Source organism: Bacillus sp. TE9106W, from assembly GCF_054062215.1.
This window is the reverse complement of record NZ_JBSSFA010000019.1, coordinates 1-57,671: the sequence shown is the minus strand read 5'-3', so window position 1 is coordinate 57,671 and position 57,671 is coordinate 1. Positions and strand designations below refer to the sequence as shown.

General features: G+C 34.9%; 57 protein-coding genes, 1 pseudogene and 1 other annotated feature. Of the genes and pseudogenes, 38 read left to right on the top strand and 20 right to left on the bottom strand.

What is annotated here, in order from left to right:
- The first annotated feature begins 74 nt into the window (after positions 1-74).
- The gene (locus ACVWY7_RS24560) at positions 75-275 is read left to right on the top strand and encodes a hypothetical protein (RefSeq protein WP_073523434.1); all 201 of its coding nucleotides are present in this window, start codon (positions 75-77) and stop codon (positions 273-275) included.
- Positions 276-385: 110 nt separating this feature from the next.
- Entirely contained in the window at positions 386-628 is a 243-nt protein-coding gene (locus ACVWY7_RS24555) for a hypothetical protein (protein WP_000752465.1), read from the top strand.
- A 141-nt stretch (positions 629-769) separates the two neighbouring features.
- On the opposite strand, the gene ACVWY7_RS24550 is transcribed toward ACVWY7_RS24555, so the two are convergent.
- A complete protein-coding gene (locus tag ACVWY7_RS24550; RefSeq protein ID WP_144507546.1) occupies positions 770-2,266 on the bottom strand; it encodes a glycosyltransferase family 2 protein in 1,497 nt (498 codons plus the stop codon).
- A gap of 83 nt (positions 2,267-2,349) precedes the next feature.
- Positions 2,350-2,610 carry a hypothetical protein gene (locus ACVWY7_RS24545; RefSeq protein WP_000889733.1) on the bottom strand — a complete coding sequence of 87 codons (261 nt, stop codon included), beginning with the start codon at positions 2,608-2,610 and terminating at the stop codon, positions 2,350-2,352.
- Positions 2,611-3,013: 403 nt separating this feature from the next.
- On the opposite strand from ACVWY7_RS24545, the gene ACVWY7_RS24540 reads away from it, so the two are divergent.
- Positions 3,014-4,471: an MFS transporter gene (locus ACVWY7_RS24540; protein ID WP_144507548.1), complete on the top strand. Its 1,458-nt coding sequence runs from the start codon at positions 3,014-3,016 to the stop codon at positions 4,469-4,471.
- Positions 4,472-4,528: 57 nt separating this feature from the next.
- Here ACVWY7_RS24540 and ACVWY7_RS24535 read toward each other — a convergent pair whose 3' ends face one another.
- The 3 genes from ACVWY7_RS24535 to ACVWY7_RS24525 are packed head-to-tail and all read right to left on the bottom strand — an operon-like array spanning position 4,529 to position 7,702.
- Complete coding sequence (locus ACVWY7_RS24535; protein ID WP_456524016.1) at positions 4,529-5,638, bottom strand: DUF4018 domain-containing protein; 1,110 nt, start codon at positions 5,636-5,638, stop codon at positions 4,529-4,531.
- Positions 5,613-6,776, bottom strand: a complete 1,164-nt coding sequence (locus ACVWY7_RS24530; protein WP_456524015.1) for a DUF58 domain-containing protein — start codon at positions 6,774-6,776, stop codon at positions 5,613-5,615. The genes ACVWY7_RS24535 and ACVWY7_RS24530 overlap by 26 nt, the downstream gene beginning before the upstream one ends.
- Positions 6,773-7,702: an AAA family ATPase gene (locus ACVWY7_RS24525; RefSeq protein ID WP_000608768.1), complete on the bottom strand. Its 930-nt coding sequence runs from the start codon at positions 7,700-7,702 to the stop codon at positions 6,773-6,775. Before ACVWY7_RS24525 ends, ACVWY7_RS24530 begins: the two co-directional genes overlap by 4 nt.
- 204 nt (positions 7,703-7,906) lie before the next feature.
- Between ACVWY7_RS24525 and ACVWY7_RS24520 the strand changes: the two genes are divergently transcribed.
- The 3 genes from ACVWY7_RS24520 to ACVWY7_RS24510 are packed head-to-tail and all read left to right on the top strand — an operon-like array spanning position 7,907 to position 9,520.
- Positions 7,907-8,224, top strand: a complete 318-nt coding sequence (locus tag ACVWY7_RS24520) for a PadR family transcriptional regulator (RefSeq protein ID WP_000992319.1) — start codon at positions 7,907-7,909, stop codon at positions 8,222-8,224.
- Positions 8,225-8,231: 7 nt separating this feature from the next.
- Complete coding sequence (locus ACVWY7_RS24515; RefSeq protein WP_000850442.1) at positions 8,232-8,768, top strand: DUF2812 domain-containing protein; 537 nt, start codon at positions 8,232-8,234, stop codon at positions 8,766-8,768.
- Positions 8,769-8,791: 23 nt separating this feature from the next.
- A complete protein-coding gene (locus ACVWY7_RS24510; RefSeq protein ID WP_456524014.1) occupies positions 8,792-9,520 on the top strand; it encodes a CPBP family intramembrane glutamic endopeptidase in 729 nt (242 codons plus the stop codon).
- A gap of 54 nt (positions 9,521-9,574) precedes the next feature.
- On the opposite strand, the gene ACVWY7_RS24505 is transcribed toward ACVWY7_RS24510, so the two are convergent.
- Positions 9,575-9,820, bottom strand: coding sequence for a hypothetical protein (locus ACVWY7_RS24505; protein WP_000433609.1), 246 nt, complete (start codon positions 9,818-9,820; stop codon positions 9,575-9,577).
- Positions 9,821-10,103: 283 nt separating this feature from the next.
- On the opposite strand from ACVWY7_RS24505, the gene ACVWY7_RS24500 reads away from it, so the two are divergent.
- The 8 genes from ACVWY7_RS24500 to ACVWY7_RS24465 all read left to right on the top strand — a co-directional run bounded on the left by ACVWY7_RS24500 (position 10,104) and on the right by ACVWY7_RS24465 (position 15,412).
- Positions 10,104-10,487, top strand: a complete 384-nt coding sequence (locus tag ACVWY7_RS24500; protein WP_001049869.1) for a VOC family protein — start codon at positions 10,104-10,106, stop codon at positions 10,485-10,487.
- 14 nt (positions 10,488-10,501) lie between these two features.
- On the top strand, positions 10,502-11,044 hold the full coding sequence (locus ACVWY7_RS24495) for a GNAT family N-acetyltransferase (protein ID WP_000506657.1): 543 nt from the start codon (positions 10,502-10,504) through the stop codon (positions 11,042-11,044).
- The gene (locus tag ACVWY7_RS24490; RefSeq protein WP_281102595.1) at positions 11,044-11,625 is read left to right on the top strand and encodes a kinase; all 582 of its coding nucleotides are present in this window, start codon (positions 11,044-11,046) and stop codon (positions 11,623-11,625) included. Before ACVWY7_RS24495 ends, ACVWY7_RS24490 begins: the two co-directional genes overlap by 1 nt.
- A 162-nt stretch (positions 11,626-11,787) precedes the next feature.
- The gene (locus tag ACVWY7_RS24485; protein ID WP_000021626.1) at positions 11,788-12,522 is read left to right on the top strand and encodes a LytR/AlgR family response regulator transcription factor; all 735 of its coding nucleotides are present in this window, start codon (positions 11,788-11,790) and stop codon (positions 12,520-12,522) included.
- On the top strand, positions 12,522-13,838 hold the full coding sequence (locus tag ACVWY7_RS24480; protein ID WP_000276079.1) for a GHKL domain-containing protein: 1,317 nt from the start codon (positions 12,522-12,524) through the stop codon (positions 13,836-13,838). The genes ACVWY7_RS24485 and ACVWY7_RS24480 overlap by 1 nt, the downstream gene beginning before the upstream one ends.
- Positions 13,839-13,927: 89 nt before the next feature.
- Positions 13,928-14,611 (top strand): YhfC family glutamic-type intramembrane protease, encoded by a 684-nt coding sequence (locus ACVWY7_RS24475; protein WP_001013693.1) that lies wholly within the window; start codon positions 13,928-13,930, stop codon positions 14,609-14,611.
- Positions 14,608-14,994, top strand: coding sequence for a DUF3887 domain-containing protein (locus ACVWY7_RS24470; protein WP_001253798.1), 387 nt, complete (start codon positions 14,608-14,610; stop codon positions 14,992-14,994). The genes ACVWY7_RS24475 and ACVWY7_RS24470 overlap by 4 nt, the downstream gene beginning before the upstream one ends.
- Positions 14,995-15,100: 106 nt before the next feature.
- Positions 15,101-15,412, top strand: coding sequence for a hypothetical protein (locus ACVWY7_RS24465; RefSeq protein ID WP_000845530.1), 312 nt, complete (start codon positions 15,101-15,103; stop codon positions 15,410-15,412).
- A gap of 40 nt (positions 15,413-15,452) precedes the next feature.
- On the opposite strand, the gene ACVWY7_RS24460 is transcribed toward ACVWY7_RS24465, so the two are convergent.
- Both ACVWY7_RS24460 and ACVWY7_RS24455 read right to left on the bottom strand, forming a co-directional pair.
- A complete protein-coding gene (locus ACVWY7_RS24460) occupies positions 15,453-15,668 on the bottom strand; it encodes a helix-turn-helix domain-containing protein (protein ID WP_000974621.1) in 216 nt (71 codons plus the stop codon).
- Positions 15,669-15,678: 10 nt separating this feature from the next.
- The gene (locus ACVWY7_RS24455; protein WP_000809109.1) at positions 15,679-16,161 is read right to left on the bottom strand and encodes a DUF2975 domain-containing protein; all 483 of its coding nucleotides are present in this window, start codon (positions 16,159-16,161) and stop codon (positions 15,679-15,681) included.
- Between the two features lie 284 nt (positions 16,162-16,445).
- Here ACVWY7_RS24455 and ACVWY7_RS24450 point away from each other — a divergent pair, with 284 nt between their 5' ends.
- The 3 genes from ACVWY7_RS24450 (at position 16,446) to ACVWY7_RS24440 (ending at position 20,816) form a co-directional block, all read left to right on the top strand.
- Complete coding sequence (locus ACVWY7_RS24450) at positions 16,446-18,119, top strand: alkaline phosphatase (RefSeq protein ID WP_456524013.1); 1,674 nt, start codon at positions 16,446-16,448, stop codon at positions 18,117-18,119.
- Positions 18,120-18,321: 202 nt separating this feature from the next.
- Positions 18,322-19,353 carry a Delta(5) desaturase DesA gene (desA, locus tag ACVWY7_RS24445; RefSeq protein ID WP_000171466.1) on the top strand — a complete coding sequence of 344 codons (1,032 nt, stop codon included), beginning with the start codon at positions 18,322-18,324 and terminating at the stop codon, positions 19,351-19,353.
- A 275-nt stretch (positions 19,354-19,628) separates the two neighbouring features.
- A complete protein-coding gene (locus ACVWY7_RS24440; RefSeq protein WP_456524012.1) occupies positions 19,629-20,816 on the top strand; it encodes an RtcB family protein in 1,188 nt (395 codons plus the stop codon).
- A 196-nt stretch (positions 20,817-21,012) separates the two neighbouring features.
- Here ACVWY7_RS24440 and ACVWY7_RS24435 read toward each other — a convergent pair whose 3' ends face one another.
- Both ACVWY7_RS24435 and ACVWY7_RS24430 read right to left on the bottom strand, forming a co-directional pair.
- Positions 21,013-21,324: a VOC family protein gene (locus ACVWY7_RS24435; RefSeq protein ID WP_046947295.1), complete on the bottom strand. Its 312-nt coding sequence runs from the start codon at positions 21,322-21,324 to the stop codon at positions 21,013-21,015.
- Between the two features lie 226 nt (positions 21,325-21,550).
- The gene (locus ACVWY7_RS24430; RefSeq protein WP_017561360.1) at positions 21,551-21,784 is read right to left on the bottom strand and encodes a hypothetical protein; all 234 of its coding nucleotides are present in this window, start codon (positions 21,782-21,784) and stop codon (positions 21,551-21,553) included.
- Between the two features lie 115 nt (positions 21,785-21,899).
- Here ACVWY7_RS24430 and ACVWY7_RS24425 point away from each other — a divergent pair, with 115 nt between their 5' ends.
- Positions 21,900-22,466, top strand: coding sequence for a hypothetical protein (locus ACVWY7_RS24425; RefSeq protein WP_456524011.1), 567 nt, complete (start codon positions 21,900-21,902; stop codon positions 22,464-22,466).
- A gap of 377 nt (positions 22,467-22,843) precedes the next feature.
- Here ACVWY7_RS24425 and ACVWY7_RS24420 read toward each other — a convergent pair whose 3' ends face one another.
- Positions 22,844-24,268, bottom strand: coding sequence for an amino acid permease (locus ACVWY7_RS24420; protein WP_017561362.1), 1,425 nt, complete (start codon positions 24,266-24,268; stop codon positions 22,844-22,846).
- 266 nt (positions 24,269-24,534) lie between these two features.
- On the opposite strand from ACVWY7_RS24420, the gene ACVWY7_RS24415 reads away from it, so the two are divergent.
- Complete coding sequence (locus ACVWY7_RS24415; protein ID WP_017561363.1) at positions 24,535-25,284, top strand: IclR family transcriptional regulator; 750 nt, start codon at positions 24,535-24,537, stop codon at positions 25,282-25,284.
- 75 nt (positions 25,285-25,359) lie between these two features.
- Positions 25,360-27,000, top strand: coding sequence for a M20/M25/M40 family metallo-hydrolase (locus ACVWY7_RS24410; RefSeq protein WP_017561364.1), 1,641 nt, complete (start codon positions 25,360-25,362; stop codon positions 26,998-27,000).
- Positions 27,001-27,126: 126 nt separating this feature from the next.
- On the opposite strand, the gene proC is transcribed toward ACVWY7_RS24410, so the two are convergent.
- Positions 27,127-27,945 (bottom strand): pyrroline-5-carboxylate reductase, encoded by an 819-nt coding sequence (gene proC / locus ACVWY7_RS24405; RefSeq protein ID WP_017561366.1) that lies wholly within the window; start codon positions 27,943-27,945, stop codon positions 27,127-27,129.
- A 341-nt stretch (positions 27,946-28,286) separates the two neighbouring features.
- Positions 28,287-28,497, top strand: a binding site (T-box leader).
- A gap of 146 nt (positions 28,498-28,643) precedes the next feature.
- Between proC and proB the strand changes: the two genes are divergently transcribed.
- Together proB and proA are read left to right on the top strand one after the other, a co-directional pair.
- Positions 28,644-29,747, top strand: a complete 1,104-nt coding sequence (proB, locus tag ACVWY7_RS24400) for a glutamate 5-kinase (protein ID WP_062921157.1) — start codon at positions 28,644-28,646, stop codon at positions 29,745-29,747.
- Between the two features lie 29 nt (positions 29,748-29,776).
- Positions 29,777-31,024: a gamma-glutamyl phosphate reductase gene (proA, locus tag ACVWY7_RS24395; RefSeq protein WP_017561368.1), complete on the top strand. Its 1,248-nt coding sequence runs from the start codon at positions 29,777-29,779 to the stop codon at positions 31,022-31,024.
- Positions 31,025-31,073: 49 nt separating this feature from the next.
- Here proA and ACVWY7_RS24390 read toward each other — a convergent pair whose 3' ends face one another.
- Positions 31,074-32,267 (bottom strand): NupC/NupG family nucleoside CNT transporter, encoded by a 1,194-nt coding sequence (locus tag ACVWY7_RS24390; RefSeq protein ID WP_000273612.1) that lies wholly within the window; start codon positions 32,265-32,267, stop codon positions 31,074-31,076.
- Between the two features lie 203 nt (positions 32,268-32,470).
- Positions 32,471-32,962, bottom strand: a complete 492-nt coding sequence (locus ACVWY7_RS24385) for a DinB family protein (protein WP_000532723.1) — start codon at positions 32,960-32,962, stop codon at positions 32,471-32,473.
- A gap of 288 nt (positions 32,963-33,250) precedes the next feature.
- Between ACVWY7_RS24385 and ACVWY7_RS24380 the strand changes: the two genes are divergently transcribed.
- The 6 genes from ACVWY7_RS24380 to ACVWY7_RS24355 all read left to right on the top strand — a co-directional run bounded on the left by ACVWY7_RS24380 (position 33,251) and on the right by ACVWY7_RS24355 (position 38,276).
- On the top strand, positions 33,251-34,294 hold the full coding sequence (locus ACVWY7_RS24380) for an ArsR/SmtB family transcription factor (RefSeq protein ID WP_000454547.1): 1,044 nt from the start codon (positions 33,251-33,253) through the stop codon (positions 34,292-34,294).
- 51 nt (positions 34,295-34,345) lie between these two features.
- Positions 34,346-35,566: an MFS transporter gene (locus ACVWY7_RS24375; protein ID WP_144507567.1), complete on the top strand. Its 1,221-nt coding sequence runs from the start codon at positions 34,346-34,348 to the stop codon at positions 35,564-35,566.
- A gap of 96 nt (positions 35,567-35,662) precedes the next feature.
- The gene (gene hmoA / locus ACVWY7_RS24370; RefSeq protein ID WP_000469503.1) at positions 35,663-35,989 is read left to right on the top strand and encodes a heme-degrading monooxygenase HmoA; all 327 of its coding nucleotides are present in this window, start codon (positions 35,663-35,665) and stop codon (positions 35,987-35,989) included.
- 97 nt (positions 35,990-36,086) lie between these two features.
- A complete protein-coding gene (locus ACVWY7_RS24365) occupies positions 36,087-36,674 on the top strand; it encodes a hypothetical protein (protein WP_002002984.1) in 588 nt (195 codons plus the stop codon).
- A 74-nt stretch (positions 36,675-36,748) separates the two neighbouring features.
- On the top strand, positions 36,749-37,438 hold the full coding sequence (locus tag ACVWY7_RS24360) for a nucleotidyltransferase domain-containing protein (RefSeq protein ID WP_000888506.1): 690 nt from the start codon (positions 36,749-36,751) through the stop codon (positions 37,436-37,438).
- 334 nt (positions 37,439-37,772) lie between these two features.
- Entirely contained in the window at positions 37,773-38,276 is a 504-nt protein-coding gene (locus tag ACVWY7_RS24355; protein WP_105990042.1) for a GNAT family N-acetyltransferase, read from the top strand.
- A 122-nt stretch (positions 38,277-38,398) separates the two neighbouring features.
- Here ACVWY7_RS24355 and lsrF read toward each other — a convergent pair whose 3' ends face one another.
- From lsrF to ACVWY7_RS24335, 4 genes are read right to left on the bottom strand one after another with little or no spacing between them, the layout of a single operon-like run.
- Positions 38,399-39,181 carry a 3-hydroxy-5-phosphonooxypentane-2,4-dione thiolase gene (gene lsrF / locus ACVWY7_RS24350; RefSeq protein WP_000219783.1) on the bottom strand — a complete coding sequence of 261 codons (783 nt, stop codon included), beginning with the start codon at positions 39,179-39,181 and terminating at the stop codon, positions 38,399-38,401.
- 6 nt (positions 39,182-39,187) lie between these two features.
- On the bottom strand, positions 39,188-39,550 hold the full coding sequence (locus ACVWY7_RS24345; RefSeq protein ID WP_000909989.1) for a cupin domain-containing protein: 363 nt from the start codon (positions 39,548-39,550) through the stop codon (positions 39,188-39,190).
- Between the two features lie 25 nt (positions 39,551-39,575).
- Positions 39,576-41,138: an autoinducer-2 kinase gene (gene lsrK, locus ACVWY7_RS24340; RefSeq protein ID WP_142395609.1), complete on the bottom strand. Its 1,563-nt coding sequence runs from the start codon at positions 41,136-41,138 to the stop codon at positions 39,576-39,578.
- Positions 41,138-42,070: a sugar-binding transcriptional regulator gene (locus ACVWY7_RS24335; protein WP_072190628.1), complete on the bottom strand. Its 933-nt coding sequence runs from the start codon at positions 42,068-42,070 to the stop codon at positions 41,138-41,140. Before ACVWY7_RS24335 ends, lsrK begins: the two co-directional genes overlap by 1 nt.
- Before the next feature lie 197 nt (positions 42,071-42,267).
- Between ACVWY7_RS24335 and ACVWY7_RS24330 the strand changes: the two genes are divergently transcribed.
- From ACVWY7_RS24330 to lsrB, 4 genes are read left to right on the top strand one after another with little or no spacing between them, the layout of a single operon-like run.
- Positions 42,268-43,749 carry a sugar ABC transporter ATP-binding protein gene (locus tag ACVWY7_RS24330; protein ID WP_046947297.1) on the top strand — a complete coding sequence of 494 codons (1,482 nt, stop codon included), beginning with the start codon at positions 42,268-42,270 and terminating at the stop codon, positions 43,747-43,749.
- Positions 43,746-44,699 (top strand): ABC transporter permease subunit, encoded by a 954-nt coding sequence (locus ACVWY7_RS24325; RefSeq protein ID WP_101194549.1) that lies wholly within the window; start codon positions 43,746-43,748, stop codon positions 44,697-44,699. Before ACVWY7_RS24330 ends, ACVWY7_RS24325 begins: the two co-directional genes overlap by 4 nt.
- Positions 44,696-45,685 carry an ABC transporter permease gene (locus ACVWY7_RS24320; RefSeq protein ID WP_142395608.1) on the top strand — a complete coding sequence of 330 codons (990 nt, stop codon included), beginning with the start codon at positions 44,696-44,698 and terminating at the stop codon, positions 45,683-45,685. Before ACVWY7_RS24325 ends, ACVWY7_RS24320 begins: the two co-directional genes overlap by 4 nt.
- The gene (gene lsrB, locus ACVWY7_RS24315; RefSeq protein WP_017561375.1) at positions 45,682-46,725 is read left to right on the top strand and encodes an autoinducer 2 ABC transporter substrate-binding protein LsrB; all 1,044 of its coding nucleotides are present in this window, start codon (positions 45,682-45,684) and stop codon (positions 46,723-46,725) included. Before ACVWY7_RS24320 ends, lsrB begins: the two co-directional genes overlap by 4 nt.
- Before the next feature lie 43 nt (positions 46,726-46,768).
- On the opposite strand, the gene ACVWY7_RS24310 is transcribed toward lsrB, so the two are convergent.
- On the bottom strand, positions 46,769-48,271 hold the full coding sequence (locus ACVWY7_RS24310) for a malate:quinone oxidoreductase (protein ID WP_072190632.1): 1,503 nt from the start codon (positions 48,269-48,271) through the stop codon (positions 46,769-46,771).
- 382 nt (positions 48,272-48,653) lie between these two features.
- On the opposite strand from ACVWY7_RS24310, the gene ACVWY7_RS24305 reads away from it, so the two are divergent.
- The 5 genes and pseudogenes from ACVWY7_RS24305 (at position 48,654) to ACVWY7_RS24285 (ending at position 56,024) form a co-directional block, all read left to right on the top strand.
- The gene (locus tag ACVWY7_RS24305) at positions 48,654-49,700 is read left to right on the top strand and encodes a DUF2332 domain-containing protein (RefSeq protein WP_001260259.1); all 1,047 of its coding nucleotides are present in this window, start codon (positions 48,654-48,656) and stop codon (positions 49,698-49,700) included.
- A 360-nt stretch (positions 49,701-50,060) separates the two neighbouring features.
- A pseudogene (locus ACVWY7_RS24300) lies at positions 50,061-51,801 on the top strand (sigma 54-interacting transcriptional regulator).
- Between the two features lie 240 nt (positions 51,802-52,041).
- The gene (locus ACVWY7_RS24295; RefSeq protein ID WP_000892282.1) at positions 52,042-53,646 is read left to right on the top strand and encodes an ATP-dependent acyl-CoA ligase; all 1,605 of its coding nucleotides are present in this window, start codon (positions 52,042-52,044) and stop codon (positions 53,644-53,646) included.
- A gap of 44 nt (positions 53,647-53,690) precedes the next feature.
- Positions 53,691-54,482 (top strand): enoyl-CoA hydratase, encoded by a 792-nt coding sequence (locus ACVWY7_RS24290; RefSeq protein ID WP_000445570.1) that lies wholly within the window; start codon positions 53,691-53,693, stop codon positions 54,480-54,482.
- Positions 54,483-54,587: 105 nt separating this feature from the next.
- Positions 54,588-56,024, top strand: coding sequence for a GntP family permease (locus tag ACVWY7_RS24285; RefSeq protein ID WP_105990037.1), 1,437 nt, complete (start codon positions 54,588-54,590; stop codon positions 56,022-56,024).
- A gap of 110 nt (positions 56,025-56,134) precedes the next feature.
- On the opposite strand, the gene ACVWY7_RS24280 is transcribed toward ACVWY7_RS24285, so the two are convergent.
- Entirely contained in the window at positions 56,135-56,620 is a 486-nt protein-coding gene (locus tag ACVWY7_RS24280; RefSeq protein ID WP_001171622.1) for a GNAT family N-acetyltransferase, read from the bottom strand.
- A 407-nt stretch (positions 56,621-57,027) separates the two neighbouring features.
- On the opposite strand from ACVWY7_RS24280, the gene ACVWY7_RS24275 reads away from it, so the two are divergent.
- On the top strand, positions 57,028-57,671 hold a 644-nt coding region (locus tag ACVWY7_RS24275), incomplete at its 3' end, for an SH3 domain-containing protein (protein WP_456524010.1).

Below are 57,671 nucleotides of genomic sequence, written 5' to 3'. Positions count from 1 at the left end.
AGAGTGGATAAAGTTGTAACAGTATTTTTATTTCTGCATAAATTGATGTTAGATATAAGAAAGGAGGGAATACCTTGTCTTGCATCAATAAAAGTTGTTTTCATATTTGTTTAGAAACTAAAGTCAATCCAAATGGTGGGGCAGAAATATTCGTAAGGTGCAATGATGAATGTTCATCTAATTTTAATGTAATACCGTTTATTGCATGTGTTTCTATTTCAGTAAAGGATGATTTGAGTTTTTTAGTTGATTTAGATAGTTTAATAAAACGTTAATTTTCTATGGAGTTAATAGTAAAATAACATCTAATTTATAAAATTTAGTAAGAGAGTCGTGTCCGAATTTAACCAACTGCATATATTGTTAAAAGAAAGGAGGGAGAGTTATGGCATGTACTACGAATAATGTTTGTTTTGATGTATGCCTTAAAATTACAATTACCCCTGGTAGTGGAATTGACGCTGTAGTGGATTGTGGGGGTGCATGTGGGACAAGTCCTACAATTGTAATTAGTCCTAGTGGATCAATTGTTATTACTTTACCATTAGTTGCATGTTTCTCAATTACACTAAATGATGATTTAAGTGTTGCATCTTCATTAACAAGCCTCTCTTTTCAAACTTCTTAAGAAAACACAGAAATGAAAGGCCTGCCTTCTATTTTCTTTTGAATTCATGTAAAGGTAAAAAAGATGGTTCCAAACCATCTTTTTTATTTTGTTATATATTTATATTAAATTCATATATTATCTGGTGGTAAGGATATACAATTAAAAGCATTCAGTGCCTCTTTTTTGTTCGGCGATGTAATAAATTGCTTCTATATGATCACCAATGATTTGCTGTGTTGCTAATGAAAGGTAACCTTCCTTAGAGAAGTGTTTTTCTGGTCGAACTCGATTTATCTTGTCAACGTCGACAGAATGGACTTTTTGTACATGCAAGCCTGCTAAAATTGTTTTAACTTGACTTAAGGTTGGTGAAAGAAGTGAATGAAAACCAATTGTATCAATGCATTTTCGACTAAAAGCATGAGGGACAGCAGTTGTGGATCCCATACCTAAATCTTTTCGATTATATACTAAATTAACAGCATACTTACATGCAGTCACGATAGTATAAGGAAGACGATACATGTAGTAGTGCTCTAATTTATTTAAAGCTAAATCGGTTCCGTTTTGAACAGATTGTACAAATGGTAATAAATCAGAACTAGGAATTAAGAAATCACCATCGATAAATAATAATATATCACCTTTTGCAAAATATGCACCAACGGCACGTCCGGTATCAATGCCGAGTGCTTCTTTGTAAGTAATAACTGTTGCACCGCAATTCTTCGCCAATTCCTCTGTTTTATCTGTTGATCCATTAACAATAAGTATGATTTCTAAAGGTTTTAATTTCTGCACCTCAAAAATGATAGATTCTATCGTTTTTTCTTCATTTTGAACAGGGATAATGATGGATAATTGTTTATTTCCATAAGTATTCGAATAAAACTCTTTACCTGTAATTATTTTGGGTATAGCTCTTTGTTCGCCGTTTTGAAGTTCTAAAATAATATCCCGTCTTCGATTATTATCAGTATAGTTTCCCCTTGGATCTTGTAATATATTTACCCAATTTTCAATCGCTTCTAGGTGGTAACAATTGAGTTGTTTTGAGGGGAAGGAGGGAATTTGCGGTATAGCAATTTTAAAATGATTGCTAATGCGAAATTTATTTTTAATAATTTTCATTTGTGCCAGTATCGGATTTAATAAACTTTCTGGATTAATAGCTTCAAGAGTTTCTTTTGTTATTGCATAGGGAGGGAATAATAATGAGTTAATATTTAAATCTGGACGATGAAAAAAATGATTCGTGACTTGCTGCCAAATCATTTCTATTGTGGGCTTTTGCTTTTGATAAAAAAAATCATCTAAATTGTTTAATACTACGTCAGCTGATTCGTCTAGTAATGGTTGAAGAAATGGTATAAGTAAGGAAGGGTGAATAATGTAATTTGCATCTAAAAATAAGAGGTACTTACCCTTTGCTTTTTTGGCACCAATTACATAACAATTATTTGGTTCTGTCGGTTTTTCTAGTTTGATAATTTTACAATTGTAAGATTGGGCAATATCAATGGAATCATCGATACATCCGTTAATAGTAAGGATGATTTCTAAAGGCTGTAGTTGTTCACAGGCTTTCAAAATTTCAGGTAAAACTCTTATGTTATGCTGTATACGAATAATAATAGAAATCGGATTTTTACACATAAGTAGTCTCCTTTTTAATCAGAGGTAGTTGTTAATAAGATTAGATAAAATAGGAGATATATATTTTATTATATACGTAATGACTATTTAGTCTTATCAGAATCAGAATTTTCATTACTTGAATTAGAACTTTTATTTATTCCAGAAGCGAGTAAATTATTGAGAACGCTAAGGTCTAATTGCATAGGGATTGAGTTTTCGGATGTAGTTTTCTCATTTTCTTTTTTTGTAGTTAATATAGTCTTTATATTTTTTATTTCTTTATATTGTTTTAAGGTAATGAAAAATCCAGAAATAATTAAGAGAAAAGAAACAGTAGCAAATAAAAGTATTATTTCCAACATAAAATAGCCTCCTTTAAACCTATAATAATATTATAGTTGAATGTAATAAGACAAAATTCGAGCTAATGAGTTCACTTTTTAAATATATGCAAATCTTTAGTAAAAGTTACTGATTTCTAGGTTAAAGGAAGCAATTATAGAAACGTTATAAATATAAATAAATTAAAGTTTTATTTGTAGTGTAAAGGTATGTATTATATAAGCTAAACGTCATTTTATAACAAGTTAAATAGGGTGTAAATTTATATAAAAAGAGCATTTAATTGGACAAATAATTAATTATGTGAAATAATAATAACAGAAAAGGAGACGTTGCTTTTCCTTAAGTGCTTCGAATTAATTTTATTCAATAAGAGAAGGTGTGCTTAAAGAAGTTAAATTAAATAAGGAGCTGTTTTATTATATGCAACAAAATAATGATTTAAATTTTGAACCTCAAGACGTTAATATTGTTAATCCTAAACAAGCCAGGAAAGCAGTAGTTGCTACTGGTATTGGGAACGCAATGGAGTGGTTTGACTTCGGATTATACGCGTATTTAGCGGTAATTTTAAGTCAATTATTCTTCTCAGGTGTTGATAATAGTGGCTTGCAACTTGTACTTACATTCGGTACATTTGCAGCGGCCTTCCTCGTTCGACCAATCGGAGGTGTATTCTTTGGTAGAATAGGAGATAAGTACGGCCGAAAAATTGTGTTAAGTACTACTATTATTTTAATGGCACTTTCTACATTATTCATCGCATTACTACCAACCTATGAACAAATTGGTGTATGGGCACCAATACTACTTTTAGTTGCCCGAATGATTCAAGGCTTCTCTACAGGCGGCGAATATTCAGGTGCAATGGTTTATATCGCAGAATCTTCTCCAGATAAAAAGCGTGGTATACTCGGTAGTGGTCTTGAAATTGGAACACTCTCAGGTTACATTGCTGCATCGGTAATTGTTACCATTTTGACGTTATTGTTAACAGATGAGCAAATGCTTAGCTGGGGCTGGCGTATTCCTTTCTTAATTGCTGCACCAATTGGTTTGGTCGGTTTATATTTACGCCGTCATTTAGATGAATCTCCCATCTTTGAAGAGATGGAAAAAGCACAAGAGGAATCTGAAGACAATGAACAATTTTCATTTATGGATATTATTAAGTATCACAAAAAAGACTTCTTATTAAGCACAGTAATTGTCGCCTTCTTTAATATTACAAATTATATGATTCTTTCGTATATTCCTTCTTATCTAACTCAAGTACTTAAAGTCAAAGAAACAACTGGCTTATTAATTATTTCTATTACGATGGCACTTATGATTCCACTAGCACTATATTTCGGTAAATTAAGTGATAAAATTGGTAATAAACGCGTCGTGCAAATTGGTTTACTTGGTTTAACTGTATTTGCAATTCCAGCATTTTTACTAATAGGTAACGGGCATATTGCAGCTATATTTGCAGGTATTTTCGTATTAGGTTTCTTCCTAAGTGTATATGAAGGAACATTACCTTCATTATTACCATCACTCTTTTTCACTGATGTACGTTATCGAGCACTTTCGATCTCATTTAATATTTCTGTATCGATATTCGGTGGTACAACACCACTTGTATGTTCATATTTAGTTCATGCAACCGGTAACCCGCTTGCACCGGCATTTTATTTAACAGGTGTAAGTATTATTGGATTAGTTGTATTTAGTGTACTATTCGTTACAACATCAGGACGTGCGCTAAAAGGTTCATATCCTACAGTAGAAACGAAGAAAGAAGCACACCAAATCGCTAAAGAAGACCCTGAAAAAACACTTTGGTGGCATGAAGAGTCATTAGAGATTGAAGCAGGAAAAAACGCCTCAATTTAAAAAAGTAACGTAGAAGTATAAAAAGACTCCTATGAAAATAGGAGTCTTTTTGTTGTGTTATTTCTTCCTTTTCTTTAAACTCTTCTGATACATATAAAGCTTATGAATCTCTTCCTTAAATTCATGCAAAAGTACGGTGTTTTCCTCATTAGAATAACGCACTGTATTATAAGCATTTATAATAATATGACTCTCAATATTTACATCTTCTTCACTATTTATTCTTCCTAACCATGATTCAACAGTTTCTCCACGATTTCTATTTAAAGGAGGAATTAACTTATTCTCAAGTTTGAAAATTTCTTTTCGAATTTCGTTATGTGGTGGTTTGTTTCTTTTAAAACGTTGTTGGCTCATACCTTCTTTATCAGTGATGATAGTAGATTCGAAGACAGGCATATTTGGTAAACTGAATTGTTTTCGTTTCTTTACTATTTTCCAAACGACGTAAATAGCGATAGCTGTACAGGCTATTATGGTTATGCTATTTATAAGGGTTGGATCAAAAGAACGTGGCTCTAATTCATCCTTAATTGTAGGGTCTTTTAGGTTTCCTTTATTTGACCAAAAATCATCTGTTTCTTTTAACGCGGCTGCTGAAAATAATGGATTGATAGCGTATCCGAACCCTAATGCAACTGCTTCTATTATATATGAAAAAATAAGCCGAATAAAAGGGAACACTTGAACAATTAATATACTCATTACACCAATCGTAATGATAGAAGTGAAACGTAATACCTGTTGATTACGATTTGTCCCAGTTAACCAAAATGTAATCATAATGTGTATAACTAATAGTAACAGTTTCCCGAGCGGGGGGAAGGGAGCATAAAATATAGCCGAAACACCAAACCAAACAACACCGCCTAACGATTTTTGAACTTGGTAGCCAGGTCCGACTACATGTACGATAAAGAAGAAAAGTGGTAACATAATTGTGCCAAATAGAGAGAAAGGGAGAAAGATAGAACAACCAATTATTTGCGTTATTAACAGTATGACAAATCCTGGCGTTCTTTTTTCCATGAATTTATGAATAAGAAATACTCCAATATAGCCTGTTGTTAAAAATATAGCAATAGCAACAAGTTCGTCCCTTTTTGTTAATAACGAAAGGAGGAGCAGCAGAAGAAAGTCATTAATGTGATAGAGCCAAGTTTTCAAGTTTTTCCACCATCCCTTCGTTATTTATGAGAAACGTAGGTTGCGATAGAAGGGAGAGATCATTCTTCTGCAAGCCAATGTGAATTATTGTAGACGATCGTTCTCCTTTTCTATTTGTATAATGGAGAAACCCTTGTTTCGGAATTAATGTGCTATCGTCTGAAATACGTGCCAATTCCTCTAAAGCTTTTGCGTAATGTGTTTGTCCTTCATTTAATGGTAAGTGCAGAGGACCACCTTCAGCTAATACACTAATAAATAGTTCAAACGGAACTTGATGCTTCGTTGCGTATTGACAAATGTATGTTGCAAATGAAATGAGATCTTCTATATTATCTTTCCAACCAAACCCGCGATTAGCAGCTAATGAAAGACAAATTGTCCAACTATAATTTTTAACAGGTTCATATTGCTTTGCCTGTAATTCCTGCATTTTCGCAGATGCTTTCCAATGAATGGAGCGGAAAGATTCACGTTCGTACCGTTTCACACCGATAATAGATGTTTCATCATTGTAAAAAGAAAAATTCGTTCGATAAGATCCATTTAAAAGTTGCTGAAGTTCTTGCAAACCTGCTACTTCTTTAGGTGATGGATACACAATAATTTCAGTTCTTAATTTATCAAATACAGGTAAATGTACAGATAATAAATGAAAAGGATCTTTCAAAACACATTCGAACTGTTCAATTTGAAACACACCGCGCTTTGTTGCGGTTAATGATAAATCCCATTTTTGTGCTGAATGGGCAGGTTGTGAAAATGGGAAAGAGAATAGTGTTTTTGATATTTGTTCAATTCCTTGATCTTTATGCGGTAGTAGGGACGTGTCTAAATGAAAATAACAAACACCATTGACGAGTGGTATGTTTGCTCCGTTTTTTAAATGAATAAAAAACTGTCCAGATTCATCAGGGAACAAACGTGTTGTTTGTTTCTCATTTATCACTTGAAATTTTTTCTCTATGTAAGCGACATATTTATAAATGAAAATCGCAAATAAATAATAAAAGAAAAAGAAAAACATAATGATTCGTTGTGGCATAAAAAACGTAAAGAGTATAGCGCCTGGAACAGATAGTTGAATAATATGAAGTTGGAAAAATAAAGGTACAGTTACAACGCGCTGTCCATTCATGCTTGCTCAATCTCCACAGGTACGTCCACTTCTTTTAAAATCTTTTGCATAATTTCATTTTTTGTCGTACGTAATGCGCCTTCCATTGATAAGACGATACGGTGATTCCAAACAGAAGGAACTAAAAATTGTATATCTTCTGGTGTGCAATATTCTCTCCCACGTAAAAAGGCTAGCGCTTGAACTGCACGTACTAAAACAAGTGTGGCACGCGGACTTACACCGTTAGCGATATAATCATGATTTCTTGTAGCATGAGCAAGCTTAATGATGTAATGTTCTAACGGTTCTGATACGAAAATTTCTTTCACTCGTTTCTGTGCCTCTAAAATATCATCTAAAGTAATAACGGATATGACACTTTCTAGTGGTGTATCGTTACGAAAACGTCGCATCATTTGTAGTTCGTCTTCAGGATTCGGATAACCTATAGAAATTGTCATTAAAAAGCGATCAAGCTGTGCATCAGGAAGAGGGAAGGTTCCTTGTGATTCGATTGGATTTTGCGTCGCAATAACAAAGAACGGTTTTGGAAGAGGAGTTGACTGCTTTTCAAGCGTCACTTGTCGTTCTTCCATCGCTTCTAATAAACTAGACTGTGTTCTTGGCATTGCACGGTTAATTTCATCTGCCAGTAAAATGTTTGCCACGACTGGTCCGAGTCTTAACTCAAATTCGCTCGTTTTCGGATTGAAATATTCAATACCTGTCACATCACTCGGAAGTACATCCGGTGTAAATTGAACGCGAGAAAAATTACCACCAATACTTTTTGAAAGTGTTTTCGCAAGTAACGTTTTCCCTGTACCAGGCACATCCTCAAGAAGCACATGTCCATCAGCAAGCAAGGAAACGATTAATAGATCGATAACATTTTCTTTACCTACAAAAACTGATCCTATATTTTCCTTCAATTTATTTATCATATATATCATTCCTTTCAAAATATAAACGGATATTTCTATATTTTAACAAATTATTCAGAAAATTTATATGGTTTTTCAATTCAGATAAGTGGATATCTGATTATTAAAATATACTTGCGTATATTGGAATGTGAATATATAATATCGGTATACGATATATCGCTAGTCGATATATCATCAAACGATGTATCGGAGGTAGTTATAATGAATGCGAAAGTGCAAAAATACATTCCGTTAACAGAAGCGACATATTACATACTGTTGTCATTAGTAAAACCAATGCACGGATATGGAATTATGCAAATGGTAGAAGAGATGACAAATGGGGAAGTAAAACTCGGTCCTGGTACTTTATATGGCAATACGACGAAGTTACTAAAAGAAAAGTTAATAGTTGAAGTTGCCTCTACAGATAGAAAGAAGTGTTATGAGTTAACACCACTTGGTAGAGAAGTGTTAGAGCTAGAGTATAACAGGTTGCAGAGGTCGGTAAGAAATGGAAATAGTATATTAGGGGAGTGAATAGAAGATGAAGACAAAGAAGGTATTGAAATTTTTCGCGGCATGGAGTTTAGAAAAAGAAGAAGCCTTTTTAAGGAAAATGCATCAAAAAGGATGGGCGCTCCAAAATTATAATATGATGTATACGTTTAAGAAAACTGAGCCGAAAGATATAATTTATAAAGCCGATTTTAGAATGGATTATAGAGATTCAAGGGAAAAACAAAAAGAATATATTGAATTATATGAAATGTGTGGTTGGAAACATGTAACAAGTTTCACCAAATGGCACTACTTTTGCAAGGACATAGCTGATGATAATGATTTGCCAGATATATATTCGGAAAAAGAGACAAAAATCGAAAAGTTTAAAGACTTATTTAAATTTCTTGTATTTGTTTTTTCATTTGCAATGATATGTATGATTCCTACTTTCTTAAGTTCTTCGGAATTTAGGATTCCAATTTTGATAAAAGGTTTAATTGGATTTTTAGGTTGTATGTATTTGTATATATTTGTAATGTTATTTTGGAAGATAAAAAAATTAAAAAAAGAAATCCTTTAAAAATATAAAAAGGGGGGATTAACATGATTATTTTGACTATGTTATTTATATATTTGACCTTAGGTGAAGGGGTTCTTGGTAAGCGGCTGTACAATAGGTTGAAAGAAGATATACAAACAAATAAAAATGCAAGAGTTTCCTTTTATATAAGAACAATGAGTTTACTGTGGGTGTTAACCATCATTATGTTAATAACATCATACTCAATCAATATCCCATTTGAGGAGTATGGACTTAAACTACCATCTGCTAATCATATGGTAAGTAAGTATTTTAAAAATACGAATATATCATTGTGGATAGGTATATGCATTGGGTTTATAGTGCCGTTAATTATGTTAAAGAAAAGTAAACTTTTTCAAAAGTATACAAAGAAACAAATGCGTGATATTTCAGAGATGCTCCCTAATAATTGCCGAGAAACAATACTATGGATTTTTATTTGTATTACAGCAGGTGTAACAGAAGAGCTATTATTTCGTTCTTTCATGATGAATTACTTATCACAGCTTTTCCCAGCGCTATCGATAATGGGGGTACTAGTTATCTCTTCCATCATTTTTGGTTTAGCGCATTTTTATCAAGGGTGGAAAGGTGTAGTAGGAACAACGATTTTAGGTTTTATGTTAGGAAGGGTATATATTGCAACTGGATCAATTTATCCATCTATAATTATACATATGTTGATAGATTTACTTGTACTGATCCGCTTATTTATATTGAAAGGAAAAGTAATATTACAGAGGGTCTAAAGTAAATGTAGAATGAGAATAAGAAAGTTGCTTGAAACACAAGCAACTTTTTTATTAGAAAGACTGATTTTGAGCAGGTTTAATAAATTGTTCAGGATTTTCAACGAGTCCGCATACAGCACATTGGACGCGATAAGTAGGTCCTTGATAAGCCATATGAAAAGCATTCATCGTTTCGTTTGTGTATTCTTCTTCTACTTGACCAGTTTGTGGATTTAATTTGACTGGTTTTACTTGTTGCTCAAGAATATTAAAGCGAGTGCGGTTCGTTTTACAACTTGGACATAGCATTGGTTCCATATGTATACACCTCCATTTGTAGCATTTCTTAAACTTATTAATTTTATGCAAGCAAAAAAACTTTCTCAATATAAATAGGTATTTAATGTATTTAAAATTCAGAAAAAATAAAATATAATAAGAGTACGAACTGGTTATGTCCAAACCAAATCTCCTGTTTTATGCCAATAAGCTGGGAGGCCGAGAAATCGGCCTCATTTTTTTGTGCTCGTTACTATAGGAAACAAGGTTTTTATAAGGCTTTTGTCGAAATTTTAGGGATGGATATAAAGGGGGATGTAAAATGAATTTAAAAATGAAGTACATCATTTTATATGTAGAAAAGTTTGAGGAATGTCTAAGATTCTATAAAGATGTATTACAGTTACCGATAAAAGCAGAGCATGGTACATATATTGAATTTAATACGGGTACTACCATATTAGCGATGAATACGCGGCAAGACGTAAAAGAATTAACGGGACTACCACTTACAGAAGGTGAGTTACAATCTTCCCATTTTGAATTGGGATTCGTTGTTGAAAATGTACAAGAAACGATTGAGCAATTTAGAGAACAAGGTATTACGGTTTTAGTTGAACCAATTGTAAAGCCGTGGGGGCAAACCATTGCATATATTGCCGATCCAGATGGAAATTATATTGAAATTTGCAGTTCATTAGAATAGAAGGAGAAAAAGTGATGGGGTTTCCGAAACTAGAAACAGAACGTTTACAATTAAGAGAATTAACGCTGTTAGATGCAGAAACGATGTTCCATTATTTTTCAAAAGAATCTGTTATACGTTATTTTGGCATGGATTCTTTCGAAAATATTGAGCAAGCGAAAACAACGATTCAAACGTTTAAAAATCGTTATGAAGAGGGAAGTGTATTTCGCTGGGGAATAGAGAAAAAGGGGACGGGCCAATTAATCGGAACGTGCGGTTTTCATTTAATTAACCATCATCATAAGCGAGCTGAAATTGGTTATGAATTAGACGATACATATTGGGGACAAGGATACGCATCGGAAGCGTTACAGGCGATTTTAGCTTACGGGTTTGAAGCATTGCAACTTATAAGAATTGCTGCTGTTGTATATGTAGAAAATAAAGCTTCTCAAAAATTATTAAGTAAAGCAGGATTTCAAGAAGAAGGATTACTTCGAAAACATATGATTCAAAATGGAGTTGCGCATGATACCATTTTATATTCTTTATTAAAAGAAGAGTGGAAGAAGTAATGAGTACAAACGAACTTATAAATATAATGAAGAAACATAAAGAAAATAAGTTCATTTTAGGGATAGATGGCTTAAGTAGATCAGGAAAAACAACATTTGTAACAAACTTAAAAGAAAATATGAAACAAGAAAGCATTCCGTTTCATATTTTTCATATTGATAATCATATAGTGGAGCGTAATAAACGCTATGATACAGGATTTGAAGAATGGTATGAGTATTATTATTTACAATGGGATATTGAGTGGCTTCGGCAGAAGTTTTTTCGAAAGTTACAAAATGAAACAAAACTAAATTTACCGTTCTATCATGATGAGACAGACTTATGCGAAATGAAAAAAGTACAGATCCCCATAGTAGGTGTAATTGTAATTGAAGGGGTTTTTCTACAGCGAAAAGAATGGAGAGATTTCTTTCATTATATGGTGTACTTGGATTGTCCAAGAGAGACAAGATTTCTACGCGAGAGTAAGAAAACACAGAAAAATCTTTCAAAGTTTGAGAATAGGTATTGGAAAGCAGAGGATTATTACTTAGAAATGGAATCGCCGAAGGATAGGGCGGATTTAGTCATAAAGTGATTTGAAGAAAACCTCAACTTTTTGTTTGAAAAGTTGAGGTTTCTCTATGTAATAGCAGATTAATTATTTCAATTAATGAGAAGGAGAATATTATTATAATTTGAATTATATATTTATAGATAAATCTATAGATGAAAAGATTTCAATAAAGCGAGTGATCACATGAGTATTTTTATTTTAGAAGATGATGTCATACAGGCGCAGCAAATGAAGCGGTTAGTTGAAGAGATTTGTGAGAAATATATGTTGCCTTTTGATTTTATTGAGGTAACTAGTAAGAGTGAAAACATTATTACTAATATTCCAAAGGCGAAGTATGTCCCAATCTATTTTTTAGATATAGAGATAAAAAGAGAAGAGCGAAAAGGGTTACACGTGGCGCAAGAAATACGAAAGTATGATACGCAAGGAATTATTGTGTTTGTAACGACACATTCTGAATTTGCACCTATTTCATATCAATACATGGTATCAGCATTAACTTTTATTGATAAAGGGTTGTCATATGAGGAGAGATATAAAGTTTTTGAACAATGTTTACTTCAATATGAAGCAAGAAATAAGCATATTATTCCGTCCGATGACTTTATCGTTGAAAATAGTAATGCCACTGTGCGTGTTCCTTTTTATGAAGTTGAATATGTTATGACTGATGAACCGCACCGTTTAGCATTAGTGACATTAGATCGAATCGTTTATTTTTATGGAACTTTAAAGGAAATTGAAATAATGGATGAACGTTTATTTCGGTGTCATCAATCATATATCGTGAATACAAAGCAGATGTCTTCTTATGATGCGAAGCAAAAAATGATAGTTTTAAAAAGCGGGAAACGTATTCCGGTATCACGTCGTTTAGTGAGTAAAGTACGTAACATATTAAAGGGTGAGATGTAATGTATATTTATGATTTATTTGCAATACTGCTTACTAGTATGTGTCACACGTTTTTATATATACAATTAATCCAATACAATAGATTGTCAGTTAGAATGTTAATAGCTTTAAGTACGGTATTCATTATTTTACTTGCTATAGTCGTAACAGTAACGAGATATCCAGAGTTGAATAGTACGATTGTGTTATTTTTAATAAGTTTAGGATTAATGCAAAATGAATTAAAATTTAAGCATAATGTATATTTTGCACTGGTGAGTATGGTGATTATAACGTTAGTGAAAATGTTGCTATTAGATTTAGGGATGAAAATCTTTATGTTAACGCCATTCAATTTATATTTATGGACAGGTAGTATTATTCATCTTATCGTATCAATCCTTACTTTTATCGGTATTTTAGTAGCGCGTAAAAGAATTCAAAAAATCGCTCAATATATAGTAAGTAGTCCGTTATACTATGTAACTTATATATTATTAATGATCGGGTTTATTATTGAACTAATTTTAACTCAGCCGTCAACTGAGTTTTTAGCAAAAATAAATCAACAATACAGTGAAGTAAGTTATAATTCAGCGATTATTATTTTTTTATTATTACTAATCATCGTACTAATAAGCTCACATTTATCGAAAGAAAAGTTACGAGAAGAGCATGAAAAACGTTTAGATAAAGAGTTATTAGATTATGTGGAGAAATTAGAGGATATGCATGATGAGCTTGCTAGTTTCCGTCATGATTATATGAATATATTACTATCGTTAGAAGAGGGAATACGTACAAAAAATGTGAAAGAAATTGAGAAAGTGTATTATGATGTTGTCGCACCTACATTAAAAACAATAAATGATCATGAACTTGATATCGCAAAATTATCTCGCATACAAATTCCTGAAGTAAGAAGCGTATTAAGAGCAAAAGTTAGCACTGCTCAGCAGCAACAAATAAAAGTAATGCTTGATATACCGGAGAACATTGAAAGTGTTTCGATGACGATTATTTCATTTATTCGTATCATTTCAGTTTTAGTAGATAATGCAATTGAGGAAGCAGTACGTAGTGAGGAAAAGATATTACAAATCGCATTCTTTGAAATGGATTCACGACAATATTTTATCGTGCGTAATAGTTCAAAGGGTGAAGCGATTGATTTGCAAAAAATTTATGAGAAAAACCATTCAAGTAAAGAAGGTGCTAGAGGGTACGGGCTATTTTCGTTAAAACGGATCATAAATAAAACAAATAATGCGACGTTAGAAACAACTTATGTAAGTCCTTATTTCACACAAACATTTATATTAAATGAGATGAAATGACCATCTATGATGAAAAGGAAACCGAATAAGAAATAACTACATACTTTCTTCACTCGATTTTATACACTTCAAGTAAGAGGTGAAGCGAGATGAATGGTCTTATTTTTACAATAATGATTAGCTTTGGTTTACCGCTTATAGCACTTTTATATGCTTTTTGGAAGCAACGCTATATTCCATATATGTTAGGTATATTGGCTTTTGTTGTATCACAAATATTGATTCGCATACCAATACTAAATTATTTAAATAGAACTAGCACAGATTTTCAAATGTTTTCGGTTATGCAGCCTATACTATTTGCAGTTTTGCTTAGTATATCAGCTGGAATTTTTGAAGAGATAGCTCGTTTTATCGCAATGCGTTATTTTATGAAGCAACGAGATTGGCAGTCTGGTTTTTTATTTGGAGCAGGGCATGGTGGTATTGAGGCGGTGTTGATAGTTGGTATCCCAGTAATATCCCTATTATTATCACAAACAGTCATTCAAAATGGTGACAGTTATTATCTCGGTGGTATTGAGCGCATCTTTGCGATGGTATTACATGTTGGGCTTTCTTTCATTGTATTGCAAGCTGTCGTCCAAAAGAAATTTCGTTATGTTGTATATGCAATTCTCATCCATGGGACTGTAAATGCATTAGCTGGCATTATATCGCTATATGTGCCAGGGGAAATTGGGATTATTATGTCAGAAGTTTCAATAGCAATTTTTGCGTTACTCACTTTTAGTTATAGTTTCATTTTAAAAAGAAAGGGTGTATTAAAATGAGAAGAATGTTACTTATTATTATAAGTGCTATCGCGGCGTTTGCACTTGCAGCATGTACCGGTAATAAAGTAGATGAAAGTACGTCTAAAAACTTTATTTCGAAAGCGGAAGAAATTGTATCATTATTAAATGAGGCAAAATATAAAGAAGTGCATGAGAAATTTGATAGTAAAATGACAGCTGCATTGTCAGAAGAAAAGATGAAAGATCTTACACCTATAATCGAGAAAGCTGGTACATTCGAAAAAATTGAAAAACAATCGATTGAAGAAAAAGATGGTTTATATACTGTTATTCTTGTAGCGAAATATAGTAAAGAACAACGGACATTTATTATAACTTATAATGATAAAGAAGAAATAGCAGGTTTAGTTATTAAATAAAAAAGAGATACAGCGGAAGTTCCGCTGTATCTCTTTTTTTGTTTTAACCAAATTATGGTTATTTGTGCTACTATGAACTTATAGCTATATAGAAGGGGGGATTAGTATGAAAACTGAAATAGGTCCTAAAAAGAAGTACAGTATAATAAGCTACATATCTTTACTCATCGGCATTTTATGTTTTCTGTTCGTATTTATTACACCGACAAGGATAGCGAATGCAGGTAATATAGTGGGAGATTATGTTACAGTTGCCCTGACAGTTGCAGGTATCATACTTTCTGTCATTACAATGGCGAAAAAAACTGAGAAGAAGGGGATTGCTATTCTTTCGTTCATACTGTCCTCATCATTTTTTATATTTTGGATCATCGCAATTATTTTATTGTTTACTGGTCAAATTAGTTTTGCGCCGTAATGTGCAATAAAAAGAGTCCTTCTCGTATGAAGGACTCTTTTTATTCGCTTTCTTCTGGTTGATATTCTAAAATATCCCCAGGTTGGCATTCTAATGCTTTACAAATGGCTTCTAAAGTTGAAAAACGGACTGCTTTTGCTTTACCATTTTTCAAGATCGAAAGGTTAGCCATTGTAATTCCAACCTTCTCTGAAAGCTCTGTTACACTCATTTTTCTTTTCGCTAACATTACATCAATATTAATAATAATTGCCATATTATTCACCTCAGACCGTTAAATCATTTTCTGATTTTATATCTATCGCATCTTTTAATAGTCTTTGGAGAACGGCAGCAAAGACCGCGATTACCATTGAAGCAAAAATTATAATCATTCCAATAACAATAATACCAGGGGCGTCATCTCTCTCTGCCACAAGATAGAAAAGTGGCATACCTAATACATATAATACACTAATTGCTAGTGCGCTGTACTTAATATTTTTTAAAGCTTTAACAGACAACTCTGAGAATGCGTTGTTTTTATCAATATAGTTTAAAAGCTTAAATGTTTGGTACAGTGCGAAGTAATAAGGTATTGCTGTCGCGTATAAATTGATAAATACAAGATATTTAATATATGCCATTTCGGGATATAATTCAGCAGCGAAATTCCCTATGTTAGGGACTAAAAAAATGCACATAGCAAGAACAGGGATACCCATTAGAACCACAGCTGTCTTTAAGAAAAGTGTTGATCCTTGTTTCATAAAAAGCACCTCATTTATTTAATATCTTATTAATTTACCATGAAATTTATTGTTTAACAATAAATTTTTATTTATTTTAATTGGAGATTTGTTGTTAAGCAAATTAATGATGGGAAATCTTCTTTATAAGATAGATGAACTATACCGACATGTAATAAATGAGAAAGTTACTATTGTTAGCTTTATAAGAATTGGGAACTAATAAAACATATATAGGTTGTGAAAAGTAAAACGAAACCAGAACTTTGTATGTAAATGAATGTGAAACAAATGGAGGCGCAATAATGTCGGAGTTAGCTTTAAAGATGAAGAGATTACTGTTAGTAGGAACAATCATACTAAGTATGTTATGTACTGAAAGTTTGATGAATTATCATACAGTGGAAGCTAAAGTGAAAAAAGTAGAACGGAAGCCTAAAAATGTAATCATAATGGTTATGGACGGAACAAGTTCTACAGCAACTACATTAGCTCGCTTGTATAAAGGGAAAGCACTTGCATTAGATGAAATTGTAACAGGAGGAGTTCGTACATATTCGGCGGAATCAGCTATAACAGACTCAGCTCCAGCAGCTACAGCTTTAGCGACGGGGAATAAATCAAATTCAGGATATGTAGGTGTATTACCTTCAATTGTAAGTTCACCTGGCTTAAAACCAATGAAAGAAGAGGATAAGTTACGACCAGTTGCCAATGTTTTAGAAGGTGCAAAACGTACGGGTCGCGCAACTGGAATTGTTGCTACAGCTGAAATTCAGCATGCTACTCCTGCTGGATTCTCCGCTCATCATGTGAATCGTAACAATTTCGAAGTGCTCGCGGAGCAACAAGTATATCAAAATATAGATGTCGTATTAGGTGGGGGAAAAGCAGCACTTCTACCTGAGACAGATAGTGGGATTCGAAAAGACGGTGAAGATTTAGTAAAAGTGATCAAAAACAAAGGTTACGACTTTGTTGAAACGAAAGAAGCATTATTAGGCTCTAAATCTAATAAAATTTGGGGCTCTTTCTCGCTTAATGCTTTAGCATTTGATATGGATCGTGAAGCAACAAACCCAGAGCAACCAACACTTTCTCAAATGACGGAAAAAGCAATTCAAACGTTATCAAAAGATAAAGATGGCTTCTTTTTATTTGTGGAAGGAAGTAAGCCAGACTGGGCAGCTCATGTGAATGATCCAATTGGGATGATTAGTGATGTATTAGCATTTGATAATGCAGTTGCAGAAGCATTGAAGTTTGCAAAAAAAGATGGTAATACGATGCTAATAGCCGTAGCGGACCATGGTAATAGCGGTATTTCTATTGGGAATATGAATACGACAAAAGGATATAATACTACGCCGGTCTCTGCGTACATTTATCCATTGAAAAAAGCGAAGATGACACTTGAAGGGACTATCAATAATTTGAAAGCTGATATATCAAATGTAGAAGAGGTAGCTAAATTATACGGGTTGGACAATTTAACTTATGATGAAAAAGAAAGGTTAAAAACGGCTAAAAAGAAAATAGATGTAGGTCCAATTTTCACTACATTATTGTCTAAGCGTGCGAACATAGGCTTCACAACAGGAGGGCATACAGGTGAGGATGTATTCTTATATTCATACGGTCCTCAAAAGCCATATGGTTTGATTCAAAATACGGACGTTGCGAAGACGATGGCGAAAGCGATGGGCTTTAACTTAGAAAAAGTAACAAACAAATTATTTGTAGAAAGTGAATCAGCCTTTAAGCAGAATGATGCAGCTGCAACAATAGATAAAACTGATGTAGCGAACCCTGTACTCATAGTAAAACGTAATAATGTAACAGCTCAATTATCTGTTAACAAAAATATAATTCGTATTAAGAATAAAGAGTATGAATTAGGAAGTGTTGTTGTAGAAAGTAATGGAAAGGTTTACGTACCAGAAGAAGCAATTCATCTATTTAGAAAACATTCTCGTTAAAAGATTGCCAACCACTTACCTTAATTAGGAGGAGTGGTTGGCAATTTTTTGTTTATTAAACGTAAGCAATTTGTAAGGAGTGAGTAAGAAAAAAGAGAATTTTATAGTATATAATAATATTTATTACATCTACTTTTAACACCTGATACTAATAGTGTGCTATAATATGAATTAGCAACATAAAGGAAGGGAATTAGAAAAAATGACATTAGAAAAAACTAAAAATTTAAAAAAACAAGTTGCCCCTTATGAAAAATCAACAATTAAAAAAAGTGTGTGGCAACTTATTAACACAGTCGTGCCGTTTATTATTTTATGGTACCTCGCTTATAAAAGTTTGTCCGTTTCTTATCTGTTAGCAGTAGTTCCATCTCTGTTAGCTGCTGGTTTTATGACACGAATTTTCATTATTTTTCATGATTGTACCCATTATTCATTCTTTAAAAGTCGACGTGCAAATAGAATAGTAGGGACATGTATGGGTGTGTTAACGTTATTCCCATTTGATCAATGGGGGCATGATCATGCAATTCATCACGCTACAAGTGGTAATTTAGATAAGAGAGGTACAGGAGATATTTGGACGCTTACAGTGGATGAATATGTAGCTGCGCCATTTAGACTTCGTTTAGCATATCGTTTATATCGCAATCCATTCGTTATGTTTGGGTTAGGTCCGATTTATGTATTCTTGCTTAAAAATAGATTTAACCGAAAAGGTGCAAGACAGAAAGAACGTATGAATACGTATTTGACGAATATTATAATTGTTGCCGTAGTAGCTATACTTTGCTGGGCAATAGGATGGCAATCGTTCCTATTAGTACATGGTACGATATTCTTAATTGCAGGTTCAGTAGGGATTTGGCTGTTTTACGTACAGCACACATTCGAGGATTCTTATTTTGAAGAAGATAAAGATTGGGAATATGTGAAAGCGGCCGTAGAGGGAAGTTCATTTTATAAACTTCCAAAAATCTTGCAATTCCTAACTGGTAATATTGGATTCCATCATGTTCACCATTTAAGCCCAAGAGTACCAAACTATAAACTAGAAGAGGCACACAATAATACGCTTCCGTTAAAAAATGTACCAACGATTACACTTGCTACAAGCTTGCGTTCACTTCGTTTCCGTCTTTGGGATGAGAAAAGTAACAATTTTGTTAGCTTTAAAGAAGTCAAAAATATAATTAAAAATAATGTTTCTGTCCGGGTGAAATCGGAACTATAAATTCATCGGCTATAAAACTCCCCTTAATCATTATCGATGTAAGGGGAGTTTTTGTTATGTATAACTGATATCGGGGACGTGGAAAAATACATGTGTAGGTATAAACATAAAGAGACGGTAAATATATTATGTAAACAAGAATAATCATCATATTTTTTTATTACTGTGATGGATATCGTGTATATATAATGGAAAGCAGAAGGTGGATGAGAGTAATGATAAGAATAGAAACAACGTAATAAAATAATTCTTTCAAAAGGAAGGGGAAATGAAAGATGTTGAAATTACAAGGAAAATACAATGAAGCGAAAGTATTTACGAATAACGTTGATGAGACTGCGACAGGACAGATTATTGATCTTTGTAACCAAGAATTTGTAAAGGATAGTCAAATTCGTATTATGCCAGATACACATGCAGGAGCAGGTTGTACGATTGGGACAACAATGACAATACAAGATAAAATTGTTCCTAATCTTGTAGGGGTAGATATTGGGTGTGGGATGGAAGTTGTTGTAATTGATAAGAAAAAAGAAGAAATTAATTTCGATTACTTAGACGAAACAATTCGTAAATTCGTTCCAAGTGGTTTTCGTATACGAGATAAAGAACATCGATTCTCAAAAATGATTGATTTTGATGGTGTGAGAGCTCCATTTACATTACAACGCGCTCAAAAAAGTATTGGTACACTTGGGGGAGGAAATCATTTTGTCGAATTGAATGAGGACGATAAAGGTAATGTATATATTGTCATTCATAGTGGTTCGCGTAATTTAGGTAAGCAAATTGCAGAGTATTACCAAAACTTCGCATATGAACAACTTATTGATGTTACATCAATAAAAGATGATATTATTAAGAGGTTAACTGAAGAGGGAAGAGCAAAAGAAATACAAGAAACTTTACGTGGAATTCAGAAGCCAAAGATTCGTAAAGAACTAGCTTATTTAGAAGGGCAAGGGTTCAAAGATTATATGAATGACATGAATATTGCCCAAAAATATGCGGCGTTAAATCGTAAAGCAATGATTGATGAAATTGTTACGAAAATGGACTGGAAAATTACAGATCAATTTACTACAATACATAACTATATTGACATAGAAAATATGATTCTACGAAAAGGTGCTATTTCAGCTCAGAAAGATGAACGAGTCATTATTCCAATTAACATGAGAGATGGTTCAATTATTGCATTTGGTAAAGGTAATCCAGACTGGAATTTTTCTGGTCCGCATGGGGCAGGACGTATCATGAGTCGTAAGAAGGCTAAAGAATCATTGAGTCTAGAGGAATTTCAAAATACGATGACAGAGGTTTGGACTACATCAGTAGTAGAAAGTACAATTGACGAGGCACCAATGGTATACAAGACAATGGATGAAATTATAGAAAATACAAAAGAAACGATAGATATAAAACACATTATTAAGCCGTTGTATAATTTTAAAGCGAATTAGAAGGGATAAATAAGCGGCCAGAAAAAATTATTTTTCGTATCTTTTGTTCGAAAACAATCTAATCAAGGGAAGTAGGTCCATTTTATTGCGATGGGATAGAAAAAGTCGATTTCCTGTGGAGTTAAGAAATCGACTTTTTTATTTATTTTGTTGGATGAAAGCAACCGTTAGCTTAATAGCAAAGGATTATAACCGTCTATTTCTCCCAAAGCTCAATTAGACGACCTTCAGGATCTTTAATCCAAATAAACTTTCCGAACTCACTAATTTCTTCTTTCTTTTCAAGAGGTACACCAATATGTTCAAGATGCTGAATAGTCTTATTTAAATTATGTACTTCAAAATTTAACATCACTTGCTGTTCTATTGGAAAATAATTATCATTTTCGGTAAAGAAAGAAAAAATAGTCTCATTTCCTAATTGGGGTTTAATCACAGTCCCATTCCAATCTTCTATTTCAATTTTCAACACTTCACTGTACCATTTTTGTATAATATCAGGGTTCATATTCAATTATATTTTTTTAGCTTTACATTCATTGAATAAAGCAATAAATAAAATTCAACAAGTGATGAAAAGGTATCATTGTTTTTCTTTTTGTTGTTTATAAAACAGATATTTTAAAGGTCTCCCCACAGGAGGAAAAACTTTTTCTTGTAGGGAGACTTCCTATCGTAAATAGTAAAAAATGAAAAATATAATCTAAAAAATCTAACAATCACGGTTTTAAGTATTAGAATATTTTAAGGATAATATATATTAAACCATATAATAATAAAAGTCCTAAAATATCCATAAACAAATATTTAATAGTTATTGGTTTGAAAATTAAAGTCTTTATAAATAATAAACTAGCCATAATGTATAGTATACTTTGTTCTTTAAAGAAAACATATAAAGAAACTGCTATTGCAATAATACAAATACTAATTGTTTTATCTGTATTGTTAGCATCACTTCTAAACATTTTCACACCACCTTTTTGAATTTTTTGTAAAAAAAGTAAAAAAGTTATTGATTTCTATAATATTTACTATAATATATATTATATACAGAAAATTAAGAAAAAGGAAGGTGTAAAAATGTTAAAAAAACTACCTAAAGTTTTAACTGTATTCATTTTACTAACGACAAGTTCCCTAATTTCTATCAATCAATTTGCAAAGGCTGATGAAACGGACCAAATAAATATTACAGAAGAAAACGATTTATCCACATTGATCTATTCAGGTTCAGAAGAAAATGCTCCCTTATTTAAACCAAGTATTCCTCAAGTACAAACTGACAAAGATTCGCCACAAAGAGTTGTGATTAATGACGGTAGTTATAATTGGAGATATTTAAATACATATTATGAAAGTAATGTGTTTTCCAATACGGCTACTAGTTGGTTGATAACAGCTGCTAGTGGTGGAATTGCAGGTTGGGCCGCTAAATTTTTTGTTAAAGAAGTATGGAGAGGTGTTGCAGGTTCTATAATTGGTAAAGCTGCTTCAGATTTAAAGGTAGGTACAAATTATTGGTGGACAGTAAAAAAATATGTAGACAAAGATGCTTATAATGTTTATGTAAAATATGATATTAAAATTTATTCTAATTCAAGTAGGACAAAATTAGTAAAATCATATATTCAAGTTCATAAAGTTTAAAGCTACATTTAAGAAACAACAAAAGAATGAAAAAACAAGAGCGTCCTAAATTTCATTGAGGACGCTCTTGTTTTTTCATATATAATAGCTGTACTAATTCTAGACGGTTTCCTGGATGATTTCGAAAAAAACAGTCTCATAACCTAAGATAATTTATGGGAATTTACGATATTGGTATGCAAAAGATGATATTCTTCGTCACTTTAATTATAAGATAGATTTTTCGTTTGTTTTAGAGTAATTGAAAGATACATATTTTCTGGATAATGTTCGAAATGAAGTACCTCCTGTCTAAATATTTATTATTAAACATACTAATGTGCTTTTGCTTTCATCTGATTTGAACCGCCTTAATCATAATAATATGTAATGCAGTATTACATAGTCTCGCTAATTTTAGTTTCACTACGAGTGTTAGTAGCAATTCTTTTCTTAACTTTAAAGTGATAGTAGGTATAGCAAAAGATGATAAATGGTACAGTACAATAGATTCCAAGTCGTTGTTCAGGGATAAAGATAAGACTGATTAATATAATGCCATACAATCCAAAACCAAGAAATGGTACAAGTGGATAAAGTGGAGTTTTAAATTTTAAGTCTTCTAATCTTCCACCGTCCGCTAAATAATGTTTACGGAAAAAGAATTGAGAGACACAAATTGACATCCAAACAATGATTGTAATGACTCCAGAAATGGAAATGAGCCATAAGTAAACAGTTTCAGCTGCTACAACGCTTGTTAAAAGAGAAAAAGCAGAAATGGCAATTGTCATAATTAAAGCGTTTAGAGGTATTCCTCGTGATGATAATTTCTTTAAAAAGGCTGGAGCCATTTCATTTTTGGATAATGACCAAAGCATGCGAGTTGCCGCGTATAGTCCTGAGTTTGCGACAGAAAGAACAGCAGTAAGAATAACAAAGTTCATAATATCAGCGGCATATGGAATACCGATATTATCAAATACAGCAACGAACGGGCTTTTTGTTAATCCTGCTTCTTCCCAAGGAATTAAAGCAACAAGAACAAAGATTGCTAAGACGAAGAAAAACATCGTGCGCCATATAATATTTCTAATAGAACGAGGTAAAGTTTTTGCTGGATCTTCACTTTCACCTGCTGCGATTCCGACAAGTTCTGTACCTTGGAAGGAATAATTGACTGTAACCATTGTTAATAGAATAGCTGCAAGTCCATTTGGGAATAAACCACCATGATTTACGAAATTTGATAATAGCGGAGCTGGTTCGTCGCCTTTCAAATCAATTAAACCGAACATAGCGGCGCCGCCAAGGATAATAAAAGCGATAATGGCAGATACTTTTATACTTGAAAACCAAAATTCTGTTTCTGCATAACTACGAGCAGATAGTGCGTTAATCGTGAAGATTGTAACGCCAAATATTAAACACCAAACCCAAACAGGAATATCAGGAAACCAGCGCTGCATTGTAATGCCAGCAGTTGTAAATTCAAGGCCGGTCGTATTCGCCCAGCTTAACCAATACAACCATCCGATTGTAAAGCCAGTTGCAGGATTGATAAACTTAGTGGCATATTCCTGGAAAGACCCCGAAACAGGCATGGCTACAGCGAGTTCACCAAGACATAGCATAACGAAATACATTAATAATCCACCGGCCATAAAGGCAAGTACGGATCCACCAGGTCCAGCCTGACTTATAATAAAACCAGATCCGTTAAATAATCCCGTTCCAATCACACCACCGAGTGCAATCATGAATAAGTGTCTACTTTTCATCGTACGTTTTAATTCATTGTTTGTATTATTTACTTGCGCCATTGTTTTCCTCACTTTCGTAGTTAATAGAATAAAGTTTGATGTTTTTCCGTATTATGGAATATATTCCGTGATGTGAAATCTTGTTATAATTTTCAGATAATTAAAAAGAAAAGTCAATATTTTTTTGTTTGCGCTTTCGAATCTTCGTTTGTAGCATGTTTTATTTTTAGAAAATTTAATAAATAGATTGATTTCATTTCGAATGTTTGTTAAATTGATAGGTAATTGAGCGTACTAACATATTACAAGTCAAGGAGAGGTGAGTTATGGTACAGTCCATTGATCGAGCGATAAGTATTATAAAGTTATTAAATTCTACTAATGAAAAAGAGTATTGGGCCATTTCTGATATAGCGGACAGAACACATCTCCCAGTTAGTACAGTACATAGATTACTTAACTCTCTAATCGAGCATGGGCTAGTTACACAAATTTCAGAGACGAAACAGTACAAAATTGGACCAATGTGGATGGAAATAGGATTACGACAATTGGAGAAGGTAGACTACAGATCAGTCGCAAGAGAAGTAATGAAACGATTGGCCTATGAAGTGGAAGAAAGTGTTTATTTGAACATTCCAAATGGAACACATTCTATTATTATTGAAAGAATGGATAGCCCTTTAAAAATTCGAGTTATTGATAACTTAGGGGAACAGATTCCTCTTTCAATTGGTGCTGCAAATAAAACAATGCTTGCCAATATGAAACAGAATGAAATGGAATATATTGTTGAGCAACTACTTTCTGCTTTACCAGAACAAAAGCAAATTCTTCTTGATCAAATAAAGCAAATAAGAAACGAAGGATATGCTGTCAGTTATGGAGAAAAAACAGAAGGGACAGCTTCAGTAGCTGCACCTATTATCGGATTTAATCATAAAGTAGTAGGAGCATTAAGTGTTGGGTTAATTAGTCATCGCATTAATGATGATCGACTATCTTTTCTTATTAGTAAGGTAAAAGAAGCAGCACATGAAATATCAATAAAAATCGGCAGTACATCAGAACTATAGTTTTGATAGCTGTCGTCATTTTTTATTCATATACTGGAATTCATTTTCATAATACGGAAAAATAGGGGGATTTATATGTCAAAGTGGCAATCAAAAGAACAATTGATTCAATTATTAAGCGGTCTTGTTGAAATTCCTAGTATTACAGGTACAGAAGCTGAAGTGATATTGCCAGACTTCGTTGTGGAACAATTATCTGATTTACAGTACTTCAAAGAAAATCCGCACCATTTGCAAAAAAATCCGACAGGGGACGGAAGGTATTTTGTTACAGCACTAGTAAAGAAAAGTGATAGTACAAAAAACACCGTAATTCTAGTTAGTCACTTTGATGTTGTAGATGTGCAAGATTACGGAGTGTGGAAAGAAGATGCATTTAATCCTAAAAAGTTAACATCTATGTTTTATGCTCATAAAGATGAATTACCAGACCATGTACGTGAAGATATAGAACAAGGAGAATGGTTGTTTGGTAGAGGAACAATGGACATGAAATGCGGCCTTGCGTTACAAATGGCGATGATTGAGCAAGCTTGTGAAGGAAGATTTGATGGGAATATTGTTTTACTAGCTGTTCCAGATGAAGAAGTAAATTCTGTCGGGATGAGAGCTGCTGTTCCAAGATTATTAGATTTAGCAAGAGAACACGATTTAGATTATAAAACAGTACTAAATTCAGAGCCTATGTTTTCAAGGCATCCTGGTGACCAAAAGAAATATATTTACACTGGTTCTATTGGTAAAGTGTTACCTGGTTTTCTTTGCTACGGAAAAGAGACACATGTAGGTGAACCTTTTGCAGGTTTAAATGGGAGTTATATGGCTTCATTAATAACAGCAGAATTAGAGTTGAATACAGACCTTTGTGATATTGTAGAAGGGGAAGCGAGTCCTCCGCCAACTAACTTACTTCAAAGAGACTTAAAGGAGGATTATTCTGTACAAATTCCGCATCGTGCAGTCACATTATTTAATTTGTTTTTACTAGAAAAATCAATGACAGATGTCGTTTCATTGCTGCGTCAAAAAGTAACGAAAGTAGCAGAAAAAATAGAAGAATCATATGAGAAGCAAGCTTATCGTTTTTCTAAATATAATCCATTTATACCACCTAACCTCAAAGTAAATGTATTAACATATGAAGAGCTTATCGCTTATGCAATTGAACAACACGGGCAAGAGAAAATAGATGATATTCAATCTAGCATTATTAAAAATAGAGAAGATAAAGATGATCGTGCGGTAACGATTGATTTAGTAGATAAACTAGCTATTTTATGTAAAGAAAAGGCGCCGATGATTGTACTTTTCTTCGCTCCGCCATATTATCCAGCTGTAAGTTCACGTAACAACCAGTTAATTAAAGAAGTAGTCGGAGAAATGGAAAGGTATGCACACTTCAATCATAATATTACATTTGAAAACCAAAACTATTTTGGAGGAATTTCAGATTTAAGCTATGTGGGCTTACAAAATCCATTACATTCAATGAGTTCACTTGTAGACAATATGCCATTATGGGATAAAGGTTACTCAATTCCACTTCAGGAACTAGAAGAATTTGACGTTCCAGTATTAAATATGGGGCCGGTAGGAAAAGATGCACATCAATGGACAGAACGTCTAGATGTAAATTACGCATTTGAAACGCTATTAGATATGTTACCGATTTGCATTGAAAAATTACTTGTTTCTAATAAAATTACACAAGCGTAGTAGGGAAGGGGAAAATGAAATTATTTTAATATAATTAACAACTAAAACGGCCAAACTCAAGTAAATTCGAGTTTGGCCGTTTATCATGTAGTGCATTTCTAATTACATTCATGTGAATTTATAGTTTTACTTTTTCGTTTGACCAGATAGTTCGACAGACTTTTGTGTACAACGTTGCATAGCTGAAATGATGGCTGTTCGTAAGCCTTTTTCCTCTAAAGTTGCTACAGCTTCTATCGTTGTTCCGCCAGGAGAACAAACCATATCTTTTAATTCACCAGGATGTATTCCTGTTTCTAGTACCATTTTTGCAGATCCTAATACAGCTTGAGCTGCGAATTTATATGCTTGATTTCTTGGCATACCATCTAGTACAGCAGCATCTGCCATCGCTTCTATAATCATATATACGTATGCAGGTGAAGAACCACTTACAGATGTTACAACGTCCATTAATTTTTCACTTACAATCTCTGATTGACCAAAGCTATTGAAAATGTTTAGCACATCTTCTAAATCTTTTTCTGTCACCATTTCATTCGGGCATAATGCAGACATTCCTTCTCCAACAAGGGCAGGGGTATTAGGCATTACTCGTACAACTTTTAATTTCTTATCAAAAGAATCCTCTGTACTTTTGATGCTTTTTCCAGCAGCGATCGTTACGACAATAACATCGCTTTTGATCTCTTCTTTAATTTCGTTAATTACTGATGCGTATAAGTCTGGTTTAATTGATAAAATTAAAATATCAGCATTTTTAGCGACTTCATTGTTGTCAGTAGTTATAGATATTCCGTACTTTTCACTAGCATTTTCTAAATTCGTCGTGTTTAAATCTGAACACATGATTTTATTTGAAGACACTATCTTTTTATTTAGCATCCCGCCAATTATAGCCATCCCCATATTTCCGCATCCGATGAATCCAATTTGTTTATCCATAATAACTCAATCTTGCTCCTTTTTTAATAAATTATATCATTTTGAAATTGTTATCTTAAAATAACAATAACATCTCCATGCAATATAAAGAAACATTCTAAGAGAATATTTTCCTTTTTGCAACACCAAAAGATAAAAAATCAATTATATTCGACATTCTGTAAATATATACACTATAATGTAAGGTATTATATTTATAAATATGAGTTGTAGTTATATCAATTTGTATTTTCATTCAGTAGAGCAATCTTTTCATGCAAGTAACTTGCTCCTCTATTTATTTTTAAAAATACTTCTTGACACCAAATCGAACTATATCGCATAATATAAAAAAATTAAACCGAAAATCGTTGAAGGGAAATAGTACATATGTCTTCTTGCGAAAGAGAGTGGAATTCACCGGCTGAAAGATTCCTCGTATAGAATATATCGAACCTATCCCTGAGTCTTAAATGAAAGTTTAGGCGTTCGCCTGCGTTATAGGCACCAAGTGGATATCTATGTATATCAATTAAGGTGGTACCGCGGAACAATGACCGTTTCGTCCTTTTTATTTTATGAAGGGCGAAGCGGTCATTTTTATTTTGCTCTTAAATAGACTAGGTGCAGCACTGATAAAAATAGAAATCGCTGCAAGCTGTATGAATAAAAGTGTAATGTATAAAAAAACTTTGATTTTAGACTTGGGGGATATAAAAGTGAAAAAACAACGAATTGTTGTAAAGATTGGGAGCAGTTCTTTGGCGGATAGTCACGAAGGCATTTCTAAAGAACAACTTTCAGATCATGTTGCGGCATTAGCTCGATTGAAAGAGGAAGGGCATGAAGTTTTGTTAATTACATCTGGGGCCGTTGCTGCAGGTTTTTCTGCGCTAGGATATCCTAGCAGACCTGTAACAATTAAAGGAAAACAGGCAGCTGCAGCTGTCGGACAAAGTTTGTTAATGCAGGCGTACACGGAGGAATTTCGTAAATACGGTATCGTTACTGCGCAACTATTGCTGACGAGAAGTGATTTTTCTAGAAAAGAACAATATAGTAACGCTTACGCGACTTTAGGAGAGCTACTAAACCGTTCTGCTCTTCCAATCATTAATGAAAATGATTCCATTTCTTTAGAGGAGCTAACGTTCGGTGATAATGATATGCTGTCAGCTTTAGTAAGCGGACTTGTTTCGGCGGATATGCTGATGATTTTTACAGATGTGAACGGTTTATATGATAAAAATCCTCAGAAAAATGAGGATGCGAAAAAATATTATTTCCTTCCTGAAGTTACAGAAGAAATCGCTTCTCTTGCAGGAGATGCTGGCTCAAAACTTGGGACTGGCGGAATGAAATCAAAAGTCGATGCTGCAAAGACAGCACTCTCTCTTGGTGTCAGTGTATTTATCGGAACAGGACGTGGACAAGAGAAATTTGTAGATGTTTTGAAGGGGAAAGGTGATGGAACGTATGTCGGAAATGCCCCTCAAAAAGAAATGAAGATGAATAAGCAATGGATCGCTTTGCATTCGGTTGTTAGCGGACAAATTGAAATAGACGCCGGAGCAGCTACAGCTATCATTCAGCATGGCAAGAGTCTTCTTCCTGCTGGTGTTACAAATGTTTCAGGGTTTTTCCAAGTGGGCGAAGTCGTAGAAGTAATGACGCAACAAGGACGCGTCATTGGAAAAGGACAATGCACATATAGTGCAGAGGAGCTAAGGGATGTAAAAGGTATGCAAAGCCAACAGATTCAAGCAAGAGGCGAAAGACATAATTATGAAGTCATTCATAGAGATTATTGGGTTTCATTTTAAGAAGATGGATCAAAAAGGAGGAAATAAAAATGCATGAAGTGTTGGCAAAGGGAAAGAAGGCGAAAGAGATCGCTAGAGAGCTAGTGCTTAAATCTACAGAGCAAAAAAACGAAGCACTTTCCGCAATAGCTGATCAGTTAATATTAGAAACAGCTTATATTTTAGAAGAAAATAAGAAGGATATTGAAGAAGGTAAGGCAAAAGGGTTTTCTGATTCTCTCCTTGATCGCCTTATGCTGAATGAACAGCGTATTGTTGATATGACAGAAGGGATTAAGCAGCTAATTGAATTACGTGATCCTGTAGGAGAATGTGTAAGTGCATGGGAAAGGCCAAATGGACTATGTATTCAGGAAATGCGCGTACCACTTGGTGTTGTTGGGATGATTTACGAGGCAAGACCGAATGTAACAGTGGATGCTGCTACAATTTGTTTGAAGACAGGAAACGCAGTCATATTACGTGGTAGTTCTTCTGCTATTCATTCTAATAAAGCCATCGTTGCCGTTATTCACAGAGCGCTCAAACAAACAAGCTTACCTCAAGAAAGTGTACAGCTTATAGAAGATACAACGCGAGATAGCGCAAAGCAGTTGTTTACAATGAATGATTATCTAGACGTTCTTATTCCAAGAGGTGGCAAGCAATTAATCGATACTGTTGTGAGGGAAGCGTCTGTCCCAGTACTTGAAACAGGTGCGGGAAATTGTCATGTTTTCATTGATGAAACAGCGGATAAACAAATGGCATTTGATATTATTATAAATGCAAAAACGCAGCGTCCATCTGTATGTAATGCAATTGAAACGATTGTACTTCATGAGAAGTGGGCAGAGCAATATGGTAGCGAGTTGTTTTCTTCTTTGAAGAAAAGAGGCGTGGAGCTACGTGGTGATCAAAAAGCATTGGCAATGGATTCATCAATTGTACTTGCTTCAGAAGAAGACTGGGGGACAGAATTTTTATCTCTCACGCTAGCAGTTAAATTAGTTTCTTCTATAGGAGAAGCGATTCATCACATAAATACGTATGGATCTATGCATTCTGAAGCGATTATTTCAGAAAACGAGGAAAACGTCAGCAAATTTTTCGTATCTGTTGATGCTGCTGCGCTGTATCATAATGCATCAACTCGTTTTACTGATGGATCTGAATTCGGATTCGGAGCTGAGATTGGCATCAGTACACAAAAGCTACACGTAAGGGGACCAATGGGGCTTCCTGCATTAACTTCTACAAAATACGTCATTCGTGGAAATGGACAAATTCGAAAATAAAAATAAAAGACACTCAATTCGTTTGGGTGTCTTTTATTTTAAAAATTATTTACCATACAAAAAGCCCAACAAGCATAGCGCTTAATAAGGAAACAGCCATTCCGCTCACAAGAAGCTTCCAAACATTTTTACCGATGACTGATGATTTTTCGCCGCCAAATAATGAATTGTAAGTTCCATAAATCATACCTACTGTACTAAAGTTAGCAAAAGAAGCTAGAAATGTTGTGGCAACCGCAACCGTATGCGGTTGTAAAGACTTTAAGTTTGATTTTAAATCCATCATTGCAACAAATTCATTCGTCGTTATTTTGATCCCCATTAATTCAGCTACATACATAGCATCACTGCCCGATAAACCGAGTAAAAAAGCGAAAGGACTAAAGATAATGGAGAAGATTTTTTGAATTGTTAACCCCGTTACAAAAAATCCTAAAATCCCATTTAAACATGCAGTTAAAGCTACATAACCAATTACCATAGCTAAAATAACGATAACCATATTCATCCCGACTAACATGCTGTTTGAAATAGTAGAAAAGAAATCCTTTTTTTCATGTTTGGAAGGTGTGTAAACAACATCTTCTTCTTTCGAAACTTCCACAGGATTTAATACATTGGCTAAAATTAATGCGTTAATACAATTTAATGGGATTGCGCTGAAAATATATGTTGCTGGAACCATTGATAAATAAGCACCAAGAATGGATCCGCTGACGCTACTCATACTCATAATTCCAAAAGTCAGCAGACGGTTTTCTTTTAAAACAGATAATTGATCACGAACAACCGCAAGTGCTTCAGTGTTTCCTAAAAACATCATTTGAATCGAAAAGAAACTTTCTAACTTTGGTAAACGAGAAATCTTTGAAATAACTGCACCTACTTTATCAATAATCCAAGTTAAGATTCCAAAGTAAGAAAGAATATCAAAGAACGTGATAACAAAAATGATAGGTAGTAATGCGCTAAAGAAGAAATCAATTGTCTGATTTTCCATAGCAGAAGGAAATGCAAATCGAATTCCTTCATTCGCACATGCCAGTAGCCAACTGAAAAATGAAGCAATTTTATTAATGATAATACTGCCTAGCTTTGTGCCTAACATAAACCACGTAATAAAAAGCTCTAATATGATGAGAATTACAATTGGTCTCCATTTTATATGTTTTTTATTAGGCGAACATAAGTAAACAATTAATATGACAACGAAAATCCCTAACATATTCAATATGAAATACATGTCAACAACTCCTTAAGGCTTATTATTTGTATATAAAAAAGCCTCTATTCTTCCAAATTTGGATTATGATCAGAAGTTATGAAGCATGTGAATGATGTTTAGGATTCATGTATTTTAATTTGAGCCATCGAAGTAATTACAAAACAAGTAGCTATTTTCAATTGTTTTGTTGCAGGTTAAACGTAAGCAAATGTAAACATCGCTTATAAATAAGAACGGTGAGTTGGCCATGAACCTTGGAGTTTTCGAAGTTGTATAATTTGTCCTGTATGATAAGCATCGTGCAAAAGGATATTCATATATTGTTGCCAAATTGGTAGAGAAGGCTTTGGTTGGTCTAGTTCTGCTTCTTGAAAGGATGTTAATGAAGATTGTAAGGCATCATGTACTTGAAGCGTTCGTTTCACTGTTTGCTGCCAAGCATCATCATCATTAGGTCCACCTTGGCTAAACGTATCATCATTATTTTGTGGAGCAACAAATGTATCATCTTCATGAATGCGGGAAAGTAAGCGCTCTTTAAAGATTAATAAATGGTTCACATTTTCCCAAATTGTATTACTGGCAGCACCTTCTGGTTGCCAACATGCTTGTTCAGCTGTAAGATTCTTTAACGCTTCTGATATTGGTGGGTACCATTCTTCTTCGTAAAAAACTTGTTGGACTCCATTTTGCAACATTTCTTTTCTTCCCATTCTTATAGCCTCCTGTTCATTTCTCTTAATAAAAAATTCTCTTTTCTCTTCAATAAACCTTCTCAATAACTGAACAAGAGAAGGAAATGCAACGTATAACAGAGCCATGAAAAAACTTCATTTTTAATAATCAAGGTTTTCATTGAGTCAGAATGAAAAAGTGTATAAACTTTTCTCTATTTGCTCATTGATTAGAGTTTTTAGAATTCGTAAAATAATTCTAAAAATATAGAAGGTAAAATTCGATAAAAATAGAATTTAATATATAGCAAACAAGGAGGGGATAAAATGGAGGTCTATCACATAACGAGTAGAAAGAGGGAAACTTATAACGTTCAAGTAAAATATTCGATACTTTTCGAATGTGCTCTTGGCATTGCTGCGATTACTCACAAGCGGTTAATTGATACTCTTGAAAAGAGTCAAAATGAATGGGAAGAAATTAAGAAATCATTAACAGAAGAAATGAGAGAGCACTTACAATTTGTCGAAGAACATAATACGTGGAAAGCATTGCTTCAGTTGTTGTATGAAGAAGATTTTCACGATGTATCGCAGTTTCATACTACAATCGATTCACTTTCAGAAGAAGATTTGAAGTATATATGTTTACCGTTTTTAGGGGAGAAGTATGAGGAGAAAAGACGTTTAGCCGCAAGTACAGATGTAACTGCAATACATGAACTAATGGAACTGACAAAAGATCATCAGTTTTTCTCTACTTATATTCGTTTTATATGCGATGTTGATGTACAAGTGCTGAAAGCCCATTTAATTGCTGTTATGACAGGTTGGTATGAGAGCGTTATTCAGAAAGAGGAAGAAGAAATACTTTCTATATTAAAACGAGATTATGAAGCAAAGGTTGAAATGAATAAAAAGATGAAACCAGAAGAGTTTGTCGAGTGGGCTACAGGTGGCGTTCATTATATGCCAGAACCAAGTGTTCATCACGTGCTTCTTATCCCGCAAATAACGTACAGACCGTGGAATATTGAAGCGGATGTTGAAGATACGAAAGTATTTCATTATCCAGTTGCAAACGAAAGTATCCATCCTGAAGATCCATATGAACCGAACTATTTTTTAGTTCAAAAACATAAAGCTCTTGGAGATGAAGCGAGGTTACGTATTGTAAAAATGTTGTTCGAAAAAGAACGAACATTGCAGGAAATTACAGAAAGATTGCAACTTGGTAAATCGACTGTACACCATCATTTGAAATTGTTACGTGCAGCGAAGTTGGTTGATATACATGACGGAAAGTATATATTGAGGAAAAAAGCAGTACAGTCTTTAGCGAAAGAATTAGATATGTTTTTGAATAGATAATTAACAACGAGAATGTACATAAAGGGAGGAATATAAAAGAAAAGTTGGTGTATGAAATTGAAAAATGTATTGAAAAATCGTTCGTTCTTTTTTATGTGGATTGGTAGTGCAATCTCAGAATTAGGAGGGGGTTTCGGCACGTTATGTAATTCAATTCTAGTATATGAGTTAACAGGATCGGAAATGGCTTTAAGTAGTATGTGGCTATTATATTTCATCCCATCACTCATACTGCAATTAATCAGTGGCCCATTTATTGATAAATGGAGTCGGAAGTGGATTATGATTTTTTCACAATGGATACGAGCGTCCGTATTCTTATTACCTTTGATAATGTTAGTTTCCGGTAGTTTAGAAGTTTGGCACATTTATGTTGTTCAGATTGTAGTAGGACTTATTACACCACTTTATACACCTGCAAGTCAAGCAATTACACCGAGCATTGTAAGGAAAGAACAACTTCAAGATGCAAATGCGTACATTGATGGAATGACTCGTCTTATGATGTTTCTTGCGCCAGTATTAGGCGGAGTAGTCATTCATTTGATTGGCACAGAACTTGCGTTATCTTTCGTATGCATTTGTTTATTTGTTAGTGGCACTTTCTTACTTTATATAAAAGAAAATAGAGCGTCGCAACCTATTCGGAAAACGTGGCTAGAACAGTTTCTTCACGGTTTTACATATTTTTTCACAAAACCAATCATCGTTTGGCTCGGTATATTTCTTACTTTCGTACAATTTGGAGTAGGAGTAACAATGGTCACAAACCTTCCTTATATAAAGGGCGAGCTGTCAGCGGGATATGCGGAATTTGGTTATTTTATGGCCGGATTCCCACTTGGCTATGTAGTTGGATCTATACTAGTCGGAAAAGTAACATATAAAAGCCGGCGTATACTTATGCTTGGAGGATTGTTTATAGGGGGGCTCGCATACATTTCGCTAGGGTTCAATCATAGTATTATCATTGCAATAATAGTTGAAGTAATAGCAGGGATTTGTATTGCATTTTTCAATGTTCATAACACAACGATATACCAGCAATCAGTCCAAAACAATATGATAGGACAAGTATTTTCAGTGCGATTATTTTTCATACGATCCGCTATGCCGTCAGGTGTATTAGTAGGGGGAATATTGAGTGAAATGTGGGGAGTAAGAGCGCTATATTTAATCATCGGTGCAATTATATGTGTCACCTCTTTAATAGGAATGTTACTTCCGTATTTCAAGTTTTTAGATGAGGCGATAGAAGAGAAAACAGCTTGATTCAAAAAATTTAAACTTTATAATTGAAAATAATTATCATAATCAACTATAATAGAAGAATAGTAGTATTCGTATTACAAAGAGGGAGTGGGATATATGTTTATCGAAACGAAAACATTTACAGTAAAAGAAGGTACATCAAATATAGTTGTAGAACGTTTTACTGGAGAAGGTATTATTGAAAAATTTGAAGGCTTTATCGACTTGAGTGTTCTTGTGAAAAAAGTAAGACGAGGCGACGAAGAAGTAGTCGTTATGATTCGCTGGGAATCTGAAGAAGCATGGAAAAACTGGGAAACAAGTGAAGAACATTTAGCTGGACATAGAGCGAGCCGTGGTAAACCAAAACCAGATCATATCATTAACGTTGATCACGCAGTTTATTATGTGAAATCATCGAAAGCGGCTTATCAACAGTCGTAATATATATAAAGGTAGAGGATATTTGTTTATTAAGAAACAAATATCCTCTTTTTTTGATTTATAGTAAAATATGGATGTGATAAATGTTTATTTGTAAATGGAGGTAAATGAAGTGAAAAGAATATTACTAATGACAGCTTTGGCAACGATATTATTATCAGCGTGTAATAATAATAATGTGAAAGAAGAAGTATCTAAGAATAAGGAAGAAAAACGTGAAAGCAGTGCAAACATAGTAGAGCAGAAGGAATATATCATTATTGATAAGAAACATAATGATATATTTCTAAAAGATGCTAGCTCAAATAAAGAAGACAGTGTGAAAGTAAGTTTAAATGATTTAAACTCAACAAAATGGAAGGCGCCTAAAAGAAACGGTATCCTAGATATAGGTGATCATATCTCTTTGGAAAAAGAAGAGGGTAAATATACACCTACATTAGTAAAAGATCTTGTTGGTGAAATAAAATATGATGGTACAATTAAATATAAAATTTTAGAAGCAACTAGTAAATCGGTAAAGTGGTTTCCGCTAAATAAAGAGAACAATGGAGGATATGTTCCGCCAGAGATGGTAAAAGTAGTGAACGCTTCGAAAATAAAAGCTGGAGACATTGTAACGATTCAAGATAAAACAAAAAGCAGTGAAGATGTAATTGTATATGAACTGACAATTGTTGAATAAGTATAGAAGATTATAAGAGAAGTAAAATATATAGGTAACGAATAACTCCTTAATAATGTGTGTGGAGGTTACAAATGTTAGAAGCACAAATATTTAAACATGAACAACATAAAAAATTAGTGCAAACAATAGTAGCGGAAACCTTGTGTACGGAAAAGGTAAATGGATTCATGCTTATCGGATCTGTCGCAAGAGGTGACGCATATCCTGATTCGGATTTAGATTTTTATATTCTTTTAGAAGAAGGACAAAAGAAGAAATTTCATTCTGAAACGAGAGAAGGCATTTTGGTTGAATATAAGTGTGCAGATGTTAATCAAATATTAGTAAACTTTAAAAACAATCCGATGGAACTATATTCATTTTTAGAAGGTGAAATTTTATTTGATAAAAGTGGTGACTTAAAAAAATTAAAGGGAATAGCTATATCTGAATTTGAAAACTATCGTGTTTCTAGCGATAAAGTGAAAGGCATTTCTCATTGGTTACAGAGTTCGTTAATTAAAATTCAATCTGCTTTGAAAGCAAATGATGAGTTAAAGGCTTCATACATAGTTCAAACTTCAACTTGGACATTGTTAGAAGGGATATGGGCTATTAACAATAAGCCAGTACCGCCAGCGGGATCTGTTTTAAGGTATATTCAAACGTTGCCGAATAAGCCAATTCATTTAGATGCGTTACTTAATAAACTATTTTTAGGTAATACGAAGGACCGTATTAAAGCAGCAATTGAGTTAATTGAGTGGGTGCTTCATAAATAATATTGTCTAATATTGTCGGTAAATCGATATGTTGTGTCGAATCGTCGATATATTGAGAAAATCGTTGATATAATTCAAGTTACGATTGATATATTTGGAAAATCGTTGATATAAATTTCATATACTGTATAAGTAGCAACTAAAAGAGCGTAATCTAGTCAAATTTTTAAAATGAAGTTTCATAACAAGGTCTATTTTGCAGAGAAATTAATTATGTATAAAATAACAATAATATCTTAATGCAAGAAAATCTAGAGAATCAAGCAGGTTTCCCATATGGTACAGTACGAAACGATTATAAGTAGTACAGTGATATAAATAGGAGGTTATCGCTATGACATCTGTATTTAAAGATATGGCGTTCCAGCTAAGAACGGAACGACTCGACCTGAATATGTGGGAGGAATCCGATGCAGTCTGGCTTAGAGAACTAATTGGTGAACGTGGAGTGGAAATGCCAACCGTTGAATCTGTTCGTAACGATCTTATTGAGAAGCGCAAGATAGCAGTTGAAAATGGCATTTCTCTTCTCACTATTCGTAGACGAGACGAAGGAGATTTCATCGGTTACTGTGGCTTAATTATCGGTCGTTCCACGCTTGAAGAGCCGGAGATTGCATACGAGTTGTTCCGTAGTGCTCATCGCATGGGTTATGCGACAGAGGCAGCATTAGCGGTATTGGAGGCTGCGATTGCTACGGGGCGAAAAAGACTATGGTCTACTGTAGGCGCTTGGAATACTGCGTCTTTTCGGGTGTTAGAGAAGATAGGATTTAAGCGACATCATAGTACGTTTGGCGAACGCGGTGAGATTGTTTGGAATGTGCGCGATTTGTAGGGACCTGGCCAAATTTGAAATAATAAGAAATGTCAAAGAAAGCCCATATGTTATGTATGGGCTTTTCCTTATAGTAAATATTGATTTTTTATTTATTTAAGTGTAATAGTCTATCTCTCACCTTAATTTTTCACATCATTATATAATTCCAACGCCTCTTTCACATTCAATCCATTTTTCACAATACCATGTATCGCTTGAATCATCGCAGCTGGATGTTCGGATTGCCATATGTTGCGGCCCATATCTACGCCGATTGCCCCTTCTTGCAGTGCGTTGTACGTAATGTTTAATGCGTCTTCAATTGAATCTAGTTTTGGTCCACCAGCAATGACGACTGGGGCAGGACATGTGCTTGTAATTTTTTCGAATCCTTCGCAGTAATACGTTTTAATAATGTCAGCACCCATTTCAACGCATACACGGGAAGCAAGTGCTAAAAAGCGAGCTTCACGTTTTTGCAGTTCTTTTGCAACAGCGGTTATGCCGAGTACTGGCAGACCATAATCGTGAGCTTCTGAAACTACATTTGCGAGATTTGTAACTGTTTGTGTTTCATAGTCTGATCCGACGAAAACAGATACACCGACGCCAATTGCATTTTGTTTTACTGCTTCTTTTACAGGGGTAACAATTGTTTCATTCGCTAAGTCTTTACCGACGACAGTAGCTCCGCCTGATACACGCATAACCATCGGTGTACTGCAATTTTCAGGAATGCATGAGCTAAGTACACCTCGCGTTAAAAAGAGAGAATCCGTGTAAGGAAGTAGGTTTTTAACAGTTTCCAGTGGCTGTTCAAGCCCGTGAATTGGTCCTAAAAAGTAGCCGTGATCTATCGCTAACATAACCGCTCTGCCATCAGGTAAAATTGTATTTAATCGATTTTTAAATCCCCAAGTCATTCAAAATCACTCCTTCGTTAATGTTGGATTTTCCGTTTGAACAGTATCTTTATTTGGTAAATGTGGTGACTTTATAAAAACCGCTTTAAAAGGTTTGTCAGAATGGTTAATAAGATAGTGAGATTCATGAGGACGAACTTGCAGGACATCACCCTGTTTCATTGGAACTCTTTCGTTATTTACATAGAAATCTATTTCACCTTCTAATGCATAAAAGACCTCTTCGCACGTCGTATGATAATGGTTTTGAAACTCCTGCCCAGGCTGAATGACAACAAGACCAAGATCGATATTCGGACCTTGTATTAAATATTTCGGCCCGTTATCACCGAAGCGATAGGAGAAGTCATTTTCATTCGCTTTTAACATACATTCCACTCCTTTATGTAATGTGTTACAGTGCACCAGGCGCAATCCACATATGTGAGGTGAGCCCGTTATCAGCTAAAGCGAGCTGACTGTCATACACAGTTTTCCATGTTTCATAGAACTCTTTATAGAGTTCGTGATTTTCAGTAACTGGTTCAAATGTTTGCTCCCACTGTACAAACTGTTCGGCAGTCTCTTCCATAGATGAATATATGCCCGCACCAACTCCAGCAGCAATCGCAGTTCCTAAAGCAGCTGCTTCTTTCACAACAGGTACTTTTACAGAAATACCAAGGACGTCTGATAGAATTTGTGGCCATAGTTTTCCTTTAGCGGCACCGCCAGCAAAAATAACTTCAGAAGGGAATATACCAGTTAGATTTTCTATTAATTGTAAGTTTCCAAGTGTAACGAAGGCGGCATTTTCTTCAATAGCACGGAACAGCTCTTTTTTTCCGCATTTGTCAGCGTCTAAACTTAAATTTAAAAAAGATGGTGCGGCATGACGCCAAGAAATGTAGTTCATAACGTTTGAAAAAGTAGGGATAATGCCATGTGAGCCGACAGGTACGTCTTTCGCTTGTTCTTCTAGTAATTCATAAGCATCTACACCGAGTTTGTCAGCAAGTTTCTTTTCCTCTTGACAAAAAGCGTCTCGAAACCAGCGCATAACGAGTCCTGGGAAAAAGGCAATCGTTTCATATTGCCATAGGTTACGTACGACGTGACAATTTATACGAATTGCAGCTTGTGGATCTGGTATTGGCTCAGTAACATTCACTTCTTGTTGCCAAAAACTACCTCCGCATATTAATGTTTGATGTGGTTTCACGACTCCAGTTCCGAGCGATGCCATTTGAGCATCTCCGCCCCCGGCTACGACAGGAATTCCTTCACGTAATCCAGTTAATGCTGCACACTCTTTTGTAACGTTGCCAATTACTGTACCAGCTTCATTTACTGTTGGTGAAAATGGTAAAGATAGACCGCACTGCTTAGCGACATCGTTATCCCACACTCTATTTTGTAAGTCAAAAATACCTGACGTACATCCGTTTGAGGGATCGATTTGCAGCACGCCGCTTAATTTATATAAGATCCAATCGTTTAACATTGTAAAAGAGTGAATAGTATTATAGACGTCTGGTTCATGTTTTTTAATCCAAAGTAGGCGGGGTAAAGCACCTAATGAAAAAGTTTGACCAGACTTTGTATATAAATCTTTTTCAAGATGTGACCGAATTTCTTTTAGTTCACTAACCTCGGCGGATGCGCGCCCATCAACATTTGCACATGCCCATATTTCTTGCCCATCTTGATCATATAAAACAAATCCTTCCCGCATACTTGTCGCGCTAATAGCAAGAATAGAAGAGGCAAGAGTATTGCTTTTTTGAAGAACCTCTTTCGTACATTCTTGTACTAGCCTCCAATTTTCTATTACATCAAAGTTCATAGAGCCTGGATAACGTGGGTCAGATTTGTGAATCCATTCTTTTTGACTTACTGCAATTTGATTACCATGTAAATCAAAAAGAACTGCTCGTATGCTTCCTGTACCAGCATCGAAAGCTAATAAATTGGACATTAACAATCACCATCCTTTCGTAATAAGGAGAGGGCAGTTTCCTCATCGGTAATTAATGTATGAATAAACTTTCCTTTTAAGGCACCATAAATTGCATCTATCTTTTCAGTACCTCCAGCAACACCGACGACATGCTTCATATTGCGCAAAATAGAGAGGGGGGTGCCAATTAGACGATTGTGATGCGAGAGCTCTAATAAATCGCCATTTGTATCATAAAACTGTCCTAAAATATCGCCAGCACCGTTTTGACTACGAATATATGTCATCTCACGTAAAGTTAATTTTTCTTTTTTTACAATCGTAGCATCTTGAGATAGTCCTCCAATACCGACAACAGCCGTATGAGCAAGTGAAGCGACATGAAGCATATCTTTTACGCTCGGTTCTGATAGAATACTTTGTGCCATTTCGGTTGTAGACGCTAGAAACGGCGTAGGGATAATGTGAAGATCACCTTGCATGTAATGTAAATAGTTTTGTTTTCTCGGGAGATAGTGATTTACTCCGCCTGTTAACGTTACGATTGAGAGATTAATAGAACTTTCGAAATGAATGTTTTCTAGCATTTTGCTAATTGTTTCTCCCCAGCCAATACCGAGTAAATCTCCTTGCTGGAGCTGAGTTTCTAAATATTGTGCAGCAGCTTTTCCGAGAGAATCGTGATAATTGTTTACTGGGGTCGGGATAATAAAAGCATCTTTTAAGTGGAATTTTTTCATTAGGTCACGCTCAATACTTAAACAGTGCAAACCAGTCCCTTTTACGTGAAATGTAACGATACCTTCACTCCGCGCCTTATCTAATAACCGGACGACTTTATTTCTTGAAATATGAAGAAGTGAAGCGATCTCCTGTTGTGTTAATTGGTCCTTATAATAGTACCAAGCTACTTTCGTTAATAAATTCTCTTCAAAGTTCAGCTGAGTCATACTCTTCATCCCTTTCAACAATTGACCACAGCTTAAACATATGTACCATATATTTTGTTTATTCCAGTTGAAGCGATTAATAGTACGTAGAAAAAAGTGTTCTAGATATAAAAAAAGGAATATACAATGCTACAAAACAAGTAGAACAAATAATCATTTTCTCAAAAAATGTTCTGTATAAAGGCAGGTGACATCATGTGGAGAACGCACCTTTATTACAAGTAAAAAAAATGAGTAAGGCGTTTTTAAATCAACTTGTATTAAAAGAAGTGAACATTCAAGTAGAGCGCGGAGATATATACGCTTTAGTTGGAGGGAATGGTGCCGGGAAATCAACATTAATGAAAATATTAACGGGGTTATATTCGTATGATGATGGAGAAATGTATGTAAAAGGAACGAAGCAACAGTTTTCAAATCCGTCAGAAGCACACCGAAAAGGTATTTATTTAATACCGCAAGAACCGCTCATTTTTCCGCATATGACTATTGAAGAAAATATATGTATCGGATTAAAAGAAAAGAAAAAGAAATTAAGAGTACAGATTCAGGAATTGATTAGCAGCCTAGGATGGGGTATTGACCTTAATGAACTAGGAGGATCATTATCGATTGCGCAACAACAGTTAGTAGAAATTGTTAGAGGATTAATACGAGAAGCTGAGATTCTTATTCTAGATGAGCCAACATCGACATTAACAACTCACGAAATTAAGAGTCTTTTTGTGTTGATGAAAAGTTTACAAGAAAAAGGAATAGGGATGATTTATATTACGCATCGTTTTCCAGAAATCTTTGAAATTGCTAACAAAGTAGCAATATTACGAGATGGAATGATTGTAAGTCAAGGAGATGTATGTGACTATACATATGACATGCTGATGGAGGGACTATTGCCAAAAGGGTATAAACAGAAAGAGAAAATAGAAGTAGTTCAAGAGACAGCAAGGACGAAAAAAATATTAGAAGTGATCGATATAACGAGCCACGCATTCCAAAATATATCATTCACTGTACATGCGGGTGAGATTGTAGGTGTTGCTGGCATTATAGGATCTGGCAGGACTGAATTAGCAGAAGCGATATTTGGATTGAAAACTATAAAATCAGGGTCTATCTTATTAGAGGGGAAATCAATTGATGCGTGTTCTTTGCATAAAAGGCTAGAAAAGGGACTGGTTTATGTCCCAGAGGATAGGGCGAGGAATGGCATTTTCTCAATTGCTTCTGTTAAAGAAAATATTGCAGCAACAAGTTTACAGCAAAATAATCGCTTTTTTATAAACCAAGAAAAAGAAAGCGCTTTAGTTAATTCGTTTATAGAACAGTTCCGAATTGTTGTACAGGATATGAATGAAGAACTGGCATCTTTATCAGGAGGTAATCAGCAGAAGGTCGTGCTTGCAAAGTATCTCGCATGTAATCCTAAAGTTATTATTCTTGATGAGCCGACTCGTGGAATTGATGCGAAAGCAAGGCTTGAAGTGTATGAGACGATCGGAAAAATGAAAAGGGAAGGACTCGCAATTTTATTAATCTCTTCAGATGTTGAAGAAATTGTTCAATTAGTAAACCGTGTATATGTAATGAGAAATGGACGATTTGTTTCTCATATGGAAAAAGAACAACTGAGTGTGAATGAAGTTACACGCCTTGCATACGGAGGTGTAGCGGAATGAAGCGCATGCTAAAAATGCACGAAATGTCTATCATAACGTTACTACTAATTTATATAGCTATTGTCGGAATGATAAACCCTAGTTTTATTCAATTTAACTCGTTATCTTTAATGGTGAAATCAAGCGTTATTTTAGTCGTGCTAGCAATCGGCCAATCGTTCGTCTTATTTACGAAAAATATAGATGTATCAGTTGGTTCAAGCATGGGGTTAAGTGCAGCAGTTTGCGGAATGTTGCTAACGAATGAATATAGTGCATCCTTGTCGATATTTGCTGCTATTACACTTGGCGCTATTATCGGTTTCGTAAACGGGATGGGCGTTGCGAAGTTTCGAGTACCAGCCATTATTATGACATTAGGCATGTTAGGAATTATTAGAGGTGCCATGTTAATTTTCACAGGCGGGAAGTGGATTGAAGATATTCCAAACGATTTTAAGCAGCTGTCATCTATCATCATTCTTGGTTTACCTATAACTGTATGGTTCGTTCTTATTATTTTACTACTACTATACTTCTTTTTAAGGAAAGTGCCATTTGGAAGATACTTTTATGCAGTAGGTGATAATGAAGATGGTGCGAGACTTATTGGTATACCTGTTAATAAGGTGAAGATATGTGCGTTTATAATTTCAGGCATAAGTGCTGCACTCGCTGGTTGCATATTTGTTATGAATATCGGGTTCATTCCAAATCAAACTGGTACAGGATTAGAATTACAAGTAATCGCAGCCGCTGTACTAGGAGGCATTCATTTAAAAGGAGGAACAGGATCTTTATTTGGAGCTGCATTAGGAGCATTATTTTTAGAAACAATAAGCAGTTCACTCGTCTTTTTAAAAATACCAGCATTTTGGAATAATGCTATTTCAGGTTTTTTATTATTACTTATCATCATACTGGATAGTGTTATGAAAAAGTGGAAGGCCGAAAGGAGGATGAATCTATGAAGTATGTATACAGATGGGAAGGTGTTCTAATTGTATTGCTTCTTATAGAATTCATTCTCTTTAGTTTAATCAATAGTGATTTCTTAAATATTAGTAATCTCCTTTTTAGTACAAATGATTTCCTATTTATCGCAATTGCGGCGATACCAATGACTTTCGTTATAGTAACAGGAGGAATTGATGTATCGGTCGGCTCAATAATGGGTCTCACTTCGATCTTAATCGGTGTACTTTGGATGAACGGAATATCTATTTTGTTTGCTGTCATAATGGCCCTAATAATTAGTTGTTTAGCAGGCGTTTTAAACGGACTTATTATAAAAATGACAGATGTAGAACCACTCGTCGTTACACTCGGCACGATGTTTTTATACGGAGGAATTGCACTCGTCATTTCAGGAGGGGCAGGTGCTTCTGGGTATGAAGGGATAAGTGGTTTACCTGACGCATTTGTACAACTGGCAAGCGGTAGTTTTATAGGAATACCGAATTTATTATGGCTACTGATCGTATTAACAGTTTTATGTGCTGTATTATTTCACCGAACTATATACGGACGCCATGTAAAATTAACAGGTGCGAACGAAAATGCAGCAAAATACACCGGAATTAAGACGAAGAAAGTAGTCATCGTCGCTTACATGCTTTCCGGGTTAGGAGGTGGATTAGGGGGGACTTTCTTAACTGCCTATTTCGGTTCCGCACGTGCTGATATGGGAAGTGAAACAATTTTACCAATCATTACGGCAGTTGTATTAGGCGGGACACTTATTACAGGGGGAAAAGGAAGCATTATCGGTACTGTACTGGCAAGTATTTTCATTGGACTCATGCAGTATGGCTTGCAAATGACGGGTTTAACAAATGAACAATCCAACGTAGTAATTGGTATTATCCTTATTCTTTCAGTTATTATGAGACATTTCAAATTACATCAATTCACACTGGGGAAAAGAAAGAATTTGCATAAGGGGGAAATGTCATGAAGAGAAAACTAGGGATTGTATTCATTGTATGTATTTGTTTAATCGGTTTAATCGCCTGTTCTAGTCAAACCGCAGATAAGAAAAAAGCGGATGATGTGAAATTTGCATTTATCCCGAAATTAACAGGAGTTGGATTCTTTACATCAGGTGGTGAAGGAGCAAAAGAGATGGGGGATAAACTAGGCGTACAAGTGAAATATGATGGACCATCTGAAGCGAGTGTTTCTGGGCAAGTAAAATATATAAACAATTTCATTAATCAAAACTATGATGCACTTATGGTTTCTTCAACGTCAGTTGATGGTTTATCGCAATCACTGCAACGTGCTAAGAAAAAAGGTATGACTGTGTTAACTTGGGATTCCGATGTGAACCCGAAAGATCGTTCCTTTTATATAAGCCAAGGAACACCAGATCAACTTGCTAATTTATTAATTGAAATGACCTCTAAACAAATTGGAGATAAAGGAAAAGTAGCCTTCTTTTATTCTAGTCCAACAGTAACCGATCAAAACCAATGGGTAACGAAAGCGAAAGAAATTATTAAAAAGAAATATCCGAACTGGGAAATTGTAACGACGCAATACGGTGAAAATAATGCGCAAAAGTCGTTATCAGTAGGGGAGAACATATTAAAAACGTATCCAGATATTAATGCAGTCATTTGCCCGGATGCAACGGCACTACCAGCGATGGCACAAGCGGCTGAAAATTTAAAAATGGATAAAAAGGTTGTCGTAACTGGCTTCTCTACACCAAACGTTATGCGTGATTACGTAAAACGAGGAACTGTACAACAATTCGGATTATGGGACGTAAAACAACAAGGTGCACTCGCAACTTATGTAGCAAATGAAATTGTTGTAAAAGGGAAGAAGTTAAAAGTAGGGGATAGCTTTGAAGTAAAAGGAATTGGAAAAGTGAAAGTAGAGCCAAACTCCATTCAAGGATATGATTATGAGGCAGAAGGAAACGGAATTATCGTACTACCAGAACGAGTCGTATTTACGAAGGATAATATTGATAAATATAATTTTTAGTAACAAAAAACGTCCGATATATTCGGACGTTTTTATTTCTTCATTAATTATGAACCGTTTCTTTTTCATTTAATCCAAGGGTACGACCTGTAGAAGTGTGAAGGTCTTGGAATAATCTTGGATTTTCTGTTAATGAAATGCCGTAAGAAGGAATCATTTCTTTTATTTTTCCTTCCCATTCTACCATTCGACTTGGGAAACATTTTTCTAATACTTCAAGCATAACATGAACGGCAGTAGAAGCACCCGGTGAAGCACCTAGTAATGCTGCGATTGATCCATCAGCTGCACTAACAACTTCTGTACCGAATTGAAGTGTTCCTTTACCGCCAGCATCAGTATCTTTAATTACTTGTACACGCTGACCGGCAACTACAATATCCCAATCTTCACTTTTCGCGTTCGGAATGAATTCGCGTAATTCTTCCATACGTTTTTCATGTGATAACATAACTTGCTGAATTAAGTATTTTGTTAATCCCATTTCTTTTACACCAGCAGCTAACATTGTTAAGACGTTATTCGGTTTTACAGAACCGATTAAGTCAAGGTTTGAGCCAGTTTTTAAGAACTTAGGAGAGAACCCTGCGAACGGTCCAAATAGTAAAGCTTTTTTGTTGTCTATATATCTTGTATCAAGGTGAGGTACAGACATTGGTGGAGCGCCAACTTTAGCTTTACCGTATACTTTCGCATGATGTTGCTCTACAACTTTTTGGTTCTTACATACCATAAATAGTCCACTTACTGGGAATCCACCAATATGTTTTGATTCGGGAATACCAGTCTTTTGTAGGAGAGGTAGGCTACCTCCACCACCGCCGATAAAGACGAATTTTGCAGTATGATGTTCGATTTTACCACTATTCATATCGTGTACTTTCACTTCCCACAAACCATTCTTCGTACGTTTAATGTTTTCGACACTATGTTTGTAGTTTAGCTCGACATCTTTCGTTTTTAAGTAATCAAACAGCATACGTGTTAATGCACCGAAGTTAACATCTGTTCCAGAGTCAATCTTCGTTGCAGCCATCGGTTCATTAGATGTACGACCTTCCATAATGAGTGGAAGCCATTTTTTTAATGTTTCAGGAGCATCAGAAAATTCCATTCCTTGAAACAGTGGATTTTTTGAAAGCGCTTCAAAACGTTTTTTTAGAAACTCAACATTTTTTTCACCTTGTACTAAACTCATATGAGGTAGAGGCATAATAAAATCTTGTGGATTACGAATTAATTTGCTTTTTACAAGATATGCCCAAAATTGTCTTGAAAGCTGGAATTGCTCATTCACTTTTACAGCCTTACTAATATCTATAGATCCGTCAGATTTTTCGGAAGTATAGTTCAGTTCGCATAGCGCAGAATGCCCTGTACCTGCATTATTCCATTCGTTAGAGCTTTCTTCCCCGGCACTTGCGAGTTTTTCAAAAACTTTAATTTCCCATTCAGGTGCTAATTCTTTTAGTAATGAGCCTAACGTTGCACTCATAATTCCTGCACCAATTAAGATAACGTCTGTTTTTTGCTGCATGTTGCTCATGATAATCTCTCCATCCCCTATATTGGCAAAAAAGAGTAGGTGTTTACTGTATCTAAGCCGTAAAAAGAAAACACCGCCTAGGCCCCACCTAGGTATTTACCTTTTTTGTCTCAATTGTATAACCATCTCATACTCTATTATAATAATTAATAGACTAAAATATCTAGTGTTATCTGATAATTTTAAACTATTTAACGTTTTATTCGCCAAAAATCTTATTTAACAAGCTCTTTTAAGGTGATAAATAGAAAAAAATTACAGTTTGAAATTATCTCGAAAAAGCTTACGTATCCAAAAGCGGGTAGAAAGGATACCTTTTTGTGGGATTTTTTGCTCTGTTTATTGTATGATTATTCCGAAAGTTTAAAAAAGGGGGATACTCATGCGTACACAAGAACAAATCGTAAACTTATTTCGAAATTTTTCAATAAAGGAATGTAAAGGGTCAAGTGACTTATATGAATACTTATCAATAAAAATAGCTGAAGATGAGGAAGTACTTACACTATCTTCCTACGCTCAAGCAGGTCAACCAGTCCCAAACTTATTATTAGGTGCAGTACATTATTTATTACTAGCAGGGAAAGAACATCATTTAAAAACGTATTATAGTAGCTTAGTTGAAAGTGCTAATACGGATTTAGATCAAGCTTTTGCTCATTTTAAAGATTTCTGTAAAATGTACAGAGAAGAAATTATTACCTTATTACAAACGAAACTTGTTCAAACGAATGAAGTAAGACGATGTGCGTACTTATATCCAAGTTTCAATTACATATTTAACAAAGTGAATAAACCGTTAGCGTTAATAGAAATTGGGACAAGTTCTGGATTACAACTATTTTGGGACCAATATAGCTATTCGTACGGTACAGGTGAAAGTTACGGAAATATAAATTCGAATGTACATGTAACTTCTGAAATAAGAGGGGAGAATGTACCTCAACTTTTAAAAGAAAGTCCACCTGTCGTAGAAAGAATCGGACTAGATTTACATGTAAACGATCTACATAGTGATGAAGATTATTTATGGCTACGTGCACTCATTTGGCCAGAACATAAAGAAAGGCTTGAACTGTTTGACCAAGCTGCATCTTTAGTAAAAAATAAATCTGTTCAATTAATAGAAGGAGACGGTGTAGAGTTATTACCATCTATTATCGAACGAATAAGTAGCGATGCTGTTATCTGCATTTTCCATACACACGTCGCCAATCAAATACCAGAACAAGTAAAACGTAAACTGGAAAAACAAATCCAAGAAATTGGTGCAAAACGCGATGTATTCCACCTATATAACAACATGTGGGACCGGGACCTTCATATTGATTATTATATTAACGGAAACGAATATCGTGAAACGGTTGGAGAAACAGAAGGACATGGGAGATGGTTTAGTTGGAAGCTTGAGGATCGATCTTTATGCTAAAGTAAACCTGATAATTATGGTTTTATCACCAATATTCGTAATAAAAACAGTTGATGGAAGACAATCCTTCAACTGTTTTTATTTTTATTAAACTTATAATGTATCCAACGTAATAAGTGTTTAACATTTCCCTGTTGTATGTTGAAAGTAGCACATAAGATAATCTCCTTGCAAAAAGAAGTTAAAGAAAGGGGATTATTAAACGCTACTTAGTATCAAACAAGAAGCCGCCGGTTAATCAGCTATATTACTAATTTAAGAAATTATAATTTCAAACGGAAAAACCAAAGGAAAGTAAATATTTAAAATGAATATATAATACATGCGAAAAAGAGCGCAATTGGATAGGGAGGCTTTCAAATGCATATGGGCGAACGAATGAATTTGCGGGTAACTAATCAGGCTCTTCAGGTAATGAATAACGGAATTGCTGTTATAAGTCATGATGGAATCATCACATACAGTAACAAACTATTCTGTAGCATGTTACATAAAAAAGAAACCGAAATAATAGGTGAGCATATATCAACGATTATTCCTGATCGTAAAAAACTAGTAGTGAATCAAAATGATAGTTTGTATAGGTATGAATGTAAGAGTGGCAATCAAGTTGTAATTGTGAATGAATGCCGTGTTTATAAAGATGGGACAGAAGACGGATCAATTGCTATTCTGGAGAGAAAGGGTAAAAGTATACAGTCTTTGGAAAGTATCATAAGTCGATATGAAAGCGCATTGAATTTACTGTCGGAGTGTATTCTAGGTGTAAATGAACAAGGAATTGTTAATTTTTTAAGTGGCTCTTATGCAAAATTTTTAGGGATAGATGATCCGAATGAAGCGGTGGGTAAACATTGTACGGAGGTTGTTGAGAATACGAGGATGCATATAATTGTAAAGACGGGACAGACGGAAATTGGGCATATTCAGCGTATAAGTAATCGGAATATAATCGCAACGCGCATACCGATCGTTAAAGACGGTAAGATTATTGGAGCAATTGGTAAAATTATGTTTCATGATATACAGCAGTTTAAAGCTTTAGGAGATCAAATTAGTGAAATGGAATCAAAGTTATCTTACTATCAAACTGAATTACAGCGGCTACAAGAAGGGCGGCTTTCTTTTCAAAGTATTATAGGTGAGAGTGCAAAAATGAAAGAAGTCAAAATGATGGCTTTAAAAGTTTCTAAAAGTCGGTCTACTGTTTTGATAAGAGGAGAAAGTGGTACGGGAAAGGAACTCTTTGCACATGCGGTACACCGTGCAAGTCCGCGTGCTAGTGGTACATTTATTCGTTTGAATTGTGCTGCGATTCCGAGAGATCTTTTGGAAGCTGAATTATTTGGATACGAAGAAGGGGCTTTTACAGGAGCGAAAAAAGGTGGTAAGCCTGGGAAGATTGAGTTAGCCGAAAAGGGAACGTTATTTTTAGATGAAATTGGTGATATGTCTTTGGACATGCAAGTGAAGCTGCTTCGTGTATTGCAAGAGAAAGAGATTGAAAGAATTGGCGGTACGAAAATTCAAAAGGTTGATGTTCGTTTCATTGCGGCGACACATCGAAATCTCCGTGAAATGGTGCAAAGAGGGGAGTTCAGAGAGGATTTATATTATAGGTTGAATGTGTTTGAGATTGCTATTCCTCCGTTACGAGAGAGAAAAGAAGATATGATACATATAACGGAATTTTTAATTAAGAAATTGAATGGTGAGCTAGGTAGTAACGTTATTTCATTCGATGGGAGAGTTAGAGAGATATTCATGGAGCATGATTGGCCAGGGAATATTAGGGAGCTAGAAAATGTATTAGAACGAGCGATGAATGTTATAGAAGGAATGATTATTCAAGTGCATCATCTTCCGACCTATTTACGGAAAAAAGATAAGGAAGAAGAGTTATACCATGACATATTTACGATAGATCAAAAACAGAATGAGGGGGAGTATTCACTTCAGGCGGAAGTGGAATCCGCTGAAAAACGTGCGATTACGAGAGCTTTGGAAAAAAACAGCTGGAAATATAAAAGAGGCAGCCAGGCTTTTAGGAATTCATCGGGCTAGCTTATATCGAAAAATAGAAAAATATGAAATATCATGAAGGAAAGTAAAGGGCAAACAGGCCCTTTTTTTATTTGTAGTAATAAATACTGTCTCTTTTTTGCGACGTTTTCTTATAGATGCGACATGGTTGCTAATATTTGTTGCATAAATGCGACATGTAAAGGTGGACATGTTAGGGAGATTACGAAGGAATAAGGGAATAGAGAATGAGTCGATTTTTGGCATGTTTCTTGCTATATAAATAAAAAAGATTATAGCAGGAAGGGGATGGAATGCAATGCTGGAAAATCATAGCTTACCTCATTTTATTATGCAAAGTATTGAAAAAACACCAAGTAAAGTGTATTTGCAATTTGAAGAGCAAAGGGTTACATATGAGGATTTACATCATCGAATTACAAGAGCCATTGCGGGATTGTGTGAGCTTGGTATTCAAAAAGCAGACAAGGTTTGTATTATGCTTCATAACACTCCTGAATATCTGGATGTATGGTTTGCTTTATCTTTTATGGGAGCCATTACGGTACCTCTAAATGTGCATTTAAAAGGAGACGGTTTACAGTATATTGTATCTCACTCTGATTGCAAGTTAATAATCGTTGATAAGGAATTTTTTCCTCAAATAACCTCCTGTTTGTCAGTTATACAAAGAGACATTCAAATTGTTGCTTATGGAAAAAATGAAAGCGCAATCATTTCGAGGCATGGTAAAGAGCAGTTAGTAATCGAATTGAAAGATGTACTACATACAAATAATCAACATCTTCCAACTGAATTTGTTTCCTCCAGTTCTATCAATAGTATACTTTATACCTCTGGAACGACTGGTTTACCTAAAGGGGTCATGTTAAGTCATTCAGCCTATGTAAATTCTGCACAGTCGTTTGCCAACTTTATGGTTGGTGCAAGTTCTAAAGATGTCTTATTTACAGCACTCCCGTTATTTCATATAAACGCCCAGGCGCATACAGTACTCGGGGCTATTTCTTCCAATGCGACGATTGCTCTTGGTAAGCGATTTAGTGCTTCTAGATTTTGGGATGAAATTCGCAGTCATGGCGCAACTATTTTTAATTCTTTGGGATCTATGATTCCTATTCTTTGCAAGCAGCCAGAAAAGGAAGATGATAATGCTAATTTAGTAAGGGTGACGGCTTGTGCTGCTACTCCTAAGGAATTTTGGAAGCCGTTTGAGGAGAGATTTGGCGTTCGGATTGTGGAAGGCTACGGATTAACGGAAACAACGGGATTTTGTGTAACGAATCCATTGTATGCCAATAAGCCACCTTCTATAGGAAAACCATATTCTTACGTAGAGACGAAGATTGTCAATGAGGATGGAAAGGAAGCGCGGACGGGTGAAATTGGAGAAATTTTTATTCGTTCATTACAGGGACAAGCATTCATGGAAGGTTATTATAAAATGCTTGATAAAACAGAGGAGGCGGTGAAGGAGGGGTGGTTTCATACAGGAGATCGCGGTTATCTAGATGAGGAAGGTTACTTATATTTTTGCGATCGGATTAAACAGTGTATACGAAGACGTGGAGAAAATATCTCTTCTTGGGAAATCGAAAAAGTTGTAAATAATCACCCGAAAGTACTTGAATCAGCGGCTATTGGTGTCCCGTCAGAAGTGGGAGAAGAAGATGTCAAATTATATGTGATTGTCAAAAAAGGGGAAACACTGTCCTATGAAGAGATTATAGATTGGTGTCAAGATCGTATGGCTTACTTTATGGTGCCGCGATATGTTCAATTCTGTGAAGCTTTCCCAAAAACCGCGACGGAACGGATTCAAAAGTTCAAGCTGAAGGAGGAAGGAATCGGCAGCGCTTGGGATCGCGAAAAGGTCGGTTATGTAATTAAAAGAATGAGTTAATGTATTGATTTTACCTTATTACATTTTGGAAAGAGGGGATTGGATTGGAAAGTAATAGAGTTGTTACATGGTCCAAAGAAAATGGAATTGCGACGATTATCATTGATAATCCTCCTGTGAATGTATTGGGTAGTGCCGTGGTGGAACAACTGACGGTAGCGGTCGATACAATCGAACGGGATGATGAAGTAATTGTTGTACTTCTAACGGGTGCTGGAGAAAAGACCTTTGTTGCAGGAGGGGACATTAAGTCATTTCCGGAATGGATTGGGAAAGGGAGTGAATATGCAGAGGAAAAATCATTGTGGCTTCAGAATCCATTAAATAAAATAGAAAGATTGCCAAAGCCAGTAATCGCTGCCATTAACGGATTAGCGCTAGGAGGTGGGTGTGAATTAGCTTTATCGTGTGACATACGAATTATTGAAGAACACGCCCAAATCGGGCTTCCGGAAGTGAAATTAGGTTTATTTCCAGGTGCAGGAGGAACGCAACGTTTACCGAGATTAATAGGAACTGCAAGTGCCAAGGAAATGATGTTTACTGGTGAACCACTCACTGCCGAAGCAGCTTGGCGAGTTGGTTTAGTGAATCATATTGTTCCGCGTGGTGAATCACTGAATAAGGCGAAGGAATTAGCCGCGAAAATGGCTCGATTTTCTCTTCCTGCTTTATCTTTGATGAAACAATCTATCGATAAAGGGTTATCTTCTTCTCTTGAAGAAGGATTAAAAATAGAAGCTGAGAATTTCGGACATGTATTTCAAACGAGTGATGTAAGAGAGGGAGTGGAGGCCTTTATAGAAAAGAGAGCACCATTCTTTCATCATAAATAAAAGGCTATAACTTATAATATGCAAAAAGTTATGCCTGCCAGAAGCAGGCATTACAACGATATATACAAAGTAAAAAAATCCATATTATTGAAGGGGATTGGGGTTATGGATTTATTGATTGTATTGTTATCGCTTGGCTTGCTTATATTTGTAGCTTACCGAGGATTCTCAGTCATTCTATTCGCTCCGTTATGTGCGTTGCTCGCTGTGCTTTTAACAGAACCAGCGTATGTATTACCGTTCTTTTCTAATGTTTTTATGGCGAAGATGGTCGGATTCATAAAATTATATTTTCCTGTATTTTTGCTTGGAGCGATATTCGGTAAAGTGGTAGAAATCACTGGAATAGCAGAAAAAATCGCTAAAATTATTATCCGTTTTATCGGTGTGAAAAGAGCGATTCTTTCCATCGTATTAATGGGAGCGATTCTTACATACAGTGGTGTCAGTTTATTTGTGGCGGTATTTGCGATTTATCCATTTGCGGCGCAATTATTTCGCGAGGCAGATATTCCGAAACGACTTATTCCAGCAACCATCGCATTCAGTGCATTCACATTTTCGATGGATTCGCTTCCTGGATCGCCTCAAATCCAAAATGTTATTCCAACTACTTTTTTTAAGACAGACATTTATGCAGCTCCTACATTAGGAATTATCGGAGCGTTGTTTATCTTTATATGTGGCATGCTGTATTTGGAATGGTGTAGGAAGAAGGCTGCTGCTAAGGGAGAGGGGTACTTTGGAAAAGGCGGTACTACTTTTGAACTTGCTGCTACAACTAGTGTACAACCAGTGCAAGCATCAATTGCTTCCAGCGATGTAATTCCAGGGAGTTACTGGGTAGCTTTTCTTCCGCTTGTACTGGTTGGAGTGATGAATAAAATCTTTACAGTATTCATCCCTGTTTGGTATACAAAGGGATTTGATTTTGCATCCATAGGTTTAAAGGAATATGGAACGATTGATATGGGACAAGTTATAGGTATTTGGTCAGTGGAAATAGCGCTTCTTATGGGAATACTGTCTGCCATATTATTAAACTTCCAAGCGGTAAAAGAACATTTTCAATCTATTACAAGTGTGGGCGTAAGTGGTTCAATCTTAGCGGCCATGAATACTGCATCCGAGTATGGGTTTGGTGCTGTTATAGCGGCTTTACCTGGTTTTGTCATGATTCAAAATTATTTGACGGGAACCTTCTCAAATCCTTTAATTAGCGGAGCAGTTATGACAAATATATTATGCGGGCTGACGGGATCAGGCTCGGGCGGAATGAGTATTACATTAGGTTTAATGGCAGAAAAATATATTGAAGCTGCAGCGAACTTTGATATTCCGTTAGATGTACTGCATCGTGTAATTGCAATGGCGGCGGGAGGTATGGATACTTTACCTCATAACGGAGCAGTTATAACTTTACTTGCGGTTACAGGATTAACGCATCGGGAAGCTTATAAAGAGATCTTTGGTATTACGATAATTAAGACACTTGCTGTATTCTTCGTTGTTGGAGTGTATATGATGTTTTCAATTGTATAGTAAGTAGGTTGAGTGTATGCTATAAATAACGCAGTTAGCGATTTAAAATTATGAATAATGGTAAATAGAAAAAGGCAATACTACTAGTAGTATTGCCTTTTTCTATTTAGTTAAATATATTTAATCAAAATCTCCCCAGGTAATCCATCAATCTCACAAACTTTCTCAGATGTAAAACCGACATGTAGTAAAATTTTGCGCGAGGGGATGTTGTTCGGATCAATAATTGCTTTTAGTACGTTTATATCTGTTTGCTTCGCTATATTTATTAATTCCTTTGCAATCCTACTACCATATCTTTTTCCCCAGTGTTCTGGTAAAATCATATATCCAATTTCAGCTTCTTGTACATTAGCGTCATTCACTGTTACATGTCCAAGGCCAATATACTCATTTGTAATAGAGTCAAACACTTTATAAGAACCGAATAGTTGATGCTTTTCATTACGATTTATCAAATTTTTAAAGTTAGTTTGTGCTTCTTCTAACGGAATAGCCCGTTCAGTAATTTGTGCCATCACTTTTTCATTTGAAACAAGTTGAAAATATAAATTGAAATCTATTGCTTCAAATTTATTAAAATATGGTTTTTGCATGGTATTCCTCCAAACTAAATTTTTAATTGTTCTTCAGAAAAGACTGTCTGTAATACTATTACTTACACTACCATAACCGTTGTTTTCAGTAAAACACGCTCCATCTAATGTAAGATTACATGAATTTACTAAAGTCGTAACATGTCATAAGTGTATTTTTGGCTATATTGAGAATAGATTCGTTTTCTATATGTTTTAGTAATTGTAAAAAACTATTAAGTGTGAAGAAGGGGATATGAGAAGTTATAATATATAGAATTAGAAATGAGAATTTGATAGTATAGGAATAAAGGGTTTTAATAGCAGTATATTAAATGGTATCAATATACTGTTGCGAATGCTTTTATTAAATCTCTTGATTTGATGGGAGCGTTTGATAGAATTCAAAAAATATAATGGAGGTTAATATGAAAAAAGTAATTGGCGCAGCAACAGCAACTGTTTTCGGATTGGGAGCATTTACTACAACTGCTACTGCAGAAACGATTGTAACAGCAGATGTACTCAACGTACGTGAAAAACCGACTACGGAATCAAAAGTGGTCGAAAAAGTAAAAAACGGGGAAGAGTTAAAAGTCATCAATACCGAAGATGGCTGGTCAAAAATTGAGTTAAATGGTAAAGAAGTATTTGTAAGCTCGGAGTTTACTAAAGATATTTACCATGTAACAGCAGATTTGTTAAATGTACGTTCTGAATCAAACACAGAATCAAAAATTCTTGGCAGACTGAAAAAAGATGATGTAATTGAATCAACGAGCCAAGTAAAAGACGGATGGCTACAATTTGAGTATAAGGGAAAAACAGCTTATGTAAATGTTTCTTTCTTATCAAGTAAAGCACCAATTGAAAAAAAGGCTGACGAGAAAACGAAGCAAGTAGCGAAAGTACAAAAATCGGTTAAAGCTAAGGAAGAAGCGAAAACACAGAAGATAACAAAGGCAAAAGAAACAATAAAACCTAAGGAAGAAGTGAAAGTCCAAGAAGTAGCGAAACCTAAGGAAGAAGTGAAAGTCCAAGAAGTAGCGAAACCTAAGGAAGAAGTGAAAGT

Coding starts and splice junctions, on each gene's coding strand:
- ACVWY7_RS24555 (WP_000752465.1), top strand. CDS start 386: ATGGCATGTACTACGAATAATGTTTGTTTTGATGTATGCCTTAAAATT.
- ACVWY7_RS24550 (WP_144507546.1), bottom strand. CDS start 2,266: ATGTGTAAAAATCCGATTTCTATTATTATTCGTATACAGCATAACATA.
- ACVWY7_RS24545 (WP_000889733.1), bottom strand. CDS start 2,610: ATGTTGGAAATAATACTTTTATTTGCTACTGTTTCTTTTCTCTTAATT.
- ACVWY7_RS24540 (WP_144507548.1), top strand. CDS start 3,014: ATGCAACAAAATAATGATTTAAATTTTGAACCTCAAGACGTTAATATT.
- ACVWY7_RS24530 (WP_456524015.1), bottom strand. CDS start 6,776: ATGAATGGACAGCGCGTTGTAACTGTACCTTTATTTTTCCAACTTCAT.
- ACVWY7_RS24525 (WP_000608768.1), bottom strand. CDS start 7,702: ATGATAAATAAATTGAAGGAAAATATAGGATCAGTTTTTGTAGGTAAA.
- ACVWY7_RS24520 (WP_000992319.1), top strand. CDS start 7,907: ATGAATGCGAAAGTGCAAAAATACATTCCGTTAACAGAAGCGACATAT.
- ACVWY7_RS24515 (WP_000850442.1), top strand. CDS start 8,232: ATGAAGACAAAGAAGGTATTGAAATTTTTCGCGGCATGGAGTTTAGAA.
- ACVWY7_RS24510 (WP_456524014.1), top strand. CDS start 8,792: ATGATTATTTTGACTATGTTATTTATATATTTGACCTTAGGTGAAGGG.
- ACVWY7_RS24505 (WP_000433609.1), bottom strand. CDS start 9,820: ATGGAACCAATGCTATGTCCAAGTTGTAAAACGAACCGCACTCGCTTT.
- ACVWY7_RS24500 (WP_001049869.1), top strand. CDS start 10,104: ATGAATTTAAAAATGAAGTACATCATTTTATATGTAGAAAAGTTTGAG.
- ACVWY7_RS24495 (WP_000506657.1), top strand. CDS start 10,502: ATGGGGTTTCCGAAACTAGAAACAGAACGTTTACAATTAAGAGAATTA.
- ACVWY7_RS24490 (WP_281102595.1), top strand. CDS start 11,044: ATGAGTACAAACGAACTTATAAATATAATGAAGAAACATAAAGAAAAT.
- ACVWY7_RS24485 (WP_000021626.1), top strand. CDS start 11,788: ATGAGTATTTTTATTTTAGAAGATGATGTCATACAGGCGCAGCAAATG.
- ACVWY7_RS24480 (WP_000276079.1), top strand. CDS start 12,522: ATGTATATTTATGATTTATTTGCAATACTGCTTACTAGTATGTGTCAC.
- ACVWY7_RS24475 (WP_001013693.1), top strand. CDS start 13,928: ATGAATGGTCTTATTTTTACAATAATGATTAGCTTTGGTTTACCGCTT.
- ACVWY7_RS24470 (WP_001253798.1), top strand. CDS start 14,608: ATGAGAAGAATGTTACTTATTATTATAAGTGCTATCGCGGCGTTTGCA.
- ACVWY7_RS24465 (WP_000845530.1), top strand. CDS start 15,101: ATGAAAACTGAAATAGGTCCTAAAAAGAAGTACAGTATAATAAGCTAC.
- ACVWY7_RS24460 (WP_000974621.1), bottom strand. CDS start 15,668: ATGGCAATTATTATTAATATTGATGTAATGTTAGCGAAAAGAAAAATG.
- ACVWY7_RS24455 (WP_000809109.1), bottom strand. CDS start 16,161: ATGAAACAAGGATCAACACTTTTCTTAAAGACAGCTGTGGTTCTAATG.
- ACVWY7_RS24450 (WP_456524013.1), top strand. CDS start 16,446: ATGTCGGAGTTAGCTTTAAAGATGAAGAGATTACTGTTAGTAGGAACA.
- desA (WP_000171466.1), top strand. CDS start 18,322: ATGACATTAGAAAAAACTAAAAATTTAAAAAAACAAGTTGCCCCTTAT.
- ACVWY7_RS24440 (WP_456524012.1), top strand. CDS start 19,629: ATGTTGAAATTACAAGGAAAATACAATGAAGCGAAAGTATTTACGAAT.
- ACVWY7_RS24435 (WP_046947295.1), bottom strand. CDS start 21,324: ATGAACCCTGATATTATACAAAAATGGTACAGTGAAGTGTTGAAAATT.
- ACVWY7_RS24430 (WP_017561360.1), bottom strand. CDS start 21,784: ATGTTTAGAAGTGATGCTAACAATACAGATAAAACAATTAGTATTTGT.
- ACVWY7_RS24425 (WP_456524011.1), top strand. CDS start 21,900: ATGTTAAAAAAACTACCTAAAGTTTTAACTGTATTCATTTTACTAACG.
- ACVWY7_RS24420 (WP_017561362.1), bottom strand. CDS start 24,268: ATGGCGCAAGTAAATAATACAAACAATGAATTAAAACGTACGATGAAA.
- ACVWY7_RS24415 (WP_017561363.1), top strand. CDS start 24,535: ATGGTACAGTCCATTGATCGAGCGATAAGTATTATAAAGTTATTAAAT.
- ACVWY7_RS24410 (WP_017561364.1), top strand. CDS start 25,360: ATGTCAAAGTGGCAATCAAAAGAACAATTGATTCAATTATTAAGCGGT.
- proC (WP_017561366.1), bottom strand. CDS start 27,945: ATGGATAAACAAATTGGATTCATCGGATGCGGAAATATGGGGATGGCT.
- proA (WP_017561368.1), top strand. CDS start 29,777: ATGCATGAAGTGTTGGCAAAGGGAAAGAAGGCGAAAGAGATCGCTAGA.
- ACVWY7_RS24390 (WP_000273612.1), bottom strand. CDS start 32,267: ATGTATTTCATATTGAATATGTTAGGGATTTTCGTTGTCATATTAATT.
- ACVWY7_RS24385 (WP_000532723.1), bottom strand. CDS start 32,962: ATGGGAAGAAAAGAAATGTTGCAAAATGGAGTCCAACAAGTTTTTTAC.
- ACVWY7_RS24380 (WP_000454547.1), top strand. CDS start 33,251: ATGGAGGTCTATCACATAACGAGTAGAAAGAGGGAAACTTATAACGTT.
- ACVWY7_RS24375 (WP_144507567.1), top strand. CDS start 34,346: ATGAAATTGAAAAATGTATTGAAAAATCGTTCGTTCTTTTTTATGTGG.
- hmoA (WP_000469503.1), top strand. CDS start 35,663: ATGTTTATCGAAACGAAAACATTTACAGTAAAAGAAGGTACATCAAAT.
- ACVWY7_RS24365 (WP_002002984.1), top strand. CDS start 36,087: ATGGAGGTAAATGAAGTGAAAAGAATATTACTAATGACAGCTTTGGCA.
- ACVWY7_RS24360 (WP_000888506.1), top strand. CDS start 36,749: ATGTTAGAAGCACAAATATTTAAACATGAACAACATAAAAAATTAGTG.
- ACVWY7_RS24355 (WP_105990042.1), top strand. CDS start 37,773: ATGACATCTGTATTTAAAGATATGGCGTTCCAGCTAAGAACGGAACGA.
- lsrF (WP_000219783.1), bottom strand. CDS start 39,181: ATGACTTGGGGATTTAAAAATCGATTAAATACAATTTTACCTGATGGC.
- ACVWY7_RS24345 (WP_000909989.1), bottom strand. CDS start 39,550: ATGTTAAAAGCGAATGAAAATGACTTCTCCTATCGCTTCGGTGATAAC.
- lsrK (WP_142395609.1), bottom strand. CDS start 41,138: ATGTCCAATTTATTAGCTTTCGATGCTGGTACAGGAAGCATACGAGCA.
- ACVWY7_RS24335 (WP_072190628.1), bottom strand. CDS start 42,070: ATGACTCAGCTGAACTTTGAAGAGAATTTATTAACGAAAGTAGCTTGG.
- ACVWY7_RS24325 (WP_101194549.1), top strand. CDS start 43,746: ATGAAGCGCATGCTAAAAATGCACGAAATGTCTATCATAACGTTACTA.
- ACVWY7_RS24320 (WP_142395608.1), top strand. CDS start 44,696: ATGAAGTATGTATACAGATGGGAAGGTGTTCTAATTGTATTGCTTCTT.
- lsrB (WP_017561375.1), top strand. CDS start 45,682: ATGAAGAGAAAACTAGGGATTGTATTCATTGTATGTATTTGTTTAATC.
- ACVWY7_RS24310 (WP_072190632.1), bottom strand. CDS start 48,271: ATGAGCAACATGCAGCAAAAAACAGACGTTATCTTAATTGGTGCAGGA.
- ACVWY7_RS24305 (WP_001260259.1), top strand. CDS start 48,654: ATGCGTACACAAGAACAAATCGTAAACTTATTTCGAAATTTTTCAATA.
- ACVWY7_RS24295 (WP_000892282.1), top strand. CDS start 52,042: ATGCTGGAAAATCATAGCTTACCTCATTTTATTATGCAAAGTATTGAA.
- ACVWY7_RS24285 (WP_105990037.1), top strand. CDS start 54,588: ATGGATTTATTGATTGTATTGTTATCGCTTGGCTTGCTTATATTTGTA.
- ACVWY7_RS24280 (WP_001171622.1), bottom strand. CDS start 56,620: ATGCAAAAACCATATTTTAATAAATTTGAAGCAATAGATTTCAATTTA.